This window comes from Saccharopolyspora spinosa NRRL 18395, from assembly GCF_000194155.1.
Lineage (GTDB): Bacteria > Actinomycetota > Actinomycetes > Mycobacteriales > Pseudonocardiaceae > Saccharopolyspora > Saccharopolyspora spinosa.
Window position 1 is genome coordinate 410,202 of sequence record NZ_GL877880.1, and the last position, 56,323, is coordinate 466,524.

56 protein-coding genes, 1 tRNA gene and 1 pseudogene are annotated in these 56,323 nt (G+C 68.9%); 34 read left to right on the forward strand and 24 right to left on the reverse strand.

The window, feature by feature from the left end; all coding sequences use genetic code 11:
- Positions 1-767: 767 nt before the first annotated feature.
- On the reverse strand, positions 768-1,106 hold the full coding sequence (locus SSPN_RS0132580) for a hypothetical protein (RefSeq protein ID WP_010313276.1): 339 nt from the start codon (positions 1,104-1,106) through the stop codon (positions 768-770).
- Positions 1,107-1,119: 13 nt separating this feature from the next.
- Positions 1,120-1,365 carry a hypothetical protein gene (locus SSPN_RS0132585; RefSeq protein ID WP_010313277.1) on the reverse strand — a complete coding sequence of 82 codons (246 nt, stop codon included), beginning with the start codon at positions 1,363-1,365 and terminating at the stop codon, positions 1,120-1,122.
- 222 nt (positions 1,366-1,587) lie between these two features.
- Between SSPN_RS0132585 and SSPN_RS0132590 the strand changes: the two genes are divergently transcribed.
- From SSPN_RS0132590 to SSPN_RS0132605, 4 genes are all read left to right on the forward strand, one after another.
- Positions 1,588-2,958 (forward strand): helix-turn-helix domain-containing protein, encoded by a 1,371-nt coding sequence (locus SSPN_RS0132590; protein ID WP_029535954.1) that lies wholly within the window; start codon positions 1,588-1,590, stop codon positions 2,956-2,958.
- A 51-nt stretch (positions 2,959-3,009) separates the two neighbouring features.
- Positions 3,010-3,915, forward strand: a complete 906-nt coding sequence (locus SSPN_RS0132595) for a phosphotransferase enzyme family protein (protein ID WP_187764750.1) — start codon at positions 3,010-3,012, stop codon at positions 3,913-3,915.
- 144 nt (positions 3,916-4,059) lie between these two features.
- A complete protein-coding gene (locus tag SSPN_RS0132600; RefSeq protein WP_044576281.1) occupies positions 4,060-4,362 on the forward strand; it encodes a hypothetical protein in 303 nt (100 codons plus the stop codon).
- Positions 4,363-4,716: 354 nt separating this feature from the next.
- A complete protein-coding gene (locus tag SSPN_RS0132605) occupies positions 4,717-7,380 on the forward strand; it encodes an HAD family hydrolase (protein ID WP_101376326.1) in 2,664 nt (887 codons plus the stop codon).
- A gap of 253 nt (positions 7,381-7,633) precedes the next feature.
- Here SSPN_RS0132605 and SSPN_RS0132610 read toward each other — a convergent pair whose 3' ends face one another.
- The 3 genes from SSPN_RS0132610 to SSPN_RS49520 all read right to left on the reverse strand — a co-directional run bounded on the left by SSPN_RS0132610 (position 7,634) and on the right by SSPN_RS49520 (position 9,567).
- The gene (locus SSPN_RS0132610) at positions 7,634-8,164 is read right to left on the reverse strand and encodes a copper resistance CopC family protein (RefSeq protein WP_010313282.1); all 531 of its coding nucleotides are present in this window, start codon (positions 8,162-8,164) and stop codon (positions 7,634-7,636) included.
- The gene (locus tag SSPN_RS0132615) at positions 8,161-8,853 is read right to left on the reverse strand and encodes a YcnI family copper-binding membrane protein (RefSeq protein WP_010313283.1); all 693 of its coding nucleotides are present in this window, start codon (positions 8,851-8,853) and stop codon (positions 8,161-8,163) included. The genes SSPN_RS0132610 and SSPN_RS0132615 overlap by 4 nt, the downstream gene beginning before the upstream one ends.
- Before the next feature lie 138 nt (positions 8,854-8,991).
- On the reverse strand, positions 8,992-9,567 hold the full coding sequence (locus tag SSPN_RS49520; RefSeq protein ID WP_143539441.1) for a hypothetical protein: 576 nt from the start codon (positions 9,565-9,567) through the stop codon (positions 8,992-8,994).
- Between the two features lie 252 nt (positions 9,568-9,819).
- Here SSPN_RS49520 and SSPN_RS0132625 point away from each other — a divergent pair, with 252 nt between their 5' ends.
- Positions 9,820-11,508, forward strand: a complete 1,689-nt coding sequence (locus SSPN_RS0132625) for a BCCT family transporter (RefSeq protein ID WP_010313285.1) — start codon at positions 9,820-9,822, stop codon at positions 11,506-11,508.
- A gap of 6 nt (positions 11,509-11,514) precedes the next feature.
- Positions 11,515-11,748, forward strand: coding sequence for a hypothetical protein (locus SSPN_RS0132630; protein ID WP_010313288.1), 234 nt, complete (start codon positions 11,515-11,517; stop codon positions 11,746-11,748).
- 180 nt (positions 11,749-11,928) lie between these two features.
- On the opposite strand, the gene SSPN_RS0132635 is transcribed toward SSPN_RS0132630, so the two are convergent.
- Positions 11,929-12,567 carry a DUF6474 family protein gene (locus SSPN_RS0132635; RefSeq protein ID WP_237710864.1) on the reverse strand — a complete coding sequence of 213 codons (639 nt, stop codon included), beginning with the start codon at positions 12,565-12,567 and terminating at the stop codon, positions 11,929-11,931.
- Between the two features lie 87 nt (positions 12,568-12,654).
- On the opposite strand from SSPN_RS0132635, the gene SSPN_RS0132640 reads away from it, so the two are divergent.
- The gene (locus SSPN_RS0132640) at positions 12,655-14,283 is read left to right on the forward strand and encodes a TM0106 family RecB-like putative nuclease (RefSeq protein WP_010313291.1); all 1,629 of its coding nucleotides are present in this window, start codon (positions 12,655-12,657) and stop codon (positions 14,281-14,283) included.
- A gap of 163 nt (positions 14,284-14,446) precedes the next feature.
- On the forward strand, positions 14,447-16,195 hold the full coding sequence (locus tag SSPN_RS0132645) for an N-acetylmuramoyl-L-alanine amidase (protein WP_237710865.1): 1,749 nt from the start codon (positions 14,447-14,449) through the stop codon (positions 16,193-16,195).
- Positions 16,196-16,362: 167 nt separating this feature from the next.
- Here SSPN_RS0132645 and SSPN_RS0132650 read toward each other — a convergent pair whose 3' ends face one another.
- The 3 genes from SSPN_RS0132650 to SSPN_RS0132660 all read right to left on the reverse strand — a co-directional run bounded on the left by SSPN_RS0132650 (position 16,363) and on the right by SSPN_RS0132660 (position 18,565).
- Entirely contained in the window at positions 16,363-17,121 is a 759-nt protein-coding gene (locus SSPN_RS0132650) for an SDR family NAD(P)-dependent oxidoreductase (protein WP_010313295.1), read from the reverse strand.
- A gap of 104 nt (positions 17,122-17,225) precedes the next feature.
- On the reverse strand, positions 17,226-17,348 hold the full coding sequence (locus SSPN_RS61870; RefSeq protein WP_010313297.1) for a hypothetical protein: 123 nt from the start codon (positions 17,346-17,348) through the stop codon (positions 17,226-17,228).
- Positions 17,349-17,602: 254 nt separating this feature from the next.
- Positions 17,603-18,565: an aldo/keto reductase gene (locus SSPN_RS0132660; RefSeq protein WP_010313299.1), complete on the reverse strand. Its 963-nt coding sequence runs from the start codon at positions 18,563-18,565 to the stop codon at positions 17,603-17,605.
- 139 nt (positions 18,566-18,704) lie between these two features.
- Here SSPN_RS0132660 and SSPN_RS0132665 point away from each other — a divergent pair, with 139 nt between their 5' ends.
- Both SSPN_RS0132665 and SSPN_RS0132675 read left to right on the forward strand, forming a co-directional pair.
- Positions 18,705-20,015 (forward strand): UDP-glucose dehydrogenase family protein, encoded by a 1,311-nt coding sequence (locus SSPN_RS0132665; protein ID WP_044576289.1) that lies wholly within the window; start codon positions 18,705-18,707, stop codon positions 20,013-20,015.
- A 140-nt stretch (positions 20,016-20,155) separates the two neighbouring features.
- A complete protein-coding gene (locus SSPN_RS0132675) occupies positions 20,156-21,964 on the forward strand; it encodes a gamma-glutamyltransferase family protein (protein WP_029535957.1) in 1,809 nt (602 codons plus the stop codon).
- A 58-nt stretch (positions 21,965-22,022) separates the two neighbouring features.
- Here the strand turns inward: SSPN_RS0132675 and SSPN_RS55730 are convergent, their stop codons facing one another.
- The 3 genes from SSPN_RS55730 to SSPN_RS60715 form a co-directional block, all read right to left on the reverse strand.
- Positions 22,023-22,187 carry a hypothetical protein gene (locus SSPN_RS55730; RefSeq protein WP_010313306.1) on the reverse strand — a complete coding sequence of 55 codons (165 nt, stop codon included), beginning with the start codon at positions 22,185-22,187 and terminating at the stop codon, positions 22,023-22,025.
- 108 nt (positions 22,188-22,295) lie between these two features.
- On the reverse strand, positions 22,296-22,772 hold the full coding sequence (locus SSPN_RS60710) for an EamA family transporter (protein WP_010313307.1): 477 nt from the start codon (positions 22,770-22,772) through the stop codon (positions 22,296-22,298).
- On the reverse strand, positions 22,754-23,209 hold the full coding sequence (locus SSPN_RS60715; RefSeq protein WP_010313309.1) for a DMT family transporter: 456 nt from the start codon (positions 23,207-23,209) through the stop codon (positions 22,754-22,756). The genes SSPN_RS60710 and SSPN_RS60715 overlap by 19 nt, the downstream gene beginning before the upstream one ends.
- 329 nt (positions 23,210-23,538) lie before the next feature.
- On the opposite strand from SSPN_RS60715, the gene SSPN_RS0132690 reads away from it, so the two are divergent.
- Together SSPN_RS0132690 and SSPN_RS0132695 are read left to right on the forward strand one after the other, a co-directional pair.
- Positions 23,539-24,657, forward strand: a complete 1,119-nt coding sequence (locus SSPN_RS0132690; protein WP_010313311.1) for a baeRF11 domain-containing protein — start codon at positions 23,539-23,541, stop codon at positions 24,655-24,657.
- A gap of 255 nt (positions 24,658-24,912) precedes the next feature.
- Positions 24,913-28,074 (forward strand): glycosyltransferase, encoded by a 3,162-nt coding sequence (locus SSPN_RS0132695; RefSeq protein WP_010313312.1) that lies wholly within the window; start codon positions 24,913-24,915, stop codon positions 28,072-28,074.
- Between the two features lie 107 nt (positions 28,075-28,181).
- Here the strand turns inward: SSPN_RS0132695 and SSPN_RS0132700 are convergent, their stop codons facing one another.
- Entirely contained in the window at positions 28,182-29,546 is a 1,365-nt protein-coding gene (locus SSPN_RS0132700; RefSeq protein WP_010313319.1) for a hypothetical protein, read from the reverse strand.
- Positions 29,547-29,768: 222 nt separating this feature from the next.
- Here SSPN_RS0132700 and SSPN_RS0132705 point away from each other — a divergent pair, with 222 nt between their 5' ends.
- Positions 29,769-31,610 (forward strand): acyltransferase family protein, encoded by a 1,842-nt coding sequence (locus SSPN_RS0132705; protein WP_101377172.1) that lies wholly within the window; start codon positions 29,769-29,771, stop codon positions 31,608-31,610.
- 21 nt (positions 31,611-31,631) lie between these two features.
- Entirely contained in the window at positions 31,632-32,300 is a 669-nt protein-coding gene (msrA, locus tag SSPN_RS0132710; RefSeq protein ID WP_010313323.1) for a peptide-methionine (S)-S-oxide reductase MsrA, read from the forward strand.
- 94 nt (positions 32,301-32,394) lie between these two features.
- Here msrA and SSPN_RS0132715 read toward each other — a convergent pair whose 3' ends face one another.
- Positions 32,395-32,646 (reverse strand): hypothetical protein, encoded by a 252-nt coding sequence (locus SSPN_RS0132715; protein ID WP_010313326.1) that lies wholly within the window; start codon positions 32,644-32,646, stop codon positions 32,395-32,397.
- A 12-nt stretch (positions 32,647-32,658) separates the two neighbouring features.
- On the opposite strand from SSPN_RS0132715, the gene SSPN_RS60720 reads away from it, so the two are divergent.
- Positions 32,659-32,808, forward strand: coding sequence for a hypothetical protein (locus tag SSPN_RS60720; protein WP_237710866.1), 150 nt, complete (start codon positions 32,659-32,661; stop codon positions 32,806-32,808).
- Positions 32,809-32,906: 98 nt separating this feature from the next.
- Positions 32,907-33,116 carry a dodecin gene (locus SSPN_RS0132720; RefSeq protein ID WP_010313327.1) on the forward strand — a complete coding sequence of 70 codons (210 nt, stop codon included), beginning with the start codon at positions 32,907-32,909 and terminating at the stop codon, positions 33,114-33,116.
- A gap of 245 nt (positions 33,117-33,361) precedes the next feature.
- Here the strand turns inward: SSPN_RS0132720 and SSPN_RS0132725 are convergent.
- Both SSPN_RS0132725 and SSPN_RS0132730 read right to left on the reverse strand, forming a co-directional pair.
- Positions 33,362-33,434, reverse strand: a tRNA-Gly gene (locus SSPN_RS0132725).
- A gap of 71 nt (positions 33,435-33,505) precedes the next feature.
- Positions 33,506-33,916: a PPOX class F420-dependent oxidoreductase gene (locus SSPN_RS0132730; RefSeq protein WP_010313329.1), complete on the reverse strand. Its 411-nt coding sequence runs from the start codon at positions 33,914-33,916 to the stop codon at positions 33,506-33,508.
- A 113-nt stretch (positions 33,917-34,029) separates the two neighbouring features.
- Here SSPN_RS0132730 and SSPN_RS0132735 point away from each other — a divergent pair, with 113 nt between their 5' ends.
- Positions 34,030-34,620: an RNA polymerase sigma factor gene (locus SSPN_RS0132735; protein WP_010313332.1), complete on the forward strand. Its 591-nt coding sequence runs from the start codon at positions 34,030-34,032 to the stop codon at positions 34,618-34,620.
- A gap of 184 nt (positions 34,621-34,804) precedes the next feature.
- The gene (locus SSPN_RS0132740; protein ID WP_029535959.1) at positions 34,805-35,242 is read left to right on the forward strand and encodes a hypothetical protein; all 438 of its coding nucleotides are present in this window, start codon (positions 34,805-34,807) and stop codon (positions 35,240-35,242) included.
- A gap of 95 nt (positions 35,243-35,337) precedes the next feature.
- Here the strand turns inward: SSPN_RS0132740 and SSPN_RS57950 are convergent, their stop codons facing one another.
- From SSPN_RS57950 to SSPN_RS60725, 3 genes are all read right to left on the reverse strand, one after another.
- Entirely contained in the window at positions 35,338-35,823 is a 486-nt protein-coding gene (locus SSPN_RS57950; RefSeq protein ID WP_010313336.1) for a hypothetical protein, read from the reverse strand.
- Positions 35,824-35,971: 148 nt separating this feature from the next.
- Positions 35,972-36,295 (reverse strand): hypothetical protein, encoded by a 324-nt coding sequence (locus SSPN_RS0132750; protein WP_010313339.1) that lies wholly within the window; start codon positions 36,293-36,295, stop codon positions 35,972-35,974.
- Entirely contained in the window at positions 36,292-36,732 is a 441-nt protein-coding gene (locus SSPN_RS60725) for a hypothetical protein (protein ID WP_010313341.1), read from the reverse strand. The genes SSPN_RS0132750 and SSPN_RS60725 overlap by 4 nt, the downstream gene beginning before the upstream one ends.
- A 173-nt stretch (positions 36,733-36,905) precedes the next feature.
- Here SSPN_RS60725 and SSPN_RS0132760 point away from each other — a divergent pair, with 173 nt between their 5' ends.
- A complete protein-coding gene (locus tag SSPN_RS0132760) occupies positions 36,906-37,748 on the forward strand; it encodes a helix-turn-helix domain-containing protein (RefSeq protein WP_010313343.1) in 843 nt (280 codons plus the stop codon).
- Positions 37,745-37,936, forward strand: a complete 192-nt coding sequence (locus SSPN_RS0132765) for a DUF397 domain-containing protein (protein WP_010313345.1) — start codon at positions 37,745-37,747, stop codon at positions 37,934-37,936. The genes SSPN_RS0132760 and SSPN_RS0132765 overlap by 4 nt, the downstream gene beginning before the upstream one ends.
- Positions 37,937-38,001: 65 nt before the next feature.
- Here the strand turns inward: SSPN_RS0132765 and SSPN_RS46915 are convergent, their stop codons facing one another.
- Complete coding sequence (locus SSPN_RS46915) at positions 38,002-38,313, reverse strand: hypothetical protein (RefSeq protein WP_010313347.1); 312 nt, start codon at positions 38,311-38,313, stop codon at positions 38,002-38,004.
- 132 nt (positions 38,314-38,445) lie between these two features.
- Here SSPN_RS46915 and SSPN_RS0132775 point away from each other — a divergent pair, with 132 nt between their 5' ends.
- The 8 genes and pseudogenes from SSPN_RS0132775 (at position 38,446) to SSPN_RS0132810 (ending at position 47,819) form a co-directional block, all read left to right on the forward strand.
- Positions 38,446-39,297 carry an Fpg/Nei family DNA glycosylase gene (locus SSPN_RS0132775; RefSeq protein WP_010313348.1) on the forward strand — a complete coding sequence of 284 codons (852 nt, stop codon included), beginning with the start codon at positions 38,446-38,448 and terminating at the stop codon, positions 39,295-39,297.
- A gap of 176 nt (positions 39,298-39,473) precedes the next feature.
- Positions 39,474-40,718, forward strand: a complete 1,245-nt coding sequence (locus tag SSPN_RS0132780) for a GAF domain-containing sensor histidine kinase (protein WP_044576294.1) — start codon at positions 39,474-39,476, stop codon at positions 40,716-40,718.
- 9 nt (positions 40,719-40,727) lie between these two features.
- Positions 40,728-41,633 carry a S49 family peptidase gene (locus tag SSPN_RS0132785; RefSeq protein WP_010313352.1) on the forward strand — a complete coding sequence of 302 codons (906 nt, stop codon included), beginning with the start codon at positions 40,728-40,730 and terminating at the stop codon, positions 41,631-41,633.
- A gap of 649 nt (positions 41,634-42,282) precedes the next feature.
- The gene (locus SSPN_RS0132790; RefSeq protein ID WP_029535962.1) at positions 42,283-43,113 is read left to right on the forward strand and encodes a LytR/AlgR family response regulator transcription factor; all 831 of its coding nucleotides are present in this window, start codon (positions 42,283-42,285) and stop codon (positions 43,111-43,113) included.
- Positions 43,114-43,129: 16 nt separating this feature from the next.
- Positions 43,130-43,537 carry a hypothetical protein gene (locus tag SSPN_RS0132795; protein WP_010313356.1) on the forward strand — a complete coding sequence of 136 codons (408 nt, stop codon included), beginning with the start codon at positions 43,130-43,132 and terminating at the stop codon, positions 43,535-43,537.
- A 49-nt stretch (positions 43,538-43,586) separates the two neighbouring features.
- On the forward strand, positions 43,587-45,332 hold the full coding sequence (locus tag SSPN_RS0132800) for a sodium/solute symporter (RefSeq protein WP_010313358.1): 1,746 nt from the start codon (positions 43,587-43,589) through the stop codon (positions 45,330-45,332).
- Positions 45,333-45,657: 325 nt separating this feature from the next.
- Positions 45,658-45,984 (forward strand): annotated as a pseudogene (locus SSPN_RS60730) (DUF485 domain-containing protein); the annotation flags it as partial.
- Between the two features lie 311 nt (positions 45,985-46,295).
- The gene (locus tag SSPN_RS0132810) at positions 46,296-47,819 is read left to right on the forward strand and encodes a solute symporter family protein (protein ID WP_237710877.1); all 1,524 of its coding nucleotides are present in this window, start codon (positions 46,296-46,298) and stop codon (positions 47,817-47,819) included.
- 70 nt (positions 47,820-47,889) lie between these two features.
- On the opposite strand, the gene SSPN_RS0132815 is transcribed toward SSPN_RS0132810, so the two are convergent.
- Positions 47,890-48,174: a hypothetical protein gene (locus SSPN_RS0132815; protein ID WP_143539442.1), complete on the reverse strand. Its 285-nt coding sequence runs from the start codon at positions 48,172-48,174 to the stop codon at positions 47,890-47,892.
- Positions 48,175-48,444: 270 nt separating this feature from the next.
- Here SSPN_RS0132815 and SSPN_RS0132820 point away from each other — a divergent pair, with 270 nt between their 5' ends.
- From SSPN_RS0132820 to SSPN_RS0132845, 6 genes are all read left to right on the forward strand, one after another.
- Complete coding sequence (locus SSPN_RS0132820; protein ID WP_010313365.1) at positions 48,445-48,768, forward strand: rhodanese-like domain-containing protein; 324 nt, start codon at positions 48,445-48,447, stop codon at positions 48,766-48,768.
- Positions 48,765-49,682 carry a DUF4328 domain-containing protein gene (locus tag SSPN_RS0132825; RefSeq protein ID WP_237710867.1) on the forward strand — a complete coding sequence of 306 codons (918 nt, stop codon included), beginning with the start codon at positions 48,765-48,767 and terminating at the stop codon, positions 49,680-49,682. Before SSPN_RS0132820 ends, SSPN_RS0132825 begins: the two co-directional genes overlap by 4 nt.
- 145 nt (positions 49,683-49,827) lie before the next feature.
- A complete protein-coding gene (locus SSPN_RS0132830; protein ID WP_010313369.1) occupies positions 49,828-50,679 on the forward strand; it encodes a glycerophosphodiester phosphodiesterase in 852 nt (283 codons plus the stop codon).
- A 21-nt stretch (positions 50,680-50,700) separates the two neighbouring features.
- A complete protein-coding gene (locus SSPN_RS0132835) occupies positions 50,701-51,651 on the forward strand; it encodes a DUF5926 family protein (RefSeq protein ID WP_010313371.1) in 951 nt (316 codons plus the stop codon).
- 304 nt (positions 51,652-51,955) lie between these two features.
- The gene (locus SSPN_RS0132840) at positions 51,956-52,534 is read left to right on the forward strand and encodes a SigE family RNA polymerase sigma factor (RefSeq protein ID WP_010313373.1); all 579 of its coding nucleotides are present in this window, start codon (positions 51,956-51,958) and stop codon (positions 52,532-52,534) included.
- A complete protein-coding gene (locus SSPN_RS0132845; protein WP_010313375.1) occupies positions 52,531-53,034 on the forward strand; it encodes a hypothetical protein in 504 nt (167 codons plus the stop codon). The genes SSPN_RS0132840 and SSPN_RS0132845 overlap by 4 nt, the downstream gene beginning before the upstream one ends.
- A gap of 60 nt (positions 53,035-53,094) precedes the next feature.
- On the opposite strand, the gene SSPN_RS0132850 is transcribed toward SSPN_RS0132845, so the two are convergent.
- The 3 genes from SSPN_RS0132850 to SSPN_RS0132860 form a co-directional block, all read right to left on the reverse strand.
- Entirely contained in the window at positions 53,095-53,655 is a 561-nt protein-coding gene (locus SSPN_RS0132850) for a ferritin (protein ID WP_010313377.1), read from the reverse strand.
- Between the two features lie 309 nt (positions 53,656-53,964).
- Positions 53,965-55,167 carry an arginine deiminase gene (locus tag SSPN_RS0132855; RefSeq protein WP_010313380.1) on the reverse strand — a complete coding sequence of 401 codons (1,203 nt, stop codon included), beginning with the start codon at positions 55,165-55,167 and terminating at the stop codon, positions 53,965-53,967.
- Positions 55,168-55,498: 331 nt separating this feature from the next.
- Positions 55,499-56,308, reverse strand: a complete 810-nt coding sequence (locus SSPN_RS0132860; RefSeq protein WP_044576297.1) for a CPBP family intramembrane glutamic endopeptidase — start codon at positions 56,306-56,308, stop codon at positions 55,499-55,501.
- Between the last annotated feature and the right edge of the window lie 15 nt (positions 56,309-56,323).

Here is a 56,323-nt window from a genome sequence, read left to right on the forward strand (position 1 = left end):
TTCCGAGGGCGGCACGCGCCGGTCGGGCGGGTGGACAAGACAGTGACGGGGCTTCTTGGCCAAGCTCCTATGAGGTCACAAACGCCCGTCCGGCCGCGTGCGTAGCAACGCCCGGTAAGGCCGACGGATCCGTTCAAGGACAGGCAAGCCGTCAGTCCGTTCGAGGGTCAGACCCACCAGCGGCGTCACTACACACATCATCACTGTCCGTTCACGCCAGGCAGCACATTCCAAAACGGCCTCTATAGGGCCAACCCACTCACGGGTTCTGGCCAGAAGAACGGTGCCGTGGTTCGGTAGTCGATCAACGACGGAGGCGTGTTCTCTTTCCGAACCCGCAGTAGGGCATACGTAAGTTGGGGATCACGCAGTCCAGGTGTCGTCTGAGGTTCCGCTGCGCGCACCGCTACGCAAGCGCACCACGCTCCGCAAAAAATATGGAAAGGCCCTGGGCTCGGTCGGGGAATCGAGCTCCAGGGCCTTTCCAGACTCCGGCTCCGTCCGGGGAAACGGGTTGCCGGAGTGGTTGGAGTCCGCGGACCGGCACCGGTCGGGGGGAGGGGAGTGCGTCAGCACCGGCCCGCGGAACTTGTGGCGACCGCGCTGGTGTCCAGCCGGTCCGATGTGGAGTTTTTCGCGGCGGCGGCCGGTGAACGTCGGCCGAGGTCGGGGATTCACGACCGCGCCGTTCATCGGCCGCCGCCTGGCGGTTTCTCGGTGATCCGGGTCGGGGAGGGGGTAGTGCTATCCGGGCCGAGTCCGCCTGCTTACGGCACCGGCGTCACCGGGCGCAGTGCGTGCGCCGGACGCAGGTGCCGTGCGGGACGGGGTGCTAAGGCTCCTGCTACCAGGTGCTCGTACGCCGTGCGCCACACCGAGCATGGTGCTTTCTGCGGGCGCCAGCGGCTTGAGCACTCCGGGCAGTTGCCCTTCTCGTCGGCGTCGTGCGCGGTGAGCAGCGTTCGCCACCCCTCGGTCAGCCGGGGAAGTTCGGAACGCGCCACGGAGAGCAGGGAAGGGGCGTCCGCGCGGTTCGCGAGCTCGGTCAGCACATCGAGCCGCTCCCGCACCGCACTGCGCAGCACCTGTCCCAGGATCTCGTCCACCGAAACGTCACCGTCACTTTCTCGCCTGCACAGCGGCATCCCGCAGCGCGTCCGACAACTGGCCGAGGCCGTTGACCGACAACGCGGCGGAATGGCCGGGCGGTCCGACGAGTACCACCCTGTCCCGGTTTACCAGCACGTCCAAGAACCGGTGCGAGTTCGCCACGTCTCGGCAGTCCACTCGCCACCAACGGCGCCGATCCGCGGGCGTGTTGGGGAACTCGGCCGACTGGCCGTTTCCGCCCTGTGCTTCCCGCATCTCGTCACCGTTCCCGTCCGTGCTCGGTTTGCCTGTGCTGACTAGATTGGAACGGAACGGGTCCTCGCGCCTAGGGGTGCGGCGATAACCGGGCAAACGGCAACGACGAGCGGTCGGTGGACTTCACCGCCGCCGATCACCTCTACCGATATGCGCTTCACCGGGATGCAGCAGTGCCCTTACTCTGCGACCAACGCCCGAGCAGAGCGTCAGGGGGTCTAAATGAACATCATCGGTTCTGGCGGCTCTCCCGTTACACCCGACGTCTGGAACGAGCGGGAGATGCGGGATGCGCTGGCTCGACGGGACGTCAGCGAGATCTACCGGCAACTGCGCCGGCATGGCGTTTCGCAGCGGCAGATCGCAGCCACGACGGGGCAGTCGCAGTCCGAGGTGTCCGAGATCCTCAAGGGGCGGCAGGTCATGGCCTATGACGTGCTTGTCCGGATCGCTGACGGGCTGAGAATCCCGCGGGGCTACATGGGCCTCGCCTACGACGGGGCGACCGCTATACGGGTCGCGCAGGCGGCCAACGCCCCTGACGCTGAGGAGGAGGAGTCGGTGAAGCGCAGGAAGTTCCTGTCCCACGCCGCAGCGGTGACCATGGGGGCGGCCGTATTCGGCGCCGAGACCAGTACCTGGTTGCCCGCCAGCGCGCAGACGCCGGCACCGGCACGCATCGGCATGACCGACGTGCAGCAGATCCACGCCGCGACCAAGGCATTGCGCGATCTCGACTACCGCTACGGCGGTGGGACCTGCCGGGACGCCGTCGTCGCCCAGCTGTCCTGGGCGCAGCAGCTGCTCGAGTCCAGCGCCACCGATCCCGTTCGAAAGCAGCTCTTCGTGGCCCTGGCGGACATGCACAGCCTGGCCGGTTGGACCTCGTTCGACGTGGGCCTGCTCGACCCCGCTCGCGGGCACTTCGGCAAGGCGCTGGAATTCGCGAAGCAGGCCGACGACGACGGCCTGGTGGCCAGCGTGCTGTACCGGATGGGCCGCGTCTACCTGCATCACGAGGAGCCGAACGAGGCGCTGAAGCTGTTCCAGCTGGGCCAGATCGCCGCGCAAGACTCCGGTTCCTCGCTGACCGTGGCCGTGCTGTGCGCCAACGAGGCCTGGGCCTACGGCATGTTGAACAAGCCGGAGCAGGTGCAGAAGATGGTGGGCCGCACGAAGGACGAATTCGCCCGCGCCCGCGCCGACGAGGCGCCGGACTGGGTGCGCTTCTTCACCGAGAACGACCTGCACGGCATGATCGGCTCCGCGCACGACGCGCTGGCCGTCTTCGAGCCGAGAAAGCACGCCTCGATCGCCGTCGCCGAGACCATCAAGTGCAACGAGGCCTACGGCGCGGACATGGCGCGTACCCACGTCTTCGGCCTGAGCCTGCAGGCCACCAACCACATCCGGGCCGGCGACCTGCAGGAGGGCGTAAAGGTCGGGCGGCGGGCGCTGGAGTTCGGCGAGCGGGTCAAATCCGCGCGCGTCGCCGACCGGCTCAAGCCGTTGGAGCTGGAGGCCGGCAAGCACCGGATGAATTCGGATGTCCGCGACCTGTTCGAGGCGGTCCGGCGGTTCCGCCGGGTGTGATCGGGCCGCGTCAGGCAGCCGTGCCGGTGCCGTCGGCTTGAAACGATGAGCATGAAGACACAACCAGTGGAAGAGAGTCGGTGCGTTCCGCCTGAGCTGGATCTGGCACTGACCGAAATCTGCGCGGCCGTCGGCCTCGATTCGACCGGCGCGCGTTTGATCCGAATCGTCAACAACGGGGTTTTCCTGCTCCGCGACCAGCAAGTCGTCGTCCGCTTGGTGCTTTCCCCGTCCTTCACCTATCGAGCTTTCAACGCCGTGGAAGCCGCGCGTTGGCTGGCGGTGCACGGGGTTCCCGCCGTGCGCTTGCTGCCGGGTGTCGAGCAGCCGGTCCAGGTGGGCGAACACCTGGCGACCCTCTGGCAGTACGTGCCGGAGGCCGGCCCGATGCCCAGCGGCGCGGACCTCGGCGAACTGCTGCGCCAGATGCATTCGAAGCCGGCCTCACCGACTTTCCTGGACTGGCAGCCGATGGCGGACATCCGGCGCCGGTTGACCGATGCGGTCGACACCGATCCGGCCGATCACCGGTTTCTGGAACAGCGCTGCGACGCGTTGGAAGAACGGCTGGAAACGCTGCACTTCCCGTTATCGCGCAGCGTGATCCACGCGGATGCACACCTGGGCAACGTGATCGGCGGGGCGGATGGTCCGTTGCTGTGCGACCTGGATTCGCTGTGCATCGGGCCGCCGGAGTGGGACCTGATCCCGATCGCGGTGGGTCGGCTGCGGATGGGGCACCCGCCGTGCTGGCACGACGACCTAATCCGGGCCTACGGTTTCGACATCACGTGCTGGGAAGGCTTTCCCGTGCTGCGCGAACTGCGCGAACTGAAGATCACCACCGGGGTGCTCCCGATCCTGCGCAGCAATCCCGGGGTTCGCGAGCAACTGCACCAGCGGTTGCGCACGATCAGGGACGGAGATCTCGCCACGCAATGGGTGCCGTACAGCTGATCCGGTCTACTGCTAGGCCGAACGGGCGATCTTGGGTCGATTGCCGGGGCGGTTTTACAGTTTCTGGTGACGTACCTTCGGGCGAAGGGGTAAACTATACGGGCGAACTGGTGCATCGGTGCGTTGCTACGGGACGGGCTGTCGATGAGGAACGCGAAGTTCTTGCCGCGGATGCCGCGCTGGCGCCGGAAGCGCGCGTTGCGGGCCGCTCAGGTGCTCGACGACGTGGTGGACAGCCAGGTCGCATCGTTGCCCAGGTTGCCCGAGGAACTCAGGATCCGCCACGCCGACCACTTGGCGGAGCTGGTGCTGCTCGCCCAGGCGTATCGGCATTACGCCGCGGGTTGGATCACTTGGCGCCAATTGGAGTGCCGTGGCCGGTTCGCGTTGCAGCGCTTGGACGGGGACTGCTGCGCCCCGCTCGTGCAGCTCGCCGACGGCGAGTGACCACTCGGCGACCGGCGCGTCAGCGTTGCGCCGCAGCCGTGTCTGCCTGCCGGTGCGCCTGTTGAGCTCGGGTTTCGACGATCGGTGGGGGGCCGTTCGGTCGGGGTGAATTCGGCATTTGCGCCGGTGGTGGCCGCTGCGCGGAGAAGTGGCGCCGCTTGGACCTCCGGTATTGCGGAATTTGCCGCCATATTCCCAGTTTTCGCTCGCGAGGTCGTTCGGTAGAACCGCGCGAGCCTTCGGGTACGCAGTTTCTGGAATTTCGAAAACTCGTCGGCCGGATGAGCGGGCGGGTTCTGCTTTGGTGCCTTCTCGGCGGATTCGTGCAGCAAGCGGCGGACAGATCGATTGGAGATGGTTTTGCGCGGTCCGGATGGCCGGTCAGAGCGGCCTGGATTGCTGGACGACGACCCGCTGCTGCGCTTGTACTGCGTGGTGGCGTCCGCGGCCAGTGCGCATCGAGAACTGGGAACGCTACCGGTGGCGCGGAATGCGGTCGGCCTGGGTGATTTGGCGAGCAGCGGTTTCCCCGGTGATGTGCTGTCGTTGAAACGGCTGGTGGAGGGCAGGCCGACGGACTGGGGAGCGCCGGACCACCTCGCCGAGTTCGTGGTCCGGCCGTTGCTGATCACCTTCCGCGGGCTGCTGGCGCGGGGGTGTCTGCCGGTCGGCGATATCGGTGTCGAACTCGACTCGGAGTCGGCGGCCACCGGGCGGATCGTGCTCGCCGGGATCTGCAGCGCGCGGTCGGCGGTTCCGGGGGTGGCGGACGTGATCGTCGCGTTGGACGCGCAGTTGGACGAGTTGGCGGCGGCCTGCACGCTCGTCACTGGCGACGAGCGGGTTCGGGCTGCCTTCGACGCCGTCATCGCCCAGGAACTGCGCAACCTCTCCGAGGGGACTGCGGCCGCTTTCGCCGGCGAGCACCCGTGGCGCCGCTTCGTGCATGCCGTCGCCGCGGAGCAGCACGAGATCCTCAGCCGGGTCGTCCGGCTGGTGAGGGAACGAAGCGTGCGGTGCCGCCGCGAGCCCGGCCTGCCGCGTCCGTTGGTCGCCGTGGACCTCGACTTCTGCGCGCTGCACCCGAAGCACCGGGTCCGCGATGCGTTGCGCCGTCTTGGCGAGGCGCACGGCATCCAGGAGTTGGCCGCGCAGCTCGACGTGCTGCCCGGGCTGTACCAACCAGGCTGGCGGCCGTTCTTGGTGCGCAGCGGTTTGCTGGAGCGCTATCCCGAACTCGATTGGGACGCGCTGTACCCCGAGTACCGCCGGAACGTCGCGTGGGACTGGGAGGCGCTGCGGACCGATGGTCCGGCGCCGGGATTGATCGGGTTCGTCCGGGACCTGGAGCAAGCCGGTGGCCGGGTCGTCTGGTTGACCGGTCGCCGGCACCGGATGCGGGCCGCCACCGGAGAAGTCCTGGCCCGCCATGGGCTCGGCCACCTCGAGCTGCGCACCACCGACGACGGGCCGGTCGCGGACCAGAAGGTCGCGGCGCTGCACGAGATGCCGGGGTACGAGCTCGTCGCGGCCTTCGACGACTCGGCCGCCAATCGCCGTGCGCTGCAAGCGGCTTTCCCCGCTGCCGTCGTGGTCGCTGTGCGCCCACCGGAGTTCACAGTGGACGGTGCGGGGCGCACCGTCGATGGCATCGCAACCTTCGAGTCGCTGCCGCATCCGATCCCGCTGGGGCGCGGGCACAGGCAAAACGCGCAGTTGTCGCATGTGACGTCGCTCGGCGGGCTGCGGATCGGGGACCTCAGCACGCGCCCCACGATCTGGTCGCGCGGCGTGGAACTGGCCGAGGAGGAGCAGGCGCGGATCGTCGCGTCGCTGGCGGACGCCGCGCTGGCGAGCGGGCAGCGGCTCGGCGGTCAGGTCGGCGCCGGGATGGATCCGGGCCCGGTGGGGATCGCCCGCGCCGTGTGGCAGGTGATCACGGCGAAACCGTTCGGTGCGGCGCGGTCGGCTTATCCCCTCGCGGCAGCCGAACGGGACGTGCTCGCCTCGGTCGAGGCCGGTGACCGCATCCGGTTCATCATGGTGGGGCCGTCGCTGAAGCAGGACGGTTCGCGGCTCAAGGCGCTCGGCGGGCTGCCGGACCTCTCCGAGCTGGCGATGCTGGTCCGGCTGCGGGAACTCGACGCGGCCGTCCGGCAGGTGCACCCACCGGGGATCGAGGTGCTGGCGCTCACCGATGCCAGCCACTTCAGGTTCCGCGAACCGCACCGGTATGCCGGGTACCACGAGCAGTTCGTGCAGCAGGTGGAACTCGCCGGAGCACAGGGCGTGGTGACGGTCGAGGACTTCGACAGCGCCGCCGACGCGCACCCGCTCTGCGGCGACCGGGCGCAGCGACCGGGACTGCTGGCGAAGCACCGCGACAGGTACACCGCGGCGTTCGCGGGTCTCGACATCCGCCGAAACCCGCGGTCGGTGCTGGCGGCGGCCGACGACAGAGATCCGGCCGGCCCCGGCCAACCGCGGTTCGTCGAGCTGTTCCACTCCGTGCTGCAGGCCGTGGACGTGCCCTTCCCCGGCGGAGATCCGTTCGCCTGGTCGCAGCGGATCTACGCGGACCCGTTCGACCTGACCGATCCGACGTCCCCGCCCGGGATCCGCCGAGCCCGCGGCGACCTGCTCGCGCTGACCTGGCGCGAGACGATCACCTACCTCGCGAACAAGCATGTCGACGAGGAACTCGACTATTCGGTGCTTTGGCGGGAGAACTGCGTGCGGCTGAGCCTGTCGATCCGCCCGGCCCCGGGGAGACTGCGCTTCGTCCCCCTCGGCGGTTCGGGCGTGATTCCGTGGCATGGCACGGCTACCCTCAACGCCCAGCACGAGGTCTCGGTCGATTACGCGATCTCCCTGGCAGACCAGGGATTCCGACCGGTCCACGCCCCGGGAACCGGCGACCGCCGCCAACCGTGGTTCATGGCCCCACCCCAAGCCCTGACCCGCACCGGAGTGCTGGATCCGGAGATCTTCGAACGCATCCGGTTGCGCAGCAAGTAACCGAGGTGCGGGCAGAGCAGCGTCCGCAGCCGGGGGCGAACCGCGGAGCGTGGCAGCGGGCGGGCATTGGGGAGGGAACTACCTGCCCGCGAGTTCGGCTCCTCTGCGGAAGGAGACGGCGCAGTGCTCGGTCGAGTGGAGCGGGGTCGGCCTTCGTCGCCGCCATCAAGACCGGCAAGTTCGACGCCTGAACGAAGTGAAGGGCGCACCTCCTGCCGGCCAATCTGGCAAGAGGTGCCCTTCTATCGGGTTGTCAGGCCTTGGGCTTGCCGAGGCGGAGGGCGAGGACCAGGCCGAGGACGACCAGGAGCACCGCTCCCGCGATCCACGGCCATATCGGCATGCCGCCCGACTCCCCGGACTGCGCCTGCTGGCCCGGCTGATCCGCGTTCTGCGGGGCCGGGGCCGGGGTGCCCCCACCCGGGGTGGTCAGCGTGAAGGTGACCTTGCCAGACACCGGGTGGCCGTCGTTGGACAGCACCCGGTAGCCGACGGTGTAGGCACCCGCCGGGCCCAGCTCGCGGACCGGCGCGATGACCGAGGTGCCCTCGACCCGCACCTCACCGTCGGCCCAGTACGTCCCGTCCGAGCCGACCACGTTGACCGTGTTGTAGCCCGCGCGCACCGGCTGGTCGAAGGTCAACCGGACCTCCCGGGGCCCGGTGGCGACCTGCGCGCCGTCCGGCGGATCGCTGCTGACCAGCACGTTGTGCGCCAGCGCCGTACCGGCGCCGCCGAACAGGGCGGCCAGCGCCAGCACCGCGACAGCCAGCAACCGCTTCACGAGTCGTCCTTCCCGGAATCCTGCTTCGCCGCAGCCTGCCCGGCATTGCGGCTGCGCGCCAGGGCACCGGCCCCGACACCCAGGCCGAGCGCGCCCACCACGAGCCCGGCGCCGCCCAGCCAGCGGGCCGTGTTGTCACCGGAACCGGCCTTCGCTTCGTCGGCGGGCGCCTGGTGCGAGGCGCCGCCGTGGGAGTGCTCGCCCTCGGCCTCCTCGACCAGCTTCAGCGCCGGAGCGGGGTGCTCGGGCTCCTCCGCGCCCTCGGCCGGCGGCGGAGCGTCCCAGTTCACGACCTCGCCGTTGTCGTAGGTCTGCGTGGTGGGCATCACGAGTTCATCGGTGTTGGTCGGCAGGGCGCCGAGGGACACCTCGAACTCGTTGAACTCGTTCGGCCCGATCCGGTTGCCCGGCTGCGCCGTCCAGGTGATGGTGCGCACAGCTTCGGCAACCTGCGCGCCGGCCACCTCGACCGGCGCGATCTGGACCCGCTCGACCTGGACGTTCCAGCCCGGCATCGGCTTGGTGCGCACCGAGCTCAGCGGGTACTGCTCTGGAAGGGTCACCTTGACCTGCACGGTCCCGGCGTTCGGCCGCTCGTTCGGCACCCGGAAGGCGACCTTGGCGTAACCGCCCTTGGCGGCCTCGCCTGGCTGTGCGGTGACGTGCGCGGACGCCGTTCCCGCTCCCATTAGCGCGACAATCCCGCAAGCAGCGGCCAGTGCCGCGGATCGAACCGCGAATCGCTTTGTCGACATGTTTGCTTGAAATCTCCTGTGCGTATGAGTTATTCGCGCGCGAAAGCGGCGAAATGACGAATGCGCAAACGATCAGATGGCATATTCCACTTGATCGACAAGAGATTCCGGAGGCCCGCGACGGGCATGTATTCGCTGGTAGATCAGCAGCGCCAGGGCACGCACCGTGACGACGGCGACGCACACCGTGCGCGGCTCCGTGACGATCGGTGACGGAGTCGACCTACGGGGCAGGATTGACTCGAGCAGGCGGGCGACTACGAAGAGTGCCCGCTCCGCGTGCGCCATCACGAGTCCGGTCAGCAGCACCACCGCGATGTGCCCGAGGGCCATTGCCAGCGGTGAGAATGGCATCCCTGGGTACCCGGCACCGTCCTGATGACTCGCCACGACCTGCAGAAATATGTGAAGAGTCAGCTGGGTGACGCTCAAGGCCCCTAGAATGCCCCACGACCCGCGCTTGCGATCAGCGAGCGCCACACCGGCACCGGCCAGCAGGGCGGTGATCACCACGGTTGTTCCCGGATCGGGTAACGACCCGCCAGCGGCCGCGTGCGCGGCCACGGACAGTGACGCCGACGTGGTGGCCAAACCGGCACCGCGCAGGACGCGTAGTGCGCCCTGCGTAGGTGTGAGTCTGGCTGCCACAGCAGGCAAGTCTAGGTGTCGGTTCGGCCACGCTGACCGCAGGTGAGCTTGCCTTGTTCACCCGATTAGGTCACGGTTTACGGGTTGCAGACGGTCCGGAGCTACCACCTGCATACATGCCGGCTCGATTAGTTCCAGATCGTCGTAACTGACGACGGAGAGGAGGGGGCGTCGCCGAAAGTGGCGCCGAAACCTGTGTCGACCGAAACAAAACGAAGTGGTGACCCCGCTGAGGGCCACCATACAACTGCATTGACCGGAATCCCTGAGTTCCTTGGGAAGCCGAGAACAGACTGGGTCGTTTTCGGCATCACCGCGGCCATCATGTTCGCCGTGGTCTTCTGGGGAGCATTGGGGACTGACACGCTGAGCGCTGCCTCGTCGGCAGCGCTGAACTGGTTGCTCGCCAACACGGGCTGGGGCTTCGTGCTGGCGGCCACCGGGTTCGTCATCTTCGCCCTGTTCCTGGCCTTCAGTAAGTACGGTCGGATCCCGCTCGGGAAGGACGGCGAGCAGCCGGAGTTCCGGACGGTGTCCTGGATCGCCATGATGTTCAGCGCCGGTATGGGCATCGGTTTGATGTTCTTCGGCGTTAGCGAACCGCTCGGCCACTTCGTCTCGCCACCGCCGGGGACGGTGCCCGGCGAGAGCGAAGAGGCCATCAAGACGGCCATGGCGACCTCGCTGTTCCACTGGACGCTGCACCCGTGGGCGATCTACGCGGTCGCGGGTCTGGCGATCGCCTACAGCGCCTTCCGCCGCGGCCGCCGCCAGACGATCAGCGGCGTGTTCGTCCCGCTGATCGGCAAGAAGAACGCGGAGGGGTGGGTCGGCAAGCTGATCGACATCCTCGCGCTGTTCGCGACGCTGTTCGGTTCCGCCGCCTCGCTGGGCGTCGGCACCCTGCAGATCCGCAGCGGCTTGGAGAGCGCCGAATGGCTCCCCAAGGACTCGGCCAGCAGCGCCGTGCTGGTTGGGATCATCGCGATCCTGACGATCTGCTTCATCCTGTCTGCGGTGTCGGGTGTCGAGAAGGGCATCCAGTGGCTGTCCAACATCAACATGGTGCTGGCGGCCCTGCTCGCGCTCTTCGTATTCGTCCTGGGCCCGACGGTGTTCATCCTCGACCTGCTGCCCACCTCGGTGGGGTCCTACATCAGCGAGTTCGGCGAGATGGCCTCGCGCGCCGGGGCCACCGGCGGCGACGAGATGCAGAACTGGCTGGCGAGCTGGACCGTCTTCTACTGGGCGTGGTGGATCTCGTGGACGCCGTTCGTCGGCATGTTCATCGCGCGGATCAGCCGCGGCCGCACCATCCGGCAGTTCGTCGCCGGCGTGCTGCTGGTGCCCAGCGGGGTCAGCCTGATCTGGTTCGCGATCTTCGGCGGTGCCTCGATCGACGCCCAGAAGGCGGGCGCCAACGTCTACGGCGACGGCTCCGCGGAGGCGCAGACCTTCGACGTGTTGGGGACCATGCCGTGGGCCACCGTCACCTCGGTGCTGGTGATGATCCTGGTGGCGATCTTCTTCGTCTCCGGGGCCGACGCCGCGTCGATCGTGATGGGCACCCTGTCCCAGCGGGGCGCCATCGAACCCAGTAAGTGGGTGGTCATCTTCTGGGGTGCCGCGACCGGCGCCGTGGCCGCGATCATGCTGGTCATCGGCACCGCCGGCGGTGATGAGGAGAAGGCGCTGGACGGCATCCAGAACCTGACCTTCATCGGGGCGCTCCCGTTCGCCATCGTCATGGTGCTCATGTGCCTGGCACTGCTCAAGGACCTGCGCAGCGATGACATGACGTTGCGCGACGCAAAGGGCGCCGAAGTGCTGGAGCAGGCCGTCATCTTGGGCACCGAGGAGCACGACGGCGAGTTCCAGCTGGTGACCACGCCGGCCGAGGCCGAGGAGGCCACCGCGGCGACTGCGGGTGGAAAAGAGTAAGCAAGCGTGAACTTCCTGGAGTACGTCGCATCCAGGTGGCAATCGCTGCTGGTGGACTCCTACCAGCACGCCAGCATGATGGTGCAGTGCATCGTGCTGGCGACGATCATCGGCGTCCTGGTCGGGGTTGTGGTCTATCGCAGCCCCGCCGGGGCGGCGATCGCGACCGCTGCATCCAGCGATCCTGACCATCCCGTCGTTCGCCCTGTTTGCCCTGGATGGTCCAGCAGGGCCTGGTGAAGCTCCCGGACGGCCAAGCCGGCAGTTAGCGGCACCGGAAGGAAGAGGCGAAGGGCGCCTTCTGACGGCTTGCGGCGTGCTCGACGACGGGTGGCGTGCTCGGCTGAAGGTGTCCTTCACCCACATCCAATGCCTCCGACACACCGTTGCGTGTCGGGAAACCCGCCGTGCGGTGGGGTCCTAGTGCCTGACCCGGGCGACGCCGAAGCGGGTGAGCAGGTCGTCCTCGATCCGCCCCAGCTCCGCGTCGACGGCGCGGTGCGCCGACCTCCGCCGCTGCGCGGGCATCCGCTCCGCGGCCCGCACCGCGCTGGTCAGCTGCACCAGCCGCTTCGCGGTCCGCTCCGCGTACTGCTCCGCGACGACCGCCTCCTCGGTACTCGCCGACTGCTCGCGCAGCTCGCCCAGCGCACCGGCGTCGCCGGCGATCCGCGCGTGCAGCGCCGCGCCCCGGCCGGTGAAGCTACCCAGCTCGTCCACCGGTACCCCGAGCTGTCGCGCACGCATCCGCTCGTAGCGCTCGCGCGCCACCGACACCGCGTGGAGCGCGAACGGTGCGACCACCGGGCCGACCACCTTGGCCACTCCGATGATCTTCTTGGCGTTGCCCGGGGTGATGCGCCCGTGCTCGCCCTTCTTGATCGCTTTGGCGGCCTTCTTGTCCGCCTTCTTCGCCTGCTTGATCGCCTTGCGGGAGCCAGTCGTGTCCTTCGTCCGGATCTTTCGTCCGGGAGTGCGTTTCCTCACCGCGGCCAACACCTTCCCGTCCAGCAGTTCCACTGCGATCACCTTAAGTCCGGCCGCCGTGCGGTACGACATCTGCCGGTGCTCCAACGGGTACGGTGCGTAGTCGTTATCACCGGGGTGATGGGCGCGCCTGTCAGAGCGACGGCATACCCTTCACACGTGAAGGACAAGGTGCTGCTCGATGCGGGCGTCGTAACACGGTGCCGTCGACGCGTGCACCTGGAGAACGATCCCGCGCAGGACGAACCGCCAGCGCAGCTGGATCTGGGTATCGAACAGCGCATCGCCGACGCCGCGGAACACCGCCGGTACGTCGCGAAACTGCTGTACAACACGCTCGGCGAGGACTGGGCGGAGATCCCGCGTGGCGTTGCGGCCGGCCGCGAGGAGCTGACGCTCGCCGCGATGCGCGCGGGCACGCCCTACATCTCCGCTGCGCAGCTGCCCGCCGACGTGCCTGGCGGTCGCCGCGGTTCGGTCGACCTGCTGGTGCGCTGCGGCGACGGTTACGTACCGGTGCTGGTGGTGCGGCACAAGATCACCGATCCGGGGAATGGCGCCCGGGTGTCGCCGATCGATCGGCCGGTGCCGGAGGCCGCCCGGAACGACCAGGCCCGCAAGGTTCGTGCGCAGCCGCGCGACCAGCTGCGCCTGGCGCACGCCGTGCGGTTGCTGCAGGCGTGCGGGATGGGCGCGGCGACGCACGTCGGTGGCGTGATCGGCGTCGAGGCCGACGTGGTGCTGTGGCACGACCTGGACGTGCCGAACTGGCCCGGCGGCCGGACCGCGCTCGCCGAGTACGAGGTGCGGTTCGCCGATCGGTTGGCGGTGGCCACGGCGGCCGCAGAAGGGGCCGAGCCGCTCGCGCTGCCGTCCCGGATCACCGAGTGCAAGGGCTGCCCGTGGTGGCCGACCTGCGAATCGCAGCTGCGCGAGAAACGCGACGTCAGCCTGGTGGTGCGCGGCGAGGACGCGGTGGCGCTGCGCGACGTCGGGGTGTCCACAGTGGATGAATTGGCCGCGACGCCGCTGGCGGAGGCGGAAGCGCTGCCGATGACGGGGGTCCGCAACGCTGACGCGATCCTGCTCGCCAAGGCCTGGCTGCAGAATCTGCCGCTGGTGCGGCGGGTCCGCGATCTGGTGGTGCCGCGCGCGGACGTGGAAGTCGACGTGGACATGGAGAGCTACGCCGACGCCGGGGCTTACCTGTGGGGCTGCTGGCTGTCCGGCGCGGACATCGACGAGGAGCCCGGCTACCGGGCGTTCGTCAGCTGGGAGCCGCTGCCGTCCGACGACGAGGGGCGGTCCTTCGCGGAGTTCTGGACGTGGTTCGGCTCGGTGCGCCGCCGCGCGTACGAGCGGGGCCTGAGCTTCCGCGCCTACTGCTACAACGAGCTCGCGGAGAACCGCTGGATGCTCGCCTCGGCCGAGCGGTTCGCCGGGAAGCCGGGGGTGCCGTCGGTGGCGGAGGTCCGCGAGTTCATCAACTCGGCCGAGTGGGTCGACCTGTTCGCCTCGGTGCGGGAGCAGTTCCTGTGCCCGAACGGCAAGGGCCTGAAGGTGATCGCGCCGAGCGCCGGGTTCGGCTGGCGGGACGCCGAGGCCAGCGGCGAGAACTCGATGCGCTGGTACCGCGACGCAGTGGGCTTGGGCGGCGGCGAGCCGGAGCTGTCCCAACGGGACCGGATCCTCCGCTACAACGAGGACGACGTCCGAGCGACCTGGACGATCCGCGGCTGGATGACCTCCGAAGCGGCCGACGAGATCCCCTACGCGGCCGACCTCTGACACCTGTACCGCATCGGTTTCCGGGCGGTCGAGCGGTGATCTCCGCCCGCGCCGGGCGCGCACGGTGACCATTGTGGACTATCTTTTTCGCCCGATCTAGTTAATATCTTCGTGGTCGCTGCTTCCCTCGCGACTTTCCGTGACCGTTCGGTTAGGGAGTAGCGTGATTCGTCGATGTCTTGCTGCGCTGATCGTGGTCCTGTCCGCGGGTGTCGCAGCGCCTTCCGCAACCGCCGAGCCGCCCTCGAAGAAGGCGTCCGTCGAGCGCGTGCCGCTCGCCGACGCCGCGCCTGAAGTCCCCGGCAAGGGAAGGGAAATCCGCCGGTCCAAGCCGTTCGCGATGGCCGCCCTGCGGTGGAACGGCAAGAACCCGGACCTCGTCGAAGTGCAGGCGCAGCACCTCGACGGCACCTGGGGCGAGTGGGTGCGGCTGCCCGCCGTGGACGGCCAGGACCGCGGCCGACCGGGTAAGAACCAGGCGAGCGAAGCGGCCTGGCTCGGCGACTCGACGGCGATCCGGGTGCGCGCCGAATCCGGCGGCGCCCCGGTCGACGCGAAAACCGCGTCCGTGCTGCTGATCGACCCCGGAACTGCGCAGGCCGCGAGCACCGCCGCGAAGCCCGGCGTGATCAGCCGCGCCGAATGGGGCGCCGATGAGTCGCTGCGCACCCAGTGCTTCCAGCAGCAGGCCGTCGGAGTCGAGTACGGCGACACGGTCAAGGCCGCGATCGTCCACCACACCGCGGGCACCAACGACTACACCGCGGCCGACTCCGCGCGCATCGTGCGCGGCATCTACGCCTACCACGCGAGCGAACTGCAGTGGTGCGACATCGGCTACAACGTGCTGGTGGACAAGTTCGGGCAGGTCTTCGAAGGCCGCTACGGCGGCCTGGAACTCCCGGTGTGGGGCGCGCACGCGCAGGGCTTCAACAAGGACACGGTTGGCGTGTCGATGCTCGGCGAGTTCACCTCGGTGTCGCCCAGCGCGACGCAGCTCGAATCCGTGGCTCAGGTCCTGGCGTGGAAGCTCGCCGGCAACTACCGCGATCCGCTCGGCAAGGTCACGATGGTGTCCGGGTTCGGGGGAACGTCCGCGAAGTACCCGCTCGGCACCGAGGTGACCCTGCCGGTTATCCACGGTCACCGCGACGTCGGCTACACCGACTGCCCCGGCAACCTGGCCTACCAGGAACTCCCGGCCCTGCGGCAGCGGGTGGCCGAGTTGATGGGCGACTGGACCGCAGGCGCGATCTACCAGAAGTGGCAGGCCACCGGCGCCGACGCGGGCCCGCTGGGCGGCGTCTACGAGTTGGAGCGGGACGCCGCCGGCGGCGGGCGCCAGGCCACCTTCGCGGCCGGTGCCAAGTCCGCGTACTGGTCCCCGGCCACCGAAGCATCGCTGATCGAAGGCATGATCCGGGACAAGTGGCGGGAGCTCCGCGCGGAGACCGGGGTGCTGGGTTATCCGCGCACCGACGAACTGTCCACACCGGACGGCTCCGGCCGCTACAACCACTTCGCCGGTGCCGACGGTTCGATCTACTGGACGCCGTGGACCGGGGCACACGAGATCCGGGGCCTCATCCGGGCGAAGTGGGCGCAGCTCGGGTGGGAGAAGGGCCCGCTGGGCTACCCGCGTACCGACGAGCTGGGCACGCCCGACGGGGTGGGGCGCTACAACCACTTCGACCGCGCGAACGGCTCGATCTACTGGACGCCGGGCACCGGCGCGCACGAGGTCCGCGGGGCGATCAAGGACCGGTGGGCGCAACTGGGCTGGGAGCGGTCGTACCTGGGCTACCCGACCAGCGACGAGTACGCGGTCCCGGGCGGCCGCCGAAGCGACTTCCAACGCGGCTACGTCGTCTGGAACGCCGCGACCGGCAGCGTCACCGACCGGCCGTACTGACGCGAAACGCGCACCGGTGCCCCGAACCGCAACCGGTTCGGGGCACGGGGGCATCCTCCGGGGGATCAGCTCCCGGCGAAGCATCGCGCCGCACGCGAACTGCCGCGAAGCCGGGCACGCGCGGATGGGGCGGCGATTTCGCGCCAAATCGCCGCCGCTGCCCAGCGTTACCGCGGTGCCATCCGGAGTGCGCCGTCCATCCGGATGACCTCGCCGTTGAGGTAGTCGTGCTCGACGATGTTCACCGCGAGCTGGGCGAAGTCATCGGGCGTCCCCAGCCGCTTCGGGAACGGCACGCTCTCGGCCAGCCCGGCGCGGAACTCCTCGCTGATGGTGGCCAGCATCGGCGTGTCCACGATGCCCGGCGCGATGGTCATCACCCGGATGCCGGAAGAGGACAGGTCGCGTGCGGCCGGCAGCGTCAGGCTCGCCACGCCGCCCTTGGATGCGGCGTACGCGGCCTGCCCGATCTGCCCGTCGAAGGCGGCGACCGAGGCGGTGTTGATCACCACGCCGCGCTGGCCCTGCTGGTCGGGTTCCGTCTGGCCGATGGCGGCCGCAGCCAGCCGCAGCACGTTGAAGGTGCCGATCAGGTTGATTTCGATGACCTTGCGGAACAGGTCGAAATCGTGCGGGCCCTTGCGCCCGACGATCCGCGCCGACGGCGCGATGCCCGCGCAGTTCACCACGATCCGCAGCGGGTTCCGGGCGCCGGCGGCCTGCTCGACGGCGGTCTGCACTTGGTCCGCGTCGGTGACGTCGGCGACCGTGTAGGTGACGCCGTCAACGACCGGCGCCTTGGCCACCGCGTCCGGCAGGTCCACCGCGAACACGTGCGCGCCGCGCGACGCGAGTGCTCGGGCGGCGGCCGCGCCAAGGCCGGAAGCCCCGCCGGTGACGATCGCCGCGGTGTCGGTGATCAGCATCTGCTTGTTCCTTTGCGTCCGTTGCTGGTGTCCCGGCATGTCTAACACCTCGGAACGGTCGCAACCAGCATCGGATGCGGAACGGGCAGGCGGCGAAACGGCGGTCAGCGATGGCGGTGCACCCGTCGCTGCGAGGTCGCCTCGACGAACGCCAGCAGCGCGACCAGCGGCAGCGCGGCCAGTAACGCGAGGCCGGCGAACATTGCGGCGATCCCGATCAGTTCCATGTGAAGAGCGTGGTCCGCGTGCCCGGCCCGGCGCTTCTGCCACCGGTGGAATTCTGCGATCCGTCCGAGCGAAACCCGCGATCACCGACCGTCGCCGCATCGCCCGCAACGCCGTGCTGCGAGCGTGATCCGTCTCGGTGCCGTGTGACGGACGATTCTCACGAAATCCACTGCCACCTGCGGGAATGCGGGTGCGGAGGACTCGCCATCGTCATCCGGGATTGGCTCCAACTCCTCGCCGAACCGACCGCATGCTAACGCTGCGTGGGCGGGCAGATCGCGTCGATGGCGTCCAGATCGGCCTGGGAAGGCCGCCACTCGCCGGCCGCGGCGTTCGCCCGGACCTGGTCCGGGGTGGTAGCGCCGCCGATCACCGAACCGACCACCTCCTGCGCCGCCAGCCAGCCGACCGCCACCGCCGTCATCGGGAGACCCCGCTGGCCGGCGAAGCCGCGCAGCTGCTCGATGTGCTCCCACGGCGCGTCCGCCAGCATCTGGTTCCGGTTCGCCAACCGGCTGCCCGCGGGCGGCTCCTGGTCTTGCCGGTACTTGCCGGTGAGCAGCCCGTTGGCCAGCGGGAAGTACGGGATGATCCCGACGCCGAACCGCTTGCAGGCCGGGATCACCTCGCGCTCGGCCTCCCGCGCCAGCAGCGAGTAGTGGTTCTGCGCCGACACCGGCGTGGTCAGCCCGGCCGAGGACGCCGTCCACGACGCGTCGGCGAGCTCCCAACCCGCGAGGTTGCAGTGCCCGAGGTAGCGGATCTTGCCCTCGCGGATCAGGTCGTCGAGCACCGAGAGGGTTTCCTCCATCGGTGTCAACCGGTCCGGCCGGTGCAGCTGATAGAGGTCGATCCAGTCGGTGCCCAGCCGCCGCAGCGACGACTCGACGGCGCGCCGCACGTAGCGCCGGGAACCGCGCGCGGTGAAGTCGGGGCCGTTGCCGCCCTGCATGTCCATGCCGAACTTGGTGGCGATGATCGCGTGCTCGCGACGGCCGGACAGCGCCTGCCCGAGCAGTTCCTCGCTGCGTCCGCGCGGCGAGCCGTACACGTCGGCCACGTCGAAGAAGGTGATCCCGGCGTCGAGCGCGGCGTCCACCACGGCTCGCGCGCCGGACAGGGACTCGGTGGCCGTTCCGGGGCGGCCTAGGTTGTTGCAACCGAGACCGACCGCGCTTACCACCAGACCGGATTCGCCCAGGCGTCGCTGTTCCACGGCTGGTGAGCCTAAACGCCGTTCACCGCCGCGTCATGCAGGACGTACGGCGCGTGAACGTTTGGCGAAGCAGGTTCCGCTGAGCGGGGGATGTGCCACGATTCGTCTTGCGGGGATCGTACGAAGGGGTGTGGGGCTGGTGTTCGCCCGTCGAATCGTCGTTGTTGGCACCGGGTATGTCGGGTTGACGACCGGGGCGTGTCTGGCGTCGCTGGGGCACCGCGTGGTATGCAGCGACGTCAACGCCACCAAGGTCGAGCAGCTCTCCCGCGGTGAGGTGCGGATCCACGAGCCAGGCCTGACTGAACTGGTGCAGGAGGGCATCGCGGCAGGCCGGCTGGAGTTCGTGGTCGGTTCGGCCGGTGCCGTCGCCGAGGCCGAAGTCGTCTTCCTGTGCGTGCCGACCCCGATGGGGGCCGGGGGCGAGGCGGACCTGGCGGTGGTGGAGGCGGTGGCGCACGAGGTGCGCGAGCTGCTGCCCGCAGGATGCGTGCTGGTCACGAAGTCGACGGTGCCGGTGGGCACCTCGGCGCGGCTGCGCGAGCTGGTCGGCCGCGAGGACGTCCCGGTGGTCAGCAACCCGGAGTTCCTGCGCGAAGGCTCGGCGGTGCACGACTTCCTGAACCCGGACCGGATCGTGGTCGGCTCGGACAGCCAGGACGCGGCGGAACGGGTCGCCGCCCTGTACGCGCGGCTCGGTGCGCCGACGGTGCTCACGGACGCGGCGAGCGCGGAGATGGTGAAGTACGCGGCGAACTGCTTCCTGGCGACCAAGCTCTCCTACGTCAACGCGATCGCGGAGCTCTGCGAGCGGTTGGGCGCCGACATCTCCGACGTGACGGAGGGGATGGGCTACGACCGCCGGATCGGCCAGTCGTTCCTGCAGCCGGGTCCGGGCTGGGGTGGCTCCTGCCTGCCCAAGGACACTGCGGCGCTGCTGCAGGTGGCGGGGGCGGTGGACTTCGACTTCCCGCTGCTGCAGGCGACGATCTCGTCCAACGCGCGGCAGCGCGAGCGGATGGTGGCGAAGGTCGTCGAGGCATGCGGCGGTTCCCTCGACGGGGTGCGGCTCGGGCTGCTGGGGCTGACCTTCAAGGCAGGCACCGACGACCTGCGCGATTCGCCCGCCTTGGAGGTGGCACGGCTGCTGGCGGCGCGCGGTGCGGAGCTGGTCGCCTACGACCCGGGGCTGCGCGGCGACGAGGCGGCGCTGCCGCCCGAGGTGGAGCTGGTGGACGACCCATACCAGGCGGCGAAGGAAGCCGCGGTGCTGGTGCTGCTGACGGAGTGGCAGGAATTCCGGGCGCTGGACTGGAACCGGGTGGCCGAGGCGCTGCAGGGCCCGGTGGTGGTCGACACCCGGAACCACCTGGACCCGGACGTCCTGCGCCGAGCGGGCCTGTCCTGGCGAGGCGTCGGCCGAACCCCCGTCGCGGGCGGCCCTGCCTGATCGCCTGTTTCCGAACTCGTTCAGCACGGCGGTGCGGGTAACGGCTCCCATGCGGGAGTTGTCCGGCTTGGGCTGGGCGCGGCAGATGCTTTCGCTTCAGGTGTCGATCGAGAGGGTGGCGGCGGCCTAAGGTGGTTGACGTGTTTACGACTCGCCCGGAACTCGTCGGCACGCACGGGATGGTCGCCGCCACGCACTGGCTCGCCTCCGCGGCGGGCATGGCGGTGCTGGAGGACGACGGGAACGCCTTCGACGCCGCCGTCGCCGCCGGGTTCGTCCTGCAGGTCGTCGAACCACACCTCAACGGCCCGGGCGGCGAGGTCCCCGCGCTGTTCACCACCGCCGACGATCCGCGTCCCCGCGCGCTCTGCGGCCAGGGGCCGGCCCCCGCCGCCGCGACCATCGGCCACTACCGCGACGAGCTGGGCCTCGATCTGGTGCCCGGCACCGGATTCCTGGCCACCACCGTGCCGGGCGCCTGGGACGGCTGGCTGCTGTTGCTGCGCGATCACGGCACGAAGACGCTGCGCGAGGTCCTGAAGTACGCGATCGGATACGCCCGCGGCGGCTTTCCGATCGTGGACCGGATCAGCACCACCATCGACATGGTCCGCGACATGTTCGCCGAGCACTGGCCCACCTCCGCCCAGCTCTGGCTGACCGGCGGCGCTGCACCGAAGCCGGGCAGCGTGCTCAAGAACCCGGCGCTGGCCGACACGTGGGAGCGGCTGCTGACCGAGGGCGAGGCGGCAGGCCCCGGCCGCGAGGCGCAGATCGACGCGGCCCGCCGCGCCTGGTCGCACGGCTTCGTCGCCGAAGCGGTCGAGAAGTTCGTGCGCACGCCGCACCGGGACAACTCCGGGCGGGATCATGCGGGCGTCATCACCGCGCAGGACATGGCCGAATTCGAGGCGGGCTACGAGACGCCGCTGACCGTCGACCTGCCCGGCGGCTGGACCCTGGCGAAGTTCGGCATCTGGACCCAGGGGCCCGCGCTGGCGCAGCAGCTACGCATCCTGGAGGGTCTGGCCGACCGGATCAACTACGTCGACGGCGTCGCCGACGCGGACACCGTGCACGTCGCGGTCGAGGCGGCCAAGCTCGCCTTCGCCGACCGCGAAGCCTGGTACGGCGACTCCGCCGATCCCGGTGTCCTCGACGACCTGGTGTCCCGCGAGTACGCCGCCGCCCGCCGCGCGCTGATCGGCGACCGCGCCTCGCTGGAGCTGCACCCCGGCTCGCCGGGTGGTCGCAACCCGATCCTGGCCGCGCACGTCGCCGAAGGTCGCGGGGTGGACGGCCTGAAGGATCCGAGCGGCGTCGGCATCGGCGAGCCCACGGTGTCGCCGACCGGGGAAAGCCGTGGCGACACGGTGCACGTCGATGTGGTCGACCGGTGGGGGAACCTGATCTCGGCGACGCCGTCCGGTGGTTGGCTGCAGTCCTCGCCGACCATCCCCGAGCTGGGCTTCTGCCTCGGCAGCCGAGCCCAGATGTTCTGGCTGGACCGGGACCTGCCGAACTCGCTGGCCCCGGGCAAGCGGCCCCGGATCACGCTGAGCCCGTCGCTGGCGCTGCGCGGCGGCGTCCCGACTATGGCGTTCGGCACGCCGGGCGGCGACCAGCAGGACCAGTGGCAGCTGTGCTTCTGGCTGGCGCACGTCCACGGTGGACTGAACCTGCAGGAGGCGATCGACGCACCCGCCTGGCACACCGGAGCGTTCCCGGGGTCGTTCTACCCGCGGGCCTGGGAGCCTGGCCGGGTCGTCGCGGAGTCCCGGCTCGGCGCGGAGACCCTCGTCGAGCTGGGCCGCCGGGGCCACGACGTGCTCGACGCGGGCCCCTGGGCCCTCGGCCGCCTGTCGGCGGTCTCCCAGGACCCGGACACGGGTCTGTTGCGAGCGGCGGCAAACGCCCGAGGAGCTCAGGGCTATGCCGCCGGCCGCTGATCCGCAATTTCCATTGAAACCGAAGGTTCGATTTCAATGGAAATTGCGGGGGACGGAGTCACGCGACTCGTAACGTCCGGCCGACGAGGAGCATGCGGAGGGTGCGCGCGGTGGCGTCCGCCAGGTCCACCGGGCCCGTCAGGATTCCCGTGATCGCGTCGATCCCGTGGTCGTAGCTCGTGTCCGCGAGAAGCTTTTCATCTTTGGGGACGCGGTTGTCCACAGCTTGTGGACAACCGTGTCAACAGGGGTTTCAACTGCGAAAACACCTGTTCGTGCGACTAGTTGTGCACAGCTGTGGAGAAAGTTGTCCACAGCTGTGCAGAAGTCCTCAGCGACGGGTGCTGACCAGCACCAGCCCGACGCCGATGAGCCCGACCCCGCACCACGACGCGACGCCTAGCCGTTCCCCGACGACGAGCACGCTCAGCAGCGCCGCCACCACCGGCTCCAACAGGCTCAGCGTCGTCGCGACGCTGGTCGACGTTTGGCGCAGCCCCGCGCCGAACAGCATGTACGCCAAGCCCATCGGGATCACCGCGAGGTAGCCCGCGACCACCAGCCCCGACGCGGAACCGAACAGCGAGCCGCCGGTGAACACGAGAACCGGCAGCAGCACCACAGCGCCGGTGCCGAACATCGCGCCCATCACCGCGCGCGACCCTTGCCCGCCGCGCATCATCCGCGCGGCCGCCCACGAGTACACGACGTATGCGGCGCCGCCGACCAAGCCGAGCAGCGCACCGAGCACGGCATCAGTGCCAACACCAGTCTCGCCGCCGCCCGTGATCAACAGCAGGCCAAGCACCGAAACACCAAACCCGCCGCAGCCAGCGCCCATCGGCGGTCCAGCCGGACACCGTCGACGACGCGTTCCAGGATCGCGGCGAACACCGGCGCCGAGCCGAGCGTGACAACGGTGCCGATGGCGACCCCGGCGAGCGCCATCGACGAGTAGAACGCCAGCGGGTAGACCGCCACCGCCAGGGCACCCACGACCAGCAGCCCGGTCCGCCCGGACCGCAGCACGGGCAGCGCGGACCGCCCGGCTACGGCGAGCAGCAGGATGCCGCCGATGCCCACGGTGGCGGCCCCGATCGACAGCGGACTCGCGCCGGCCGGGGCGAAGCTGGCGGCCGTTCCGGTGGTGCCCCACAGGACGGCCGCGAGCAGCACCGGCAGCGGGCCGGAGAGGAAGCTCCGGGCAGGAGCAGGAGCGGGTGCGGTGAGCAATTGATCGGACACAGTGAACTCTTCCGTTCGCGAAACCAGCAGGACTCGTCGAACGGGCGCGCGTCAGAACGACCCCGGGCAGTTTCAATTGAAACTGCGTGGGAAGAACCGGAACTGACAGTTTCAATTGAAACTGCGGTTCCGTCGGGGTGCCGGAGGTTCGCCGCCCGTCAGCGGGACGGAGGCGGCAGAACGCGGTGCCAGTGCGAGTTCACGCCGCCCACCCTAACCGCAGGTCCGGTCCCGCCGGAACGGACGACCCGGTGAGCTCCGTCGCCCTGCCGGTTCCCCGCGCTCTCGGTAGCGTCGCTGGTCCGGACGTTTCTCCTGGGAGGACCCCGATGGCGATCCTGCACACCGACATCCCGACGCGGGCGCAGGTCGACACGCTGCTGACCGCCCGCGAGCGCGTCAGCGTCTCGCTGTATGTGCCGACCGGCCCGGCATCCAGCGGCGATGCCGAGCGCATCGAGCTGAAGAACCTCGCCGGGCAGGCGATCGAGCAGCTCCGGCAGGCGGGCACCGCCAAGGAGGACATCGCCGGGGTCACCGAACACCTGGCCGACCTGGCCGAGGACGAGGAGTTCTGGCGCTTCCAGGCCCGCAGCCTGGCGCTGTTCGCCACCCCGAAAGCGCTGACCACCTTCCGGCTGCCGAACCACCTGAACGCGGCGGTTGAGGTGTCCGACCGGTTCCACCTCAAGCCGCTGCTGCGCTCGATCACCTTCCCGCAGACCGCGCTGGTGCTGGCGCTCGCGCAGCACTCGGTGCGGCTGCTGGAGGTCGTGCCCGAGATGGACCCGGTGATCGTCGAAGTGCCCGGGATGCCGGTGGACGTGGCCAGCGCGGTGGGCAAGGAGTCGCTCACCGACCGCTTGCCGCGCCGCCGGTTCCAGGGCAGCGAGGGGCAGAAGCTCCGGATGCGCCAGTTCGCCCGCCAGGTCGATCGCGCGATGCGGCCGGTGCTGCGCGGCGATGTGCCGCTGATCCTGGCCGCGACCGAGCCGCTGCAGAGCATCTTCCGGTCGGTCAGCACCGCTTCGGAGCTCGCCCCGGTCGGCCTGACCGGGAATCCAGAGGAGAGCAGCGACCGCGAGCTGGCGTCGGCGGCCCGCGACGTCCTCGACGACCTGCACGTCGAGCGGCTGCGCGAGCTGCATCGGCTGTTCGAGCAGCGCACGGGGCAGGGCCGGACGGTCACCGACATCGCCGACGTGGCCCGGCACGCGACAATGGGCGCGGTCGACACGGTCTTCGTCAACATCGACAACGCGGTGCCGGGCTTCATCGACGAAGCTGGCGCGGTGACGTTCGAGGAAGCCGACGACGCCGTGTCCTACGGTGTGGTGGACGAGATCGCCCGCCGGGTCTGGCTCACCGGCGGCCGGGTCCTCGCGGTGCGCCGCGACGACATCCCGGGCGGCGGAGAAACGGCCGCGATCCTCCGCTACCGCCCCTGACCAGCACCGTTCAGCGGCCGGGCTGGGGCAGGGCTGCGGCCGGGCTGGGGCAGGCCTGGGCCAGGGCCGCCCGTGCGCCAAGCCGTGGTGGTCGTGTCGATGATGTCTTCTCGCCTGCGAGAGATCCCCAGTTTCAATTGAAACTGGGGACGAGCCGTCCACGTCGCGCCGCGCCACAAAAAGGCCGAACCGGCGACGAGTCACCCGATCGGGGCGCTAGCCTGCTGTGGGATTTTCTACGCGGTGAGGAACCGGATGGACAAGCGGCTGATCGACTGGACCGGCGAGCGCTGTGTGCCGTGGACCGACGACGTTCAGGTCGTCTACGAGCACTACCACCGCTACGCCCTCGCAGCCCGCTTCGTGCGCGGCAAGCGGGTGCTCGACCTCGCCTGCGGCGAGGGCTACGGCGCGGCGCTGCTGGCCGCCGAAGGCGCCGAGGTGGTCGGCGTGGACATCGACCCGACCACGGTCGGACACGCCCAGCACAACTACGGCAGCCGCGACGTCAGTTTCCAGGTCGGCTCCATCACCGACCCCGAACTGCTCGCCGACGCCAAGCCCTTCGACGTGATCGTCTGCTTCGAGGCGATCGAGCACGTCGAGGACCACGACGCCGTCCTGAGCCTGGTCAGGTCCCGGCTCGTCCAAGGTGGACTGTTCCTGAGCAGCACCCCCGACATGGCGGTCTACTCGCACGAGCACGGCAACGACAACCCGTACCACGTCAAGGAACTCACCGCGAAGCAGTACGAAACGCTGCTGGAGGACGCGTTCCGGCACGTGGCCGTGCTGAAGCAGAACGTCACCGTCGGATCGCTGCTCACCCCCGCCGACCACGGCGACCCGGACACCGCCATCGAAGGCGTCCGGCTGCAGACCATCGAAGAGCGCGACGGCGAATGGGCCGTCCGGCAAGGCGTCCCGCACACCTACCTGCTGGGTATCGCCTCCGACAAGCACCTGCCGAAGCTGCCCGCCGCCGCGCTGCTAACCGACGCCGACCTCACGCTCATCCGCCGCGGCGGCGACGTCACGCCGATAATCGAACAACGCGACGCGGCGGTCGCGGACGTGGCCAAGCTCCACGAGCTCTACCAGCGCAGCCGCGTCGAATCCGAAGAGCTCAAGAGCGCCATCGGCAGGCTCGAAGAACTGCGCAAAGCCGAAGAGCAGCGCGCCGACCAGAGCATCCGCGAGCAGGCGAAGCTGCGAGCCGAACTGGACCGCGTTGGCGGCGAGCTGCACGAAAGCCAGCAGAGCGCGGAGCGCGACGCTGCGCGCATCGAGTGGCTACGCGACACCGTCGCGCGGCTCGAAGGACGCGTAGCGGACACCGAGCGGCAAGCGGCGGAGCTCGGCGCAGCGAACGCGGAGCTGGCGGCGCAGAACTCCGCGCTGGTGCAGCGCGCGGTGGCGAAGTACCGGAAGGTCGTCGAGCGCGTAGCGCCGCGCGGCACCGTGCGGCGCGATGCGTACGAGATCGCGCTGGGGCGCAAGCCCGGCGTGCCGCAGGCCGAGGAGGCGGTCGAGACCGGTCCGCTTCCCGTGCCGCACAGCGACAAACCGCTGGTCAGCGTGATCGTGCCGGTGCACGGCAAGTGGCCCTACACCCGGCAGTGCCTGCGGTTCCTCGGTGGGCACGTCGTGTCCGTGCCGTTCGAGGTGATCGTCGTCGACGACGCCTCGCCGGACGACAGCGCCGAGAAGCTCGCTGCTTGCGAAGGTGTCCGGCTGGTGCGCGCCGAACGCAACCTCGGGTTCATCGGCGCCTGCAACCTCGGTGCCGAGCACGCGCGCGGCGAATACCTGTTCTTCCTGAACAACGACGCCGAGGTCACCGAGTCCTGGCTGGACATCCTGATGGACACGATCCGCGGCGACGAACGCATCGGGCTCGTCGGCGCCAAGCTGGTCTACCCGGACGGCCGGCTGCAGGAGTGCGGCGGCATCGTGTGGTCCGACGGCAACGGCTGGAACTACGGCCGTAACACCGAGCCCGGCGGTGCCGAGTTCAACGTGGTGCGCGACGTCGACTACTGCTCCGGCGCGGCGATCCTGGTGCGCACCGACGTGTTCCGGCAGGTCGGCGGCTTCGACACCCGGTACGCGCCCGCCTACTACGAGGACACCGACCTGGCGTTCGCGGTGCGCGCGGCCGGCTACCGGACCGTGGTGCAGCCGAAGGCCGTCGTCGTGCACCACGAAGGCGTGTCCAACGGCACCGACCTCAGCACCGGGGTGAAGAAGCACCAGGAGCTCAACCGCAAGGTGTTCGTGGAGAAGTGGGCCGACACGCTGGCCGCCGAACACCTGCCGGAAGCCTCGCCGCGCAACCTCTGGCTGGCGCGGCAACGCGGCACCCGCGGCCACCACGGCCCGATCGTGCTGGTGAAGGACCACCAGGTGCCGCGCCCGGACTTCGACTCAGGTTCCGTGCGGATCCCGACGCAGCTGCAGCAGCTTGGCGTCACAGTGCTGCCCGAACCCGAACTACAGCAGGCGTTCCTGCACGAGGCGGGCTCGGAAATCTCGCTGGCACTGCTGTCCCGCCCGCAGGTCGCGTGGAGCCTGGTCGAGGAGCTGCGCACCGGTGCGCCGCAGGCGGTCATCGCCTACGACACCGTCGACGTGCACTTCCTCCGGCTGGAGCGGCAGGCCGAGGTCGCCGAGCAACAGGACGACCCGGTGCGCGCGGAAGCGCTGCGGCGCAAGGCTTTCGCGTCGCGGCAGATGGAGCTCGGGCTGACCCGTTCCTGCGACGTCACGCTGGTGGTGTCCGAGGCCGAGCAGGTGCTGCTGCGCGAGCTGGTCCCGGACGCCGACGTGCGGGTGCTGTCCAACGTGCACGAGGTCGACTGGAGCCCGGTGAAGCCGGACGGGCGCAAGGATCTGCTGTTCGTCGGCAGCTTCGACCACCCGCCGAACGTCGACGCCGTGCGCTGGGCGGTGCGCGAGATCATGCCGCTGGTGCGGGAGAAGTGCCCGGACGCGGTGCTGCACGTCGTCGGTAGCAACCCCACCGACGAGGTCCGGGAGCTGGCCGGGCGGGGCGTGCAGGTGCACGGCTGGGTCGCCGAGCTGGAGCCGCAGTACGCGGCGAGCCGCGTGACCCTCGCGCCGCTGCGGTTCGGCGCCGGCGTCAAGGGCAAGGTCGGTGAGAGCCTCAGCGTCGGGGTGCCGGTGGTCGGCACGACGGTGGCGATCGAGGGCATGCACCTGGTGAACGGCGAGCACGCGCTGGTCGCCGACGATGCGGAGGGGCTGGCGGAGGCGGCGGTCCGGCTGCTCACCGACGACGACGCCTGGCAGCGGCTGGCGGAGGCGGGCAAGGCGGGCATCGCGGCCCAGTTCGGCCCGGACGTCTCCCGAGCAGCCCTCGGTGACTTGCTCGCCACCACCGACTACGAGGCCTGATCCCGACACACCCCGGTGCGTCGGGCCCCGACACACCGATCCCCCGCAATTTCAATGGAAATCGAAAGTCCGATTTCCATTGAAATTGCGGGGGACGTCGGTTCGGGTCAGTCGCGGACCGTCGGCGGCAGGTGGTTGACCTGCTGGTCGAGCACCGACTTGAACGCCTCCTGCGCCGCCGCCTTGTGTTCCGACGAGCCGCTAACGTCGATGATGATCGCCCAGTTGTGCGCGACGTAGGCGGTGCGGAACGTGCCGCCGGTGTTGACCACCTTCACACCCTGGTAAGACAGTTTGTCCATTTCGGACAGTCCCTGCTGGGCGGCGAGGTACTTGTCGACCACGCCCTTGGCAGCGTCGGAGTTGGGCATCTGCAGCGCGAGCAGCGTCGTCCTCGCGGTCGTGCCCTCGGTGCCGTTGAACCAGCCGTCGACCAACCCGCCCTGGATCGCGGAGTTGAGCACCGTCTTCGGCTGCAGCAGGCCGCCCTTTGCACCCTGCAGGCTCGGCAGGTCCAGCGCCCCGCTCCACGGGTGCGCCGGGCCGGACACCGTGACCAGCGTCTCCTGCGAGCTGGCCGGCGGGTTCGCCTTCGGGGGCGGCGGCGCGGGCAGTTCCTTGGTCTGCACCGGGGGCGGCGTTGGCGCGGCGGTCGGCTCGGTCGGCGTGTTGCCGCTGCTGGAGGTGAAGTAGAGGATCCCGGCGACGATCACGCCGACCAGCAGCACGCCGCCGATGGACAGCCCGGCGATCAGCTTGCCCTTGCCGGATTTGCTCGCGGACTCGAACACCTCGGGGCCTTGGCGCATCCACGACGCGTCGCCGTGGTCCGGCGTCCCCGGCAGGTCATCGCCCCAGGGCGTGCCGGTGCTTTCGACGGCGCTCCAACCCTCCTGCGGCCCCCACTGCGGCTGCGGCGGCTGCTGAACCTGGGCCCACTGCGGCTGCTGGCCGAGGTTTACGACCTGGGTGCTCTCGGAGTCACTCGGCGGCTGGGCCTGCGGCTGCTGCTGCAAAAGCGGGTTGAGCACGACCTGCGTTGCATCTTCGGCCGCACGACCTTGTTGCGGCGGCTGCTGCTGCGGGGTGACCTGAGAGGCAGCGTCTCCCCAGCTGAACGCCGGCGGGAACGGGTTGGGCTGGTGCGGTGCCTGCTGCTGGGGGAATCCGCCGGACTGCGGGCCTGTTTGCGGTTGCTGCTGCGGGAATCCGCCCGAGGAAGGCCCCACCTGCGGTTGTTGCTGCGGGAATCCGCCGGCCGGCGGCCCTGCCTGCGGCTGCTGCTGCGGGAACTCGCCGGATGGCGTGCTCGCCTGCGGCTGTTGCTGCGGGAATCCGCCCGAGGAAGGCCCGTTCTGTCCGTTCTGGGCCCGACCGAGCACGGCGTCTCGCCGCTGGCGGTACTCCTCAGCGGAAATCCGCCCCGCCGCGAGTTCGGCGTCGAGATTCTGCAGCTCGTCTTGCCAGGTCACCGATGCGCCCTTCCCGGTTTTGCGAACGCCCCCAATTGTGATCGACCGCCATTCTGGCACCCGCAAGGGGGAACGGGGGGCACCGGCCGGATAACGATCCGACTCGGAGTCTGGCCGGAGCGGGCTACGAGAAGGTAATGGGTCCACAACCATGATGTCCCGGGCTAGGCTACCCAGCGTTGACTTCTCCGGCCGGGGACATGACTTGATGGGGTGATCTGGGTGGGTGACGCGCGGGTCGTCCACACTCACCCAGAGTGGTTCGCCGAGCCTAACCACGGGTTCGCCTGGATCCGCATGATCGGCGCGCTCGCGGTCGTTTACGGGCACAGTTCGCCGCTGGCCGGAACAGGCGACCTGTTCCCGTCGGACTGGCCGGTGCAGCCCGACGAGGGCGTCCTGATGGGCTTCTTCGCGATGAGCGGCTTCCAGATCACAGAGAGCTGGATCCGAGATCCCCACCCGGGCAGGTTCGCCGCGAAGCGCATCCTGCGGCTGTGGCCGCCGATGCTCACGGTTTCGCTGATTATGTCGCTGATCATCGGCCCGATGATCACCTCCATGTCCGCCAGCGACTACTTCGCGGCCAACGGCACCTGGGGTTACGTCGTCAACAACGCGGGTCTGCTCACGCTCAAGCACGAGCTGCCGGGCGTGTTCGTGGACAACCCGTGGCCGAACGCGGTGAACGGGTCGTTGTGGACGCTGCCGATGGAGCTGCTGGCCTACGCCGCCCTTTACGCGTTGCTGCTGCTCGGCGCCGGGAAGCACAAGTACCGCTGGCTGGCGGTCGTGGCGCTGATCGGGATCATCACGTGGGACCGGTACCTGGAGGAGCTGCCGGGCTCGGAGTCGGCGGGCTCGTTCCTCAGCGTGCCGGTCGAGTCGCTGGTGGCGTTCCTGGTGGCCTTCGCCTTCGGCGTGGTCCTCAACCTGTACCGGATCCCGCTTTCGCCGCTGGCGGCCAGCGGCGGCCTGGTGCTGCTGGTGCTGATGCCCAACAGCACCACCGGGTCGTTCTGGATGGCGTTTGCGGTCAGCTACGCGGTGGTCGTGACCGGGCACTTCTGGCCGTCGCGGCTGACGGTGCCGGGCGTGTGGGTCAACGGCAGCTATGGCGTGTACGTATGGGGTTTCCCGATCCAGCAGTTGCTGGCGATGGCCGGGATCCGCAACCAGTGGTTGATGCTGATCTGCGCCGCCCCGCTGACCTACTGCGTCGGCACGCTTTCGTGGAAGTTCATCGAAGAACCGACGATGAAGCTGCGCCACTACCTCACCCCGGCGCCGAAGAAGAAGGAACCCGAGCGTGCGGAGGACGACCTCGACGAGCTGGAAGACCTCTACGATTCCGGGGATCCGGACGACTTCGACGACCTGGAACCGGACGACCCGGACGAACGGGATGACGACCGGGCGGCGCGCTTCGACGATCCGGACGAGCCCCGAGCGGCGCGCGAGGCGACAACCATGCGCCGACCGCCGCCCCGCCCACCGGCACCCAACCGAGACGGCGCCGCCCAGGAACTCCCTACCAAGCTGACCCCGGCCCGCCCGGGGGCGGACCAGGCCCGCCCGGCACGTCCGCTCCGCCGCCCCACCGCTGCGCCCACCGGCACCCAACGCCCCACCGCCGCACCGAGCGGCGCCCCGCGCAACGGCGCCCCACCGAACGACATTCCGCGCAACGGTGTCTCGCCGAACGGCACACCGGTCAACCACAACCGCGTTAACGGCGCGCCTCGGCACGGCAGCGCTGACGGCCCGAACGCGGCCCGGCTCAACGGGCTTCCCATGAACGGCACGGAGCCGCCGCACGGTCGGCCGTCCGCCCACCCCAGCCGCTTGGCCGAGCAGCGGCCGGTCGGCCCGCCCGCTGTGCCGTCTGAGGACTCGGTGCTGGCGAAGCGGCTGTCCGGGGACTTGGACTTGGATCTGGACCAGACCTCCGTGGACCGCCCGGCCGTTCGCCGCACCGGTGGTCGGCACGCCCGCCCGGAACCGCCGCCGACGCCGGAGGAGGAGACCCGGCCGGTCCGTCCCAAGCGGCAGGACTGCCCGTAGCGCACGCGTACCCTCGGGTGCATGGCGCTTTTCGGTGACAAGACCAGGCTGATCGACCCGGCCGAGGCCTTGCCGGGCCGCTCCACCCCGCTCCCGGTGGCGGAGTCGCACGCGGTGTTCCCGGACCGGCGCATCATGCCGCCGTTCCCGGAGGGCTACGCCACCGCGGTGGTCGGCATGGGCTGCTTCTGGGGAGCGGAGCGCACTTTCTGGCGCACCGAGGGCGTGTGGTCGACGGCGGTTGGCTACGCCGGCGGCTTCACCCCGAACCCGACGTACGAAGAGGTGTGCTCGGGCTTGACCGGCCACACCGAGGCCGTCCTGGTGGTCTTCGACCCGGCCGCGATCAGCTACCAGCAGGTCTTGAAGGTCTTCTGGGAGAACCACGACCCGACCCAGGGCATGCGCCAGGGCAACGACATCGGCACCCAGTACCGCTCGGCGATCTACTACGCGGACGACCAGCAGAAAACCGAAGCGGAAGCGAGCGCGCAAGCCTTCCAGAAGGCCTTGACCGAAGCGGGTCTGGGCCAGATCACGACGGAGATTGCACCGCTGAGGACCTTCTACTACGCGGAGACGTACCACCAGCAGTACCTGTCGGAGGCCAAGAACCCGAACGGCTACTGCGGCCTCGGTGGCACCGGGGTCTCCTGCCCGATCGGCCTGGGCGTCCCGGGCGAGGGCTGAGCACGGTCACGATGGACGAGGACGGGGTCCGTGCCGGTTGGTCGGCACGGGCCCCGTCCTGATGGTTTCCCGAATAGCCGCTCCGGCGTGCCGTTCAGCCGTCCTGGCCTTGAGCGTCCTGGCCCTGGGCGTGGGTTTGCGCGGGGCTGTCGTCGTCGGAGTGCGCCACCGAGGATGCCGAGGCGCCCTCCTCGGATGTCCCGTTCTGCCCGGATGTGGCGTTCTGGCTGGTCATCTGCTGCAGGAGCGAGGCGGGATCGAAGGGCGCTTCCTTGGCCGCGGCGATTCCGGCGGAACCCAGTCCGCACAACCCCGTGAACAGCACCCCGACGATGAAACGACGCATGGAACTACCTCCGTGGACGAAGTGGACGATGCCGCACAGGAGAAGATCACATTGGCCGAAAACCCGCTTCCCGTATCACCTCAAAGAAGCCAGCGGTTCCCGACTTCGAGCGAAGCCGGAAGAAGAACCCCACCTGATCAAGTGACCGGGCGCAAAACCTGACCACAGGCCGGCAAAATCCGATCAAATCCGACCAAACGCCGCCTGATCAGCGGCAACACCAACTTGCAAGGCCCCGGCAAAACAAGAACCATCAACGCATGGCGGACCACGTGTACCGAGTAACAGAAGTAGTGGGCACATCAACGAAAGGAGTGGACGACGCAATAAAAAAGGCGATCGGCAGGGCCTCCCAAACACTGAGGAACATTGACTGGTTCGAGGTCGAAAACGTAAGGGGCCACGTGGAGAACAACGAACTGGCCCACTATCAAGTAACCCTGAAAATAGGCTTCCGCCTAGAATCCTAAAACCCAAACCAACCAACAGCTAAAGGCTGGAGACCAGCGCCCCACCCACGACGCGTGGGGGGCGGCACCAACGATGTCAAGCGACCGGACGGGCTGCTGGTCGCTGAGCAGCCCGGGGAACCCTCCCCAGCAGAGAGCCAACGAAACCGGAACACCGCTCCGTAGGGGGTGCGGGGAGTCGTTCCTCCCAAGAAAATGGCAAAGGAGCCAAGGTCGAACGAAGTCGACAGAGGCTCCCAGCTCTGAGCGGATGACGGGACTCGAACCCGCGACCCTCACCTTGGCAAGGTGATGCGCTACCAGCTGCGCTACATCCGCGTATTCAGCGCCCTCTCGGGCTGTTGGTAACTACTTTAGCCCATTGTTCCGGGCCCGTTCACCGGGGGGCCCTATCGGGTTGGGGAGGAGACCGCGCGGGTCGGGGTGATGCGCAGCAGGACGCGGTGTTCTTCCTGCATGGCCTGGCGATACGCGGCCCAGTCCTCGTGTTCGCCGGAGATGCTGCGGTAGTACTCCTCCAGTAGGGGGAACGCGGCGGGGAGCTCGACGATCTCGACGATGCCTTCGACCTGGATCCAGCGGCCGAAGAACTGGTCTGGCAGGACGCACAGCCACGCGCGGGGGTCACGGCGCAGGTTGCGCACCTTGGCCGCGCCAGCGACAGTGCTGACAGTGACGTGTCCGGCGCTGTCCGTGGTGGTCAGCACCGGTGTCATCTGGGGTGTGCCGTCGGCGCGGAGCGTGCTGAGCACGGCGCGGTGCTGGTTGCCGATCACTTCGCGGGCTTCGTCGAGATCCACTGCGACCTCCGTGCGGTGACTGGTGACAGCCGTGGTCCGGGGGGTCCACGGTAGCGATTGCGCTGGTCGCGCGATATTTCGCCGCGGCTGGTCGTTGGGGGGAGTTCATGGGGATGGGTGAGGATGCCGTCGGGGGGCCGTTGCCGGACGACCGGGTGCTGCTGGCGCGGTTGCGGGCGGGAGATGATCTCGCTTATGGCGATCTGTACCGGCGGCACGCGCCTGCGGTGCGGCGGTTCGCCTTGAGCATGCCGCAGCCCGGGATCGACGTCGACGACGTGGTCGCCGAGGTGTTCTTGCGCACATTGCGCGCGGTTCGGACCGGGCACGGGCCGCGCGATGCGATTCGCACCTACTTGTCGACGGTGGTGCGCCGGTTGCTGTGGGAGTGGGCGGCGGCTCGCCGGGACGAGCTGATGAACGCCGATGAGCTGGGCGAGCACGCGCCGCGCCAGCGCGATCACCAGTCCGTGCAGGCTGAGGGGGAGTTGCTGGCCCGCGCGTTCCACCGGCTGCCCGTGCGTTGGCGGGAGGTGCTGTGGTGGACCGAGGTGGAGGGGCATCGGCCGGCCAGCCTCGCCGGTCAGCTGGGGCTGACCCCGAACGCGACGGCGGTGTTGGCGCATCGGGCGCGCCGCGGGTTGCGGGAGGCTTACCAGCAGGCGGCGGAGCTGCCGGTCGTAGGCTGTTTGCGTCACGCTTGACGAGGCAGGTTCGGGGGTTGGCCGGACGCCGCTCATGATCGACAATGGGACCGTTCGGGCTCGACTATCACCCGTCGGGCCCATGACGCACGCGGTACCGTTGCTCCACGCTCGGTGACCGACGGGGTTCGAGTGGCGAGACGATGTTCCGAAGCGACCAGCCCGGGTGGGCGGGGAGGCGACGATGAACCGGGTGGTGCGGGGTTCCGACGGCCGGGAGTGGACGATCAAGGCGAGCCTTGAGTGGTCCAACCCGATCGCGGCGGACGAGTTCGAGCACGACGTCAACGGGGGGTCGGCACCCGCGATCCTGATGGGCGCGGTGTTCCTGTTCCTGGTCGTGATGTTCGTGGTTTGGACACCGGAAGAGGTGACCGTGCCGAATTGGCTGATCTTGCTGCTGATCGCGGGCGTGCTGTTCTTCCCGGTCCGCTGGGTGCTGCGGCGCCCGTGGACGGTCACTGCGGCCACCCCCGGCGACCACGACGAGAACCCGCCGGAGACCTGGGTGGGCGTGGTGCGCGGTTTCTTCGACGTGCGCCAGGAGATCTCCTCGGTGGCCCGGCACATTGAGCTGTATGCGGAGCCGGACATGAACGGCGGTCTGCAGCCGGTGGAGTAGCGATTTAAATGAGCGTCTTCAACCTCTTCTCGCGTTGCGGTGCGACTAGCGGAACCTCGGCGGCGGTGCAAGCTGCGAGGGTCGGTTAAAGGCGGTTATGCCGCTTGCGCAGCCCCAGGACCGTGGGGCATCCAGCGTTCGCGGCTGCGGGTCGGCCAGGATGAAAACGGCTCAATGGGAATCGGCACGCCGATTCCCATTGAAATCGCCGGGGTGGTCGGCACACTGGACCGGTGCCGTAGAGCATCTGACCTGCGGTTTTTCGGATTCAGATGGTTGAAGTCGGACGCTTTGGGGTCAGAGGCACTAGGCGCACGTCCTCGTCCTTGGGGTACGGGCGGATGACGTGACGGCGCGACACCAGGACGTCGCGCCCCCAGCATCCAGCGGAGTGAGTTGGCGGCGATGTCGCTGTTGATGGGTTCGACACGGCGGTCATCGATCCCGGAGTAGGTGAACAGCATCGTCAGCTTGACGTTGCGCAATTTGTTCAGCCGGTCGCAGTCCTCCGGCAGGACGGGATAGCGGGTGATCACCAGCACGTGGTTGGTCAGGCCGCAGGCATCGAGGTCTTCAAGCACAGCAAACTGTCCACAGTGGCCACTTCAGCCCGCAACGTCGTTGGTGCGGGAAGTTGGAACCGGCCGCCCAGCGCGCTGCGGAACGCGCTGGGCGGCCGGGCGACCCGGTGCCGGTCGGGGGGCAGGAATTTACGGCACCGGGCCGGGTCTACAGGCTTTGCCGGGCGGCGAGCAGCCGTCGCAGCATTCCTGGGTGTCGCGCCATCGCTTCCCGGTCAGACTCGATTAGTGGCAGGTGCCGGGTTTCCTCGATGGCGAGCGCATCGGCCAGATCCCCGCGTATTACGACCGGCTCGCGGAGCCGATGCCGGCCATGTCCGCGCGCCTCGGCCTCCACTCGCGCGACCAGATAGGCAACCGTCAGCGCACCCTCGCCGCTACCGGCGTGCTGGGCCGGGGCGTAGTAGAACGTCGCCCACACCGCGAGCCCGCCGAACACGAGCAGGCACGCTGCGACCAAAGCGGCGATCATGGCTTTGCCTCCGATAGGTCGATCACAAGTGGTTTCGGCGGCGTTCCTGCACTGCGCAGTGCAGCGGCCACCGTCGCGAGCTGGTCGCCGAGTCGCCGGATTTCGGCGTCACTCCACCGGCCGCGCTCGACGTCGTCGGCGGCGTAGCCCAGCATCACCACCGCTGCGCGGATCATGCGCCCGATGTGGGCGTGCTCGGCGCTCATCGCGCACTCACCGCCGGCGGCATCGGGACCTCGGCGAGGCACGTTCGCCCCGCGTTGCAGTCCGGGCACGTATCCCACAACCACGCCAGGTTCCCGGCCGCGGCCTTCACCCTCTGGTGGCAAGAGGGTTTCGACCTCGGTTTCGGCGGGGTAGATCGACGCCCCGAGCGGACGTTCATCGAGGCTCGCGTGCCGCTGCCCGGCGGCTGGCAGCCAGTGGAACGGATACATGACCTCACCCCCACGGCCTGTGTGGTGCACCTCCGCTACGGTGCACCGACTGACACTTAGACCACTTACGCACCATCAGGTGCATGGCTAGAATGATGGTGCATGCACAAAATGGCAATGCACCAAACGTGTGGTGATGTTCGTCGAGGGGTTGCGCTGGCTAGGATCGGTGCATGGCCAGCACCGCAGACACGCCCCGAGCGCGGCAGTTGGGCGCCGAGCTTCGGCAGGCGCGCAAAGCCGCTGGGCTGACAACGCACCAGCTCGGCGCACAGCTGGGCCGCTCGCACACTCACGTGTCGCGCTGGGAAAACGGCAAGCTGACGCCGAGCGAAGCGGACACCGGCGCAGTGCTCGGGATCCTCGGTGTCACCGGCCCCGAGCGTGATCGGCTGCTCGAACTCGCACGCGATGCTGGCGATCCGAACTGGGTGGCGCCTGGCGTTGACCGGCAGTTGGCGGCGCTCACCGAGTACGAGCGCACTGCGGAGCGGATCACCGATGTCGAGCCGCTGTTGATTCCCGGGCTGCTGCAGACAGCTGACTACGCACGATCGATCATGATCGGCGCGGGCGCTACGCGTGGCGAAGCAGACCAGCGGGTGACGTTCCGGCTCGGCCGCCGCGATGTGCTCACGCGTCGCAACCCAGTCGATTTCGTCGCGATCATCGGAGAAAACGCGCTGCGGCACCCGCCGTGCGACACGTCGGTGATGCTCGAGCAGCTGCGGCAGCTGGTGAAATGGTCCGAGCTGGACAACGTCACGGTCCAAGTGCTGCCAGCGGATCACACCTACACCCCGGCGCTCGAGGGGCCGTTCGTGCTGTTGGAGTTCGACCGCACCAAACCGGTTGTGCACCTTGAGCACTACCGATCGAGCACCACGATCACCGATGCCGGGGATGTGAAGGATTACCAGGCCGCCGCGGATACTCTCCGCCGGCTTGCGATGAGCGCCGCCGCCACAACGGCGCTCATCGCGGAAATCGCTGACGATATGGAGCCTACGACATGAACCAGACAAGCCGCTGGCGCAAGAGCAGCTACAGCGGGAACCAGACAAACTGCGTCGAGGTCGGCCGCGCTGGTGACGGCACCGCCGTGCGCGACACCAAGAACCGCGCCGCCGGGTACTTCACCGCCAGCCGTGAGCAGTGGTCGGCGTTCGTCGCCGCGATCAAGGGCGGCAAGTTCGACGCCTGACCCACAACAAGAAGCGCCCGCCCGGTAGATCTGGTACCGGGCGGGCGCTTCCGTTTTTTGCGCGGTCACCATCTCCAGTAGTAGCGACCGTGCGCTCTCCACCGGGTCGGGGCGTACTGGAAGATGTGGAAGGCCATGCCCTTGCCCTTGGCGATGAACTGGTCGCGCCGCAGCTTCTCGCGCAGCACCCCGTCATAGTGGCCGTTGTCGTCGAGCCACCGCTCGTACTGCTTGATGCACCGCTGATTGGAGTGGTACGGGTTCGAGAACGGGACGAGCGGAAACCAGAGCTGCGCGTGCCGGACACGGATCACGGTGCCGGTGGACTCTTCCGTGATCGTGCCCTCAGCGATCAGGCACACGATCGACGTCGGCACTTGCCCACGACAGGCTCGCGCAGGCGACCAGGCGCCCGTCATGCGTCGTTGGATGCATTTCTGCCTCAAATCTGCCCCAAAAGCTGGGGCGTACTGGCAGGTCAGAACGACTTTCGCTGGCACACTGGACCGGTGCCGGAACTTCCCGAGGTGGAGGCGTTGGCCCAGCACCTCCGCGACAACGCCGTGGGCCGCACCGTGGCGCGCATCGATGTGGCGTCGATGAGCGTGTTGAAGACCGCCAGCCCGCCGTGGACGGAGCTGCACGGTCGTGCCGTCACCGGTGCGGTGCGGCACGGCAAGTACCTCGACCTCGATTGCGATGGGCTGCACTTGGTGTTCCACCTGGCGCGGGCCGGTTGGTTGCGCTGGTCGGACGACCTGTCGCCGGTGCCGCCGAAGCCCGGCAAGGGGCCGATCGCGCTGCGGGTCCACCTAGGCGGTGCGGGTTTCGACCTGACCGAGGCGGGCACGCAGAAGAAGCTGGCGGCCTGGGTCGTCGCTTCGCCCGCGGAGGTGCCGGGGATCGCGAAGCTGGGGCCGGATGCGCTGGGCCTGGACGCGGCCGGGTTGGCCGAGGTCCTGGCGGGACGCACCGAGCGGATCAAGACACTGCTCACTGACCAGTCCGCGCTGGCCGGGATCGGCAACGCCTACTCCGACGAGATCCTGCACGCCGCGAAGCTGTCGCCGTTCGCGACGGCGGGCAAGCTCGACGCCGCTACGGTCGAACGGCTGCACAGCAGCGTGCAGGAGATCTTGCGGGATGCCGTGCAGCGTTCGCTGAAACAGGACGCGGCGCGGCTGAAGGCCGAGAAGCGATCGGGGATGCGGGTGCACGGGCGCGCGGGGATGCCGTGCCCGGTGTGCGGCGACACGGTCCGGGAGGTGTCCTTCGCGGACCGGTCGATGCAGTACTGCCCGACCTGCCAGACCGGCGGCAGGCCGTTGGCGGACCGCCGGTTGTCGCGATTGCTGAAGTAGTTGTCCACAGTCTGTGGACAACTGGCCCGGTTGTGCACAGGCTGTTGCCGCTGGTCGAGTCATCTTTTTCCGCTGAATGGAATAGTGAGGTACCGCTTACCGACGGAAACGGTGCACTGAGCGTAGCCGCCTTGATTCCAAGCGTGTCGGCCGAGAAGATTGATGTTGTGCCCGAGATGTTGACTGAGCGGACGGTCCTGACCACGCTCGCCGCACTCGCCGTGCTCGGCATGTTCGTGCTGCTGTGCCGGGCGCGCAGGGTGAGCACCTCCGTGGAGGACGCCACGCTGGCGGCGTTGCACCGGGTGACCAGTGCGGCCCCCCACCTGCGTGCGGGACTGAACCAGGAGTCCGCCGACAAGACAGCGCCGCACCTGCGGGAGCTGCTGGCGTGCGTCGCCGTCGGCATCGTCGACGCCGACGGCACCCTGCTGAGCTGGGACGGCGAGGCCAACTACCACTACGCGGACCTGCGGACCAAGATCGAGCAGGTGCTGCGCACCGGCAAGCGCGAGTTCCTCGACCACGGCGACGTGATCTGCGACCACCGGCCCTGCCCGATGCGGCACGCCGTGGTGGTGCCGCTGGAGGTCGAGGGCGAGAGCCGCGGCGCGTTGACCATCATCGCGGGCGGCGACCGGAAGCGGCTGCTGCGCGCGGCCGCCGAGGTCGCCAACCACGTGTCGACCCAGCTGGAACTGGCCGAACTGCAGGAGTCCAAGGAGCGGCTGGCCAAGGCCGAGGTGCGCGCCCTGCGGGCGCAGATCTCGCCGCACTTCATCTACAACGCGCTGAACACCATCGGCTCGCTGATCCGCACCGACCCGGAGCACGCACGGGACCTGCTGCAGGAGTTCGCCGACTTCACCCGCTACTCGTTCCGCACCAGCGGGCTCTACACCACGCTGGCCGACGAGATCCGCAACATCGACCGCTACCTCACGCTGGAGAGCGCCCGCTTCGGCCCGGACCGGCTGAACGTGCAGCTCCGGATCGCTCCGGAGGTGCTGCCGGTGGTAGTGCCGTTCCTGGCGCTGCAACCGCTGGTGGAGAACGCCGTCCGGCACGGCCTGGCGAACAAGCCCGGCGGCGGCACCGTGTCGGTGATCGCCGAGGACAACGGCACCGAGGCGCTGATCAGCGTGGACGACGACGGCATCGGGATGGACCCGGAGCTGCTCGACGCGGAACTGGCCAACGCGCACCTGACCGGCGCGCACGTCGGGCTCGGCAACATCAACAACCGGATGCGGGCGACCTTCGGCAGCGACTACGGCCTGGTCGTAGAGACCGAGAAGGGCGCGGGCATGAAGGTCATCATGCGGGTGCCGAAGTTCGCGCCGGGCGTCCGGCCCGTCCCGCCGCAGGCGATCGACGAGCCGGACGTCGGGTTGGCGGCCGGGGCGCAGCTGAGCCGGTAACGTCGAGGTATGGACGAGAAGGCGCCGCAGAAGTTCACCGACATGTTGACCGGGAAGTTGTCCTCGAAGCTGCCCGGGAAGCTCGCCGAGCGTGCTGAGCGCGGGCCGGTGGTCGCCGTGGTGAAGCTGCACGGCGTCATCACGCCGACGCCATCGCCGATGAGCCGGTCGACGATTTCGCTGCAGACCGTGGAATCCGCGCTGACCCGCGCGTTCGGGCACGACCGGCTCAGCGCCGTGGTGCTGTCGATCAACTCGCCGGGCGGGTCGGCGACCCAGTCGGCGCTGGTGTCCGACCGGATCCGGGGCCTGGCCGAGGAGAAGCAGGTGCCGGTGCTGGCGTTCTGCGAGGACGTCGCGGCCTCCGGCGGCTACTGGCTGGCCTGCGCGGCCGACGAGATCTACGCGCACCCGACGTCGCTGGTCGGTTCCGTCGGTGTGGTCAGCGCCAGCTTCGGGCTCACCGGGTTGTTGGAGAGGCTCGGCGTGGAGCGCCGGGTGCACACCGCTGGCACGCACAAGGTGCGGCTCGACCCGTTCCGCCCGGAGAAGGAAGAGGACGTGCAGTGGCTGCGCGGACTGCAGGACGAGCTGCACGAGCAGTTCCGGGCCTGGGTGCGCAAGCGCCGCGGCGGCAAGCTGAACGGCGCGGACGACGACCTGTTCTCCGGCGAGATCTGGACCGGCACGAAGGCCGAGGAGTTCGGTCTGGTCGACGGGTTGGGCACGCTGCGGGACATCGTGAAGCAGAAGTTCCCGGAAGCGCACCTGATGACGGTGGAGCCGCGCAAGCCGCTGCTGGCCCGGCTGGGCATGACGTCGTCGGTCGGTTTCGGCCGCAGCGGTGCGGATTCCGTGCTGGCCGCCGTGGAAGCGCTGGAGCACCGCGCCATGTGGAACCGCTTCGGGCTGTGATCCCGTTTCCGAACGCGCCTTGCTTGGCGGTGCGGGTGACGGAACCTCAGAGGCCTTCTCGACTCCGGGATCCCCGGCGCACGTAGTCCATTACGTCGCGTCGGGGCTGTCCTCGGGAAAAGCTCGGGGTGCGGGGTGTCCCCGCAAGGCACTGTTGAGGACCTGCGGCGGTGCCGGTTGCGGGGGTGGGCCAAGCGGCTGCACCGCTTCAAGGACGTATTTCCCGAAATCTGAAGGGGGATCGCCGTATTTCCCGAAATCTGAAGGGGGATCAGCCACCGCGAGTACTTTGCGCTATAGCATCCAAAAAGTACTGACGGACAGGGCGGAACCATCACTTGATCTTGACGAATCCCTTGCAAACGCAGGGTAATCGGCGTGCTCGCACTGCGTAGACCTTGTTGCGGAAGCGCTCACTCGTTCAGCCCTATGCAATAGGCTGATCAGGCTAAAATCGTTGCTGTTGAGCGGAATTCCGTGCCGTGCACCCCCTGCTGTCCTGTGCTCTCCGTTAGCAACTAGTTTGGTTGGCAGGCGTGACTGACCTCACTCGACGACTGGCGTGGCTAGGGGCCGCTCCAGCGGGTGGGGGCCGATGCTCGATCAAGGACACCAGTGCGCCGTGGGCGCGGCAGGATATGGCGTTGCATTGAGTACACGAGAGAATCAAGCGGGGCTCGTCGTTCTGGCCGTCGATGACGAGATGGCCGGGCTGGACGAGATGAAGTACCTGCTCGGCAGCAACTCGCGGGTCGGGCGGGTGCTGACCGCATTCGACGCGGCCGAGGCGCTGCGTCTGCTGCGTAGCGACGACCCCGATCTGATCAGCAGGCGCGACGACGACCAGTCCATTGTGGACGCTGTATTCGCGGACGTCTCGATGCCCGGGTTGAGCGGGATGGAACTGGCCAGAGTGCTCACCGCCTTCCGCAATCCACCGGCCCTGGTGTTCATCACCGGGCACGAGGAGAACGCGCTGGAGGCGTTCGAGGTCGGCGCGCTGGACTACATCATGAAACCGGCCAACGCAGAACGCATCGACCGCGCGCTGCGCACGATCGAGAAGAACAAGGCCCAGTCCGCCAAGGGCACGCGCGCGCTGGAGGCCCCGGCGGCCGACGACGACGAGGTCATCCCGGTCGAGCTCGCCGGCACCACCCGGATGATCCCCCGCAAGGACGTACGCTGGGTCGAGGCCCAGGGCGACTACGCCAGGCTGCACACGGCCGAGGATTCGCACCTGGTGCGAATCCCGTTGGCGCAGCTGGAAGAGCGCTGGGCGGAAGCCGGTTTCCTGCGCATCCACCGGTCGTTCCTGGTGTCGCTACCGCTGGTCACCGAGCTGCGCATGTCGTCGTCCGGGTATTCGGTAGTGCTCGGCGGCGGTCCGGCCAAGGAACTGCCGGTCAGCCGCCGGCACACCCGCGAGCTGAAGGACCGGCTGGTCCGGGCGCCACGGCAGGGCTGGGGCCAGCAGTGAACCGCGGTTCGCCGGGATGAGCCCGGACCACGGCTTCGACATCCGGGCGCGGCTGGGGGACGGCACGCCCCGGCCGCGCCGCAAGCGCGTGGTGCTCGCCGACCGCCGCACCCGGAAGGTCGCGCGAATCATCATGGAGCTGGAGGAGCAGACCAGTGTCGGCGAGGTGCTGGTCCGGCACCTGGTGAAGGTGCAGCTGCGCAGCGCGCTGGTGCTGACCGGGGTGGTGGCGGCCGTGTTGCTGGGGCTGCCGTTGCTGTTCTGGGGGGTGCCGGCGATCGGAGACCTGGAGGTGCTGGGCTTCCGGGTGACCTGGCTGCTGCTCGGCGTGCTGATCTATCCGTTCCTGGTGCTGATCGGGTACCTGTGCACCCGGAACGCGGAACGGCACGAGCGGGACTTCACCCACATGGTGGAGCAGTGACCCGCATGATCGACGACGGATTTCCACCTTCCTGGGGCGGCGAGGTGCGATGGTTTCGAGTTCTTGGTCCCTGCTAGGCGTCGTGCTGATCGTCGCGGCGACCCTGGGCATCGGGATCTGGGGTTCCCGGTCGGCGCGCACCACGTCCGACTTCTGCGCCGCGCGGCAACTGGTGCGCGAAGAGCGCAACGCGGTCGCGATCTCAGGTGAGTACCTGTCGGCGGCGTCGTTCCTGGGCGTCGCGGGACTGGTGCTCAAGGACGGCGTGGACGCGCTCTGGTACCCGATCGGCTTCGCCGCCGGGTACCTGGCGTTGATGCTGTTCGTCGCCGCGCCGATGCGCCGCTCCGGTGCGTACACGTTGCCGGATTTCGCCGAGGCCCGGCTGGATTCGCTGCGGCTGCGGTCGCTGTGCACCGCGCTGGTGGTGCTGATCGGCTGGCTCTACCTGGTGCCGCAGCTGCAGGGAGCCGGGCTGACCCTGGCGGCGATCGTCGGAGTTCCTTACTGGGTAGGGGTTTTCGCGGTCGCGGTGATCGTGCTGCTCATCGTGGCCACCGGCGCGCTGCGGGCCGTCACGCTGGTGCAGGCCTTCCAATACTGGGTGAAGCTGTTCGCGATCACGGTGCCCGCGTTCGCGCTGTTCGCGGTGTTCCTCAACGGGGCGCCGCACCGGACGCTCGACGAACCGATGCCGCCGGTCTTCCAGCGCGACACGGCAGTGTGCATCGACACCGACGTGCGGTTGCAGGTAAGCCAGCCGGTGTGGCTGGCCGACGGCTCGGGCGCGATCTACCTGCAGTCCGGCGAGTACTCGATGGCGGCCGGCACCGAACTGCGGTTCCCTGCGGGCGCGGCGGTCCCGGTCGTCTCGGCGGCCGAACCGGACAACGCCAGTTGGCTGCGGCCGCACGGCGACGGGCTTTCCAGGCTGCTCGAAACGTATTCGGTGCTCGTCGCGACCTTCCTGGGCACGATGGGGCTGCCGCACGTGCTGGCCCGCTTCTACACCAATCCGAGCGGGACCGGCGCACGCCGCACCACCCTCTTCGTGCTGGCCATGCTCGGCGCGTTCTACCTGTTCCCGACGATCTTCGGGCTGCTGTCCCGGCTGTACGTGCCGCAGTTGCTGGTCACCGGTGAGACCGATGCGGCGGTTCTGCTGCTGCCGCAGGCGATGCTGGGCAACTGGGTGGGCGGGCTGCTCGCGGCGATCACCGCGGCCGGGGCCTTCGCCGCCTTCCTGTCGACCTCGTCGGGGCTGGTGGTGAGCGTGGCCGGGGTGCTGTCCTCGCGCGAGGTGGTGCGCGGCAGGACGTTCGACTTCCGGCTGGTCGCCGTGGTGGCATGCCTGGTGCCGACGCTGCTGGCGCTGCCCGCGGACAACCACGACATCGCGCGCAGCGTGGGGTTGGCGTTCGCGATGGCGGCTTCGACGTTCTGCCCGGTGCTGGTCCTGGGGATCTGGTGGCGCGGGCTCACCTCGGCGGGGGCGGCCAGCGGCATGGTGGCGGGCGGGAGCCTGGTGCTGATCGCGGTGGTGTTCACGGACTTCGCCGAAGACTCAGACAGCTGGTGGGCGACGCTGGTCGGGCAGCCGGCGCTGATCACCGTGCCGATCGCGTTCGCGGTGACCTGCTTGGTCAGCCGGGCGACCCGGGCGCGGATCCCGGCCGAGGTGGGGCGGGTGATGTTGCGGTTGCACGCGCCCGACCGGCTCGGTTTCCTCGACCGCCGGCTCACCGCGGGCACCGCGAATCCGGAGCCGACCAAGGGCCGCCGCCACCAACGCTGACCGTGATCACCCAGCGTGTTCTTTGTGTTGTTCGAGTAATTTTTGAATCAAATGTAATTACTATTCGCGCTTGAATTTCTGGACTAGTTGAAAATCAATAGGCTGAATGGGTGAAAGCCGTGGTGGTCGGGCGTAATTCGATGCGTCCTGATCCCCGAGTCAACTTCACTCGATCGTTAGCTTGCATACTCCCAACGGGCCTTCACAGCAGTGGTGGAACTACGTAGCGTTCCCGCGATGAACTGATTCAGCAGGCTCCCGTACCGGCGGCACCCGAGGCGGAGCCATTTCTTGTGGGAGGAGCGCTGTGAGCGCCACGGACCAAATCGGGTCCGGGTCCGGTATTGACGCCGAAACCTGGGCCGCTGCCCAAAGCAGCCCCGAATTCACCAACCTGCGACGCAGACTGCGCAACTTCGTTTTCCCGGTCTCGGCACTGTTCCTGGCCTGGTATCTGGTGTACGTGCTGCTCGCCGACTACGCGCACGGCTTCATGAGCATCAAGCTGGTCGGCAACATCAACGTCGGTCTCGTGTTGGGCCTGCTGCAGTTCGTGTCGACGTTCGCCATCACCACCTGGTACGTGCGGTACGCCAACCGGAACCTCGACCCGGTCGCCGAGGAGATCCGGGACAACCTCGAAGGCGGCGCGGGCGAGAAGGCCCCGGTCGCCGCGATGGGCCTGGCGGACGCCGCCGACCCGGCAGAGGACGCCGAGAAGTCCGGTGACGTCGAGAAGTCCGGTGACGCCGAGAAGTCCGGCGACGCCGAGAAGTCCGGCGACGCCGAAGAGATCTCGGCCGACGACGGCAGGGACGAGGACGCTGAGAAGGACGCGGCCGCTGCCGCCGCGGAGAAGGACGACGTCAAGCAGGACAGCGCCGTCGAAGGAGGCCAGAAGTGATCGCCGCACTGTCCCCGCTGCTGAACATCGCCATCTTCGGGCTGTTCGTCGTGGTCACGATGGTCATCGTGTTCCGGGCCAGCCGGAACACCAAGACTGCCTCCGACTACTACGCGGCAGGCCGCGCGTTCACCGGCCCGCAGAACGGCATCGCGATCGCCGGTGACTACCTCTCGGCGGCGTCGTTCCTCGGCATCGCCGGGGCGATCGCGGTCTACGGCTACGACGGCTTCCTGTACTCCATCGGCTTCCTGGTCGCCTGGCTGGTGGCGCTGCTGCTGGTCGCGGAGCTGCTGCGGAACACCGGCAAGTACACGATGGGCGACGTGCTCAGCTTCCGGATGAAGGAACGTCCGGTGCGCACCGCCGCGTCGCTGTCCACCCTGGCCGTGACGTTCTTCTACCTGCTCGCGCAGATGGCCGGTGCCGGTGGCCTGGTCGCTCTGCTGCTGGGCATCACCAACAAGGCCGGCCAGGCCGCGGTGATCGCCGTCGTCGGCGCGCTGATGATCCTGTACGTGCTGGTCGGCGGCATGAAGGGCACCACTTGGGTGCAGATCATCAAGGCGGCGCTGTTGATCGCGGGCGCTTTCGTGATGACCGTCTGGGTGCTCGGCATGTACGGCTTCAACCTGTCCGGCCTGCTCGGCGCGGCCGCCGACGTGGGTGGCGACAAGCTGCTCAACCCCGGCGCCCAGTACGGCAAGACCGAGACCAGCAAGCTGGACTTCGTCTCGCTGGGCATCGCGCTGGTGCTGGGCACCGCGGGTCTGCCGCACGTGCTGATGCGCTTCTACACCGTGCCCACCGCTAAGGAAGCCCGCCGCTCGGTGGTCTGGGCGATCTGGCTGATCGGCCTGTTCTACCTGTTCACGCTGGTGCTGGGCTATGGCGCCGGGGCGCTGGTCGGCTCCGATGTGATCAAGAAGGCGCCGGGCGGGGTGAACTCGGCCGCGCCGCTGCTGGCGCTGGAGATCGGCGGCCCGCTGCTGCTCGGCTTCATTTCAGCGGTCGCGTTCGCGACGATCCTGGCTGTCGTCGCCGGCCTGACCATCACCGCGTCCGCCTCGTTCGCGCACGACATCTACGCGAACGTGATCAAGAAGGGCGCGGTCGAGGACAAGGGCCAGGAGGTCAAGGTGGCCCGGATCACCGCCGTGGTCATCGGCATCGTGTCGATCCTGGGCGGCATCGCGGCCAACGGCCAGAACGTGGCGTTCCTGGTGGCGCTGGCGTTCGCGGTCGCGGCCTCGGCGAACCTGCCGACGCTGCTGTACTCGCTGTTCTGGAAGCGGTTCAACACCACCGGGGCGCTGTGGAGCATCTACGGCGGTCTCGCGGTCACAATCGTGCTGATCGTGTTCTCGCCGGCCGTTTCCGGTGCCGAGGACGCGATGTTCCCGTCGCTGGACTTCGCGCTGTTCCCGCTGAAGAACCCAGGTCTGGTGTCGATCCCGGTGTCGTTCCTGCTCGGCTACCTCGGGACGGTGCTGAGCAAGGAGCCGTTCAACAGCGAGAAGTACGCCGAAATGGAGGTGCGGTCGCTGACCGGCGCGGGCGCCGAGAAGGCGATCTCGCACTGATCCGGTAGCAGCGACGAGACGCCCCGTCCGGCCGAGCTGGGCGGGGCGCTTCGTCGTTCGACGGGGTCGTTCAGGCCGCGATCAGCTCGGCGGCCGATTCGGAGTCGTTGGTGGTGAAATGCGCTTCCCACATGTCTCCGCCGGCCGGTCTGGGGGCGATCCGGGCCAGAAGGTCCTGCACGCGCGAGTCGCTCATCTGCACGAAGCCGGCGAACTGCGGCAACCCGCCGTCGTCGGGAACGGTCGCCAGATGACCCCAGTCGCTGCCGTTCGGCCAGCGGAGAATGGCTCGACGAAACATGTCTTCCTTTCCTGACGGACTGATCCCGAGAAGGGAACTGAATCGAGCCAGCACACTGTTACATGGAAGATCACGAAAACATCGTTCCCATCCGGATCTCCGACTGAAAGTGTGAACAACCTCGAATCCGTCCGGAGTAATTGCAGGTCAAGGCGGAAAACTCGAGGGCTTCTCCAGCTCGAGTCCACACCTGACCGGACCGGCCGTGCGAACCGGGTGGCGCAGCGGACCCGGAGCCCGCGCGCCCTCTTACGCGGGTACCACGCCTCGCGTGGCAGCATCGGGGGTGTGACAACCCCAGTTCCCGGTCATCAGGTTCCCTGCGTGCAGCCGGAGGAGTTGCCCGCCCAGCTGCCCGACGGCAGCGTGCTGCTCGACGTGCGCGAGCCGGACGAGTGGCAGGCCGGGCACGCTCCCGAGGCCGTGCACATCCCGATGAGCGCGCTCGTGCAGCGGCTCGACGAGATCCCGGAGGCCGACCAGGTCTACGTGATCTGCCGCTCCGGCGGCCGGTCGGCGAAGGTCACCGCGTACCTCAACGCCATCGGCTGGGACGCGATCAACGTCGAGCGCGGCATGAACGGCTGGTCGGCCATCGGTCGTCCGCTGGTCTCCGATGACGCCGACAGCGAGCCGTACGTGCTGTGACGGTCCGACCTCCCGGCCCCGGGCCGCGCGTGCAGTGGGTCGCCACCCCGCCTGGCGGCCCGCGGCGGATCCGTCCCCCGCGCCGACCGCGCCGCTACACCGGCCCGCCGGCCTACCCGGCCGTGCCGCGCTGGGGATTCCCGCTGCTTGCGTGGCGGTGGCCGCTGGCCCTGCCGCTGCGGCCGCACGCGGATCCGATGGTGCGGTCGGAGTCCGCCGCCGGGACGGCGGTGGTGGCGTTGTGGATCACCACCGCGATCGCGGCGCTGGCGACATTCGCCGAGGGCTGGCGGTACGTGCTGCTGCTGATCAGCCGCGGCCAGGCGCTGCCGCGCACGGCGCTGGCGATCTCCGACGCCTTGGTCGGCACGGCCGGCGTGGTCCTCTGGGTGCTGGGCGTGCTCTCCGGCGTTCTCGTCGTCTTGTGGGGACTGCGGGCGCGTGCCGCGGCCGCCGAGCGCATCGGCGTGCAGAACGCCCGACCGGACTGGCAGGTGGTCGTCGGAGTCCTGGTCCCGGGGCTGAACCTCACCGTGCCGGGCTCGGCGCTGGCCGAGCTGGAGCATTCGGTGCTCGTCGCGGAGGGAGTGCGGGAGCGTGGCGCGCGACCGTCCCCGACGCTGCGCCTCCGGCTGTGGTGGGCGGCGTGGGCGACGACGCTGCTGTTCGGCTGGCTCGCGTTCGTCTGGGGGTTCTTCGACAGCGTCCAGGCAATGGCCGACGGAGTGCTGCTGCACGCGCTCAACAACGCCCTGGTCACGCTCCTGGCGATCCTGACCGCGCGCCTGATCAAGTACCTGATGCGGCTGCTCGCCCCGATGGACCCGACGGAGCTCAAGCACCTCCGCGTCCGGGCCGTCCGCGCGGCTCCGCCCGCACCCCGAGCCACGCGTTCCGCACGCGCCCCGCGCTGATCCTTCTGCTCTGCTGAGCGTCCGTGAGTGGTTCTGGGGCAATAGCGCTCACGGCAGCTGAGCAGGCGGAACAGCGCCTCATCGCGGGTGCGGCGGCGTTGTGATGTGTCACAGATGCCGGAAGTGGATCGAGGTCGCCCGCATAATGGGCGCCGTGCGGCAACCGACCCCCGACGTCGTTGCGCACCGAGGGGCCTCTGCGCATCGCGCCGAGCACACCCACGGTGCTTACGAACTGGCCCTGGAGCAGGGCGCCGATGCACTCGAATGCGATATCCGGGTCAGCCGGGACGGCCGGCTCGTGTGCGTGCACGACCGCCGCATCGACCGGACCTCCAGCGGCCGCGGCGTGGTCAGCGAGCTCACCGTCGCCTCGATGTCTGAAGTGGACTTCGGCGGCTGGCACCAGGAACCGCCGGTGTCCGCGGACGAGCTGGTGCGCCGCCCGGCCGCAACGCCCGAGCACGGCGTGCTGACCCTCGACGAACTCCTCGGCCTGGTCCGGGACCACTCGCGGCCGGTCCGGCTGTTCATCGAGACCAAGCACCCGGTCCGATACGGCGGGCTGGTGGAGCACAAGCTCGTCGCGCTGCTGGCCCGCCACGGGCTGGCGGCGCCCACGGACCCGGAGAGCTCGCCGGTACTGATGATGTCGTTCTCCCAGTCGGCGGTGCGCCGGTTCCGCGAGGCCGCGCCCGGGGTGCCGACCGTCCTGCTGTTCGACCGTTTCCGCAGCTCGTGGCGGTCCGGGGTGCTGCCGCCGTGGGCGGACCTCGCCGGCCCGGACATCCGGCTGCTGCGCGAGGACCCGGGATTGGTCGCGCGCGTCGCCGCGCTCGGCCGCGACACGTACTGCTGGACGGTCGACGACCCCGCCGACGTCGAGCTGTGCCGCCGCGCCGGAGTGCGCTTCGTGGCCACCAACTCACCCGCGTCCACCCGCTTCCACCTGGCTGAATCGGAGTCCGCGCAGTTCGGTAGCGTCACGGCGGATTGACCGCGAGCGAGGGGATTTGCAGTGTCGAAGCGAACCGCACCCAAGCCTCAGGCGGACACCGGGATCAAGCCGCGCCAGCCCTGCCCGTGCGGTTCCGGGAAGCGCTACAAGGCTTGCCACGGTGCCGCTGGTGGTGCCGCCGACGTGATCGTGACCAGGCCTTTCGAGGGGCTGGCCGCGGAGTGCGAGCTGGTGGCCTTGCGCGAGTTCGTGCCGTCGGCGACGGCGAAGCTGCCGCTGCGCGGCGAAGGCGAAGTCACCCTCGCGACAGTGCTCCCGATGGCCGCCGCGGCGCTGCGGCGCAACGACGACAAGGCCTTCATCGGGCTGCAGGTGCAGACCCATTCCGGTGATATCAGCCGGGATCTCGCGCGCGCCGTCGAGTGGGTTCAGGCCGCCGAACTGGGCGAATCGCTGTCGGTGGTGGGCCCGGAGACGGCCGAGGCGGGCACCGTCCCCAACCGCCTGCAGGACCTGCTCGACCCGGCCGCGGCGCTGGACGTCGAGCTGCACAAGGACTTCATCTGGTGGCTGCCCGACGACGTGGAGCCGACCGGCGAGGTCGCGCTGTCCCTGGAGCGGGCGAACGCGGCGATCATGCCCACCGAGCGGCTGACCGCCGAAGGTGTGGAATCCGCGTACTGGGTGGACGCGGGCGAGAAGGCGCACCTGCGGTGGGTGCGTCCGGAGCCGGAGGAGCAGCTGCTGGCGGCACTCGCGCGGCTGTCCGCCCGGGGCGAGCTGACGCTGGGCGAGGACAGCAAGTACGCGGGATCCTTCCGCGCGCACGGCCTGCTGGTGCCGGTGTGGGACCTCGACCGCGAGAAGCACGCGCGCGAGTGGGACGAGCCCGCCGCGGAGCTCGGGCGCCGGCTGGCGGAGGCCCTCGGCTCGCTGGACTCAGAGCCGCTGGACGTGGCGGAGCGGCGCGCCCGCGACGGCCTCCGCGGCCGCCAAGTCACCATCCGCTGATCCGTGAAGGTGCCGGTTGCGAGGGCGGATCGGCCAGGATGAAAACGCTCACCGGAACGGGCACCTGACCACTGTGCGCTGGGTGTGACCAGTTTCAATTGAAACTGGTCACCAAACCCGGAACACGTTGACCGACAGTTTCAATTGAAACCGCGGTCTGCTCCGCCGGGCACGGCACGGGACACCCCGCGAATTCCCCCGGCTCGTTGCTCCGATCGAGTGATCAATGGCGGCGTCCGGCAACCCATCGGCGCGTTGCGGCGTGTCCCCCCTCGGCGATACCTGACGTTGAGGGGGTGGAGGGGTGACCGCGCACCTACCCGTCGTGCCGACCGCCGCCGAGGCGTCCGGTGTCTATCGCGGGCGGGCGCGTCGGGGGGACATGGCGGCGACAGAAGATGACTTCGCGGAATTCGTCCGGGTGGCACTGCCCGGGCTGATCCGCTACGGCCATGCCCTGACCGGCAATCCGCACGACGCCGCAGACCTGGTGCAGACCGTGCTGGAGAAGGTCGGTGCCAGGTGGGCGAAGATCAGCCAAAACTGCGCGGACCCCAGTGCCTACGTGCGCAAGGCGATGGCGAACTCGCACGTCAGCCGCTGGCGGCGGACGCGCCGCGAAACGCTGCTCGCCGACTTCCCGGACGTCCCCGCCGCCATCCAGCAGGATCGCCTGGAGCACGAGCCGGTGTGGGTCGCGCTGCGATCGCTGCCGCCGAGGCAACGCGCGGTGGTCGTGCTTCGTTACTACGAGGGGCTTTCCGAGCTGGAGATCGCCGAGACGCTCGGCGTCAGCTGCGGAACGGTGAAGAGCCAGGCCAGCAAGGCGCTGGCGACGCTGCGCAAGCGGCTCGGGCCGTTGGTGGAAGGAGGTGACGTGTGATGGATCTGGAGGACGAGCTGCAACGGGTCTTCCGGGACGACCAGCTGGACATCCCGGTGCGTACCGGGGCGGAGTGGTCGCTGGTGGCCGCCGCGCGTCGCCGCCGGCAGCGCAACGGCATGCTGGCCGCGACGGGCAGCGCACTCGGCGCGGTACTGCTGGTTGGAGGCGGGATCGCGCTGGTCAGCCACCAGTCGGACGATCCGCTGCAGCCAGCCGTGCCGCCCGTTGTGCAGCCGGAGCCGAAACCGCGCTCGACCACGCCGCTGGAGCCGTCGCAGCAGCCACCGGCCCCGCCCCCGGTGCAGCAGCCGCCGGGACAGGTCCCGGCGCAACCGAGCCCGACGGGCACACCGATCCGGAAGCCGCCGCCACCGGAAATCCTGCTGACGACGACCTCGGAGCCGGACCCGACGACCTCCGAGCCGTCGGTCACCAGCTCCCCGAGCCAAACGTCGTCGCAACACCCGGCGACCGAACCCAACACCCCCGGGCAGTAGCCGCCACCCAGCCGGAGGCCCCGCGGCTCATCCGGCGCGGGCTTCCGGCGGTGGGGCGGCTCAGAGGGCGCCGCCAGCCGTCCTGGGAGCCGTTGCGTCGACTCCGTCGTCGCCGACCGTTTCGCGGGCCAGGTAGTTCTCGACGTCGAAGAGGTTGCCCTTGGCCCGGTCGACCACGTTCAGCAGCGTCGACATCGAGGAGACCTCCTCGACCTGCTCCTTCAGGAACCACTGCATGAACTGCTCGCCGAGGTAGTCGCCCTCCTCGCGGGCGGTCCTGGCCAGCGTCTCGACCTCGCGGGTGACCTCGCGCTCCTGCTCCAGGGCGAGCGCGACGAGCTCGCGGGTCTCGGTGAAGTCGTTGCGAACCTGCTCGATGGCCGGGATGGTCGGCTTGATGTTGTTGTCCATCAGGTACTGGACGATCATCATCGCGTGGTTGCGCTCTTCCAGCGCCTGACGGTAGAAGTGCGCGGCCAGCCGCGGCAGGTCCTCGTTGTCGAACCAGACCGCGACCGCGAGGTACTGCTGCGAGGCGGTGAATTCATTCCGGACCTGCTCCTGCAGCAGGTGCTCGAACTTGGATTCCTTGTGGTGAATCTTCTTCGCGGTGACAGCCATGCCTTAAATATACTCTGGAATCAGTCCAGATACATTTCAGGTAAACCTAATAATGGTATGGTTGGCCTTGGTTCTTCTCTATTTAGCGAAGGCAATCCTCGGACAATTAAGCCAAGGCAAACCTATGCTGTTTGTGCTGGTAGTGCTGCCTCGGCTACCGAAAGTGCCGAAGTTTCGAAACTCGTCACCGATTAGAGTGATTCGTTCCGGGTGAAAGGCGTCTTTGGCCGATTTGGTCTGTCAAAGGCGCCCTTCGCCCGTCCCCTGGTCAAGTGATCGGGGATGTTTCGTCGTCGGCGAAATCTGTTTTCAGGGGTGCAATGGGGCGCGGGTGATGGGGCAGGACATGCATCGGGGGCCGCCTCGGCCGGAGCCTAGTTCGGAGCCGCTGATCCGCAGCACCTCGATTCCGGCTTCCTCCAGCCGGGCGTTTGTCTCCGCGTTGCGCTCGTAGGCCACCACGACGCCCGGTGCCACCGCGAGCGTGTTGTTCCCGTCCTCCCACTGCTCGCGCTCCGCGGTCACTGGGTCCAGGCCGGTGTCGATCACCCGAAGGTGGTCGATTTCCATCGCCTCCGCCGCAGCGGTCAGGAAGGGCGTCGGGCCGGACACCTTCAGCTCGCCATCCAGCGGGCGCAGGGTGAAGGCCTCCAGCGAGTGCTGGATCGCCGGGTACATCACCACCGCGTCGCGGTCGACCATCGTGCACACCGTGTCCAGGTGCATCGAGGCGCGGGCCTGCTCGATCGGCACGGCCAGCACGGTGTGCGCCAGATCGTCGGCGAACATCGAGCGGGCCAGCGACTCCGCGCCGGCCGGGGTGGTGCGCTCGCCGACCCCAATGGCCACCACGCCCGGCGCGAGCAGCAGGACGTCGCCGCCCTCGACGGGCGCGGAGTGCGCGCCGTAGGCCCGGGCGGAGTGCGAGAACCTCGGGTGGTAGGCGTAGATCAGGTCGGTGAGCGCGGATTCGCGGCGGCGCGCGGGCATCGCGAGGGCCGCGATCGCGACCCGGTCGCGGATCCACACCGAAGAATCGCGGGTGAACAGCAGGTTCGGCAGCGGGTCGATGGCGAAGTCGTGCGGGTGGTGCATCCGGCGGACCAGGGACTGGCCCTCGGCGGCGGGCAGTTCCTCGAACGTCATGCCCGCGATCAGGATTTGGGCCAGCGCGGCGTTGTCCACGCTGGACAGGTGCGAGCGCAGCGTGTCGGCGATGTCCTCGCCCAGCTTGAGCTCGTCCACGCTCGCGAGCGCGGCCGCGGCCCGGGCGCGCGTGTCGTGCAGCGCCTCGTTGAGCAGGTCGCGCAGCAGCAGCACCTCGACGCCCCGGTTGCGGAGCACCTCGGCGAACGCGTCGTGCTCCTCCTGCGCGCGATCGACCCAGGGGATCGCGTCGAACAGGAGTTGGTCGCTGTTGCGCGGCGTGAGCCGCTTCAGTTCCGTGCCCGGCCGGTGCAGCAGCGCCGCGTGCAGCGGGCCGACCTCGCTCTGGGCGTGTGGTTCGGTCACGACTTGTAGCCTAATCGCAACGAATCGAAACGTCCGTCATCGGCGATGATTTCGATCAGTCATTAAACAAATTGGAGCAGTTCACGGTCGAATCATTGCGCGCGGTGGCAGATTGGTTCAGCTCAGACTGGTTCGATCTTTGTCTTTGAAGCGGCGAAAGCCGCTTGACCCACGCACGCAGCTTGCATCGCCGCGAGTTCTCAGACGTTGTTTGGCGAGGACAGCCGCGAAGCCTTGTTGGTCATACGCGAATCGGGGCTCCCGAAGTCCAGGCGGCGTCTGAGGTTGCGCTACCCGCACGGCCACGCAAAACGCTTCTGGAAACAGTCTTTCAGGGGAGCCAGCCGACGCGGCCGCGCAGGGCGGCGTAGCCGACGAAGGCCACCACGTCGATCAGCGCGTGGCCGACGATCAACGGCCACAGGCGGTTCGTGCGCTGCCAGGCGCGCCCATAGACCAGGCCCATCACGACGTTTCCGACGAACCCGCCCAAGCCCTGGTACAGGTGGTAGCTGCCGCGCAGGACCGCCGACAGCCACAGCGCCCGGTTCTCCGACCAGCCCAGCTGCCGCAGCCTGGTCAGCAGGTAGGCCACCACCAAGACCTCTTCGGCGAAGGAGTTGCCGAACGCGGCCAGTGTCAGCACCGGTGCCCGCCACCACGCCGCGTCCAAGGTGGAGGGTTGCACGGTCAGGCTGAGGCCGAGGGCGTGCGCGACGAGGTACAGGCCCAGGCCGGGGATGCCGATCAGGGCCGCGAGCCCGAGCCCGCCGGCGAGGTCCCGGCCGGGCCGCGACCGGTCCAGGCCGACCCGCCACAGCGCTATCCCGCCACGCCACAGCAGGAACGCCCCCAGACCGCCCCAGGCGCACAGCCGCAGCACGTTCGTCAGCTGCGCCAGCATGTCGATCAGTCCGAGCTCGGCCTGCGGGACGTTGATGGCGGCGTGCTGGTCGGCCAGCGGCTCCGGGCGCATCAGGGCGTCCAGCAGGGAGAGCAGGCTTTGCAGGCCGGAGAGCCCGAGGGTCACCGCGAAGACCACGACCAGCTCGATGATGATCGCCTTGCGCTCCGCTCGGTCCGCGATCACCGCGGGCTCGCCGGGCCGGGTCGGGGTCAGCCATACGCGCAAGGTGCTCACGCGACGAACCGTACC

Bases quoted from the DNA above. Each gene is read 5' to 3' on its own strand.
- SSPN_RS0132850 (WP_010313377.1), bottom strand. From the start codon at position 53,655: ATGGCTGTCACCGCGAAGAAGATTCACCACAAGGAATCCAAGTTCGAG.
- SSPN_RS0132690 (WP_010313311.1), top strand. From the start codon at position 23,539: ATGGCGATCCTGCACACCGACATCCCGACGCGGGCGCAGGTCGACACG.
- SSPN_RS0132765 (WP_010313345.1), top strand. From the start codon at position 37,745: ATGAACCAGACAAGCCGCTGGCGCAAGAGCAGCTACAGCGGGAACCAG.
- SSPN_RS0132780 (WP_044576294.1), top strand. From the start codon at position 39,474: ATGTTGACTGAGCGGACGGTCCTGACCACGCTCGCCGCACTCGCCGTG.
- SSPN_RS0132600 (WP_044576281.1), top strand. From the start codon at position 4,060: ATGAGGAACGCGAAGTTCTTGCCGCGGATGCCGCGCTGGCGCCGGAAG.
- SSPN_RS0132760 (WP_010313343.1), top strand. From the start codon at position 36,906: ATGGCCAGCACCGCAGACACGCCCCGAGCGCGGCAGTTGGGCGCCGAG.
- SSPN_RS60725 (WP_010313341.1), bottom strand. From the start codon at position 36,732: ATGTATCCGTTCCACTGGCTGCCAGCCGCCGGGCAGCGGCACGCGAGC.
- SSPN_RS0132720 (WP_010313327.1), top strand. From the start codon at position 32,907: ATGGCGGACCACGTGTACCGAGTAACAGAAGTAGTGGGCACATCAACG.
- SSPN_RS0132740 (WP_029535959.1), top strand. From the start codon at position 34,805: ATGAACCGGGTGGTGCGGGGTTCCGACGGCCGGGAGTGGACGATCAAG.
- SSPN_RS0132635 (WP_237710864.1), bottom strand. From the start codon at position 12,567: ATGTCGTACCGCACGGCGGCCGGACTTAAGGTGATCGCAGTGGAACTG.
- SSPN_RS0132595 (WP_187764750.1), top strand. From the start codon at position 3,010: ATGAAGACACAACCAGTGGAAGAGAGTCGGTGCGTTCCGCCTGAGCTG.
- SSPN_RS0132715 (WP_010313326.1), bottom strand. From the start codon at position 32,646: ATGCGTCGTTTCATCGTCGGGGTGCTGTTCACGGGGTTGTGCGGACTG.
- SSPN_RS0132605 (WP_101376326.1), top strand. From the start codon at position 4,717: ATGGTTTTGCGCGGTCCGGATGGCCGGTCAGAGCGGCCTGGATTGCTG.
- SSPN_RS0132810 (WP_237710877.1), top strand. From the start codon at position 46,296: ATGGTCATCGTGTTCCGGGCCAGCCGGAACACCAAGACTGCCTCCGAC.
- SSPN_RS0132785 (WP_010313352.1), top strand. From the start codon at position 40,728: ATGGACGAGAAGGCGCCGCAGAAGTTCACCGACATGTTGACCGGGAAG.
- SSPN_RS0132795 (WP_010313356.1), top strand. From the start codon at position 43,130: ATGAGCCCGGACCACGGCTTCGACATCCGGGCGCGGCTGGGGGACGGC.
- SSPN_RS0132830 (WP_010313369.1), top strand. From the start codon at position 49,828: ATGGGCGCCGTGCGGCAACCGACCCCCGACGTCGTTGCGCACCGAGGG.
- SSPN_RS0132695 (WP_010313312.1), top strand. From the start codon at position 24,913: ATGGACAAGCGGCTGATCGACTGGACCGGCGAGCGCTGTGTGCCGTGG.
- SSPN_RS61870 (WP_010313297.1), bottom strand. From the start codon at position 17,348: ATGGAACTGATCGGGATCGCCGCAATGTTCGCCGGCCTCGCGTTACTG.
- SSPN_RS0132650 (WP_010313295.1), bottom strand. From the start codon at position 17,121: ATGCTGATCACCGACACCGCGGCGATCGTCACCGGCGGGGCTTCCGGC.
- msrA (WP_010313323.1), top strand. From the start codon at position 31,632: ATGGCGCTTTTCGGTGACAAGACCAGGCTGATCGACCCGGCCGAGGCC.
- SSPN_RS0132800 (WP_010313358.1), top strand. From the start codon at position 43,587: ATGGTTTCGAGTTCTTGGTCCCTGCTAGGCGTCGTGCTGATCGTCGCG.
- SSPN_RS0132615 (WP_010313283.1), bottom strand. From the start codon at position 8,853: ATGGGAGCGGGAACGGCGTCCGCGCACGTCACCGCACAGCCAGGCGAG.
- SSPN_RS0132750 (WP_010313339.1), bottom strand. From the start codon at position 36,295: ATGATCGCCGCTTTGGTCGCAGCGTGCCTGCTCGTGTTCGGCGGGCTC.
- SSPN_RS0132735 (WP_010313332.1), top strand. From the start codon at position 34,030: ATGGGTGAGGATGCCGTCGGGGGGCCGTTGCCGGACGACCGGGTGCTG.
- SSPN_RS0132585 (WP_010313277.1), bottom strand. From the start codon at position 1,365: ATGCGGGAAGCACAGGGCGGAAACGGCCAGTCGGCCGAGTTCCCCAAC.
- SSPN_RS0132590 (WP_029535954.1), top strand. From the start codon at position 1,588: ATGAACATCATCGGTTCTGGCGGCTCTCCCGTTACACCCGACGTCTGG.